This window comes from Bacillus cereus group sp. BfR-BA-01380 (assembly GCF_022663535.1).
Taxonomy (GTDB): domain Bacteria; phylum Bacillota; class Bacilli; order Bacillales; family Bacillaceae_G; genus Bacillus_A; species Bacillus_A cereus_BB.
The window spans coordinates 1-56,639 of the sequence record NZ_JAKUFS010000031.1 but is presented as its reverse complement, the minus strand read 5'-3'; the positions used below and the strand labels follow the sequence as shown (position 1 = coordinate 56,639).

Below are 56,639 nucleotides of genomic sequence, written 5' to 3'. Positions count from 1 at the left end.
TTTCTTAAGAAGTTAGGCGGGAGATAAACTGCCCGTAAAAGCCCGATTGGTGAGGGCTGATAATCAGTGGGGGATGAAGAAAACCCCCACTGATTAAAGTTTCACTTTATAGCAAGACGTTTCCTTTTTATTTTTAAGAAGGAATAGAGGAGCAACTGTGACGAGAAGCACAGGAGAGAAGTGGGGTATATGTTAAAGTCTTTTTTAGGATGTAAAATGATATTAATTCGATTTGAAATGCAGTGTAATGGATTGAATATAGGAGTGAGTACTATAATTTAGGAGGTTGCAAGTATGAAAATGATAATGTGCTTTCTCGTATTGACATGTATGCTAACTCTAACAGCTTGTAAGGGTTCTGCTGAACAGAAATCAACTACGCAAACACATGAGAAGAATTCTAAAGTGGAACCGGATTCTTCTGCTGATTCAGATGAAAAGAAAAGTGAAAATTCACCTTCAGATACATCGAAAGATTCAGCGAATACATCAACAGATTCTAAACCAAAGCCAAAGCAACAAAATGCACCTAATATATCTATAGACCCCAAAATAAGTAATCAAATTAAGAATATATTAGAACAAGCTAAACAAGGAAAAGTACCAAATGTTGTATTTGCTGCACATACGGGAGATATTGAAGAAGTTGAAAAGGCATGGGGGAAAGCTGATAAAACTGAGCCAGCAGGTAAAGGTATGTATGCAACTTTTACGAGTAAAAATGTTGTGATTGGATTTAATAAAGGATCTCAAATTTTTGATGTTCGTTCCTATCATCCAGAGTTTCAAACGCTTACTTTGCAGGAAATTGAAAAAGTTTTAGGAAAACCTATGTCAGTTAAGGTAAATGGGAATGACAAAATATATAGTTATAAAGCGAATGACCAATTTGAACTGAAATTTGTTATTCCAAATTCTACTGGAAAAGTCGATCATATTTCTGTATTTTCTCCAGAAGATAGTACTAATAATATGGCAGGCTAGTAAAGAGACGAAAAAAGAGCTGTTCTTTCATAAGGACAGCTCTTTTGATTTGTTACGTTCTACGGAAGAAACAAAATAAGTCTTCAATCTGTTTATTTCCTTTTTGAAGCAATATAGCTTGCTGAAATAATTTAAAGAGCCGACTATCCCTTAGCGTATGTTTTCCGCGAAATGTTGGCAGGACCCCATGCCCATCAAGCTAATATTTTGAAGTGCCCCCAAAGTAAAAATTTTACCCCTCTACAGTTATTTATGAGAATTCTGTTCATTTTTTTCGTTTTGGGGAACAATGAATTTCTTAGTTTGATAGCGATGTGGTACTCTCAAAAATAGAAATCAAAGAAAATGTTGAGAAATTCAGAATTTACTTCGACATAATCTTTTCTCAACAAAGTGAAAAGTCGGTTTTATATTCTAAATTAATAAGCACGAAGCACATGCAGTAAATAATCTTTTCGATTGAGTGGATTATAATCTACTCGTTTTCGCGTTGGGAAATTTGATTCGATATTACTATATCCGCAAGGTCTAGATATAAAGATGCCTTCACCTTCCGTAAAAGAGTGCAGACCACGTTTGAAATTCTCTGTTTTGGCCATTGGTAATGTTCCTGTTAAACAAAAAGAATCATTATGCAACACAGGTTCTGTAAATGCAGCATGTATTACTGATAATTTATACAGTGTGTTGCTAATTGAACTTGTAGGAACTGTTAATTCAAACTCATTTACTGGTTCATATACGGTCGATCCAGCTTGCTTCAAAGCAGCCATTAAGACAAGAGGTGTTAGTTTTCTAAAATCACCAGCGGTCGTTACCGGACTCGCATAACCAGTATGCGTTAAAGTTACAACGATGTCGGTAACTTCCCACCCATATAAACCTTGTTTTAACGTTTGGAATATAGTGTCTTCAATGGCTTTATGAAATGCTAAAGGCAATGAGCCCAGCTCGACCGCTAAATTATAAGCGATACCAGTTCCACATGCACCTCGTTCAATTTTAAAACCAATTGTTGCATAGAATGGGTTATTGTTTTCACCCATGATTTCTACTGCATTTCCGGTTCCAATTGGTTTTTCTATACATACAATTTTTGTATCTTTAAAGGAAACATCTAAATTGTATTTTTCCTTTAAAGTTGTTTCTATGACTTCTTTTTGAACTTCACCAAAAAGTCGAATATAGATTTCATGATGAATATCATCTTTCAGTACTTTGATGAGTGGATCTTCTTCAGAGAGTTCCATCAGTGCTTGATATAGGTCATGATTTTTTTCTTTCGGTCTTGCTTCAATTGTCGCTTCCATTTGGGGATCAGCAAAGTGAACTTCCTTTATTCTGTGTGACATTGTACCGATTATATCACCTATTTTAATGTCGCTTAGCCCCCATACTTTACAAAACTCTCCTGCGCTAACAGTAGGGGATTGAACAGCCTTTCCGTTATGAAATATATGAAGCTTTTTTATCTTTTCTTTGTGCGAGACCATTTCAGTACGATTCTTTTTTCGGTTTATCTCGACGTATTTCCTTACATGTAAGCATCCAGAAAATACTCGTACATAAGCAATTTTTTCTCCAGAAGGTTCTCTTTCAATTTTAAAAACAATTCCTGATAAAATGTTGTCTGAATGATCAATCGAAATGTTTTGTGAAATCATGTTTGAGACACCTTCAAGTAATTCAGAGACTCCCATACCTGTCATAGCTGAGCCGAAAAAGATTGGATATACATTTGCATGTTGAATTTGATTTAATAATTCTTCTTTTAGAGTTGTTTCAGTTAATGTTGCACTGTTTACATACGATTCGAGTAAAGATTCATTATAGGGTGCTAAAAGTTCTATGCATTCATCATATATTGTCTCATCTGCATCAGCACGTAATTCGTTTTGAATCATACATGCATGCTTTGTTCCTTCATCCTTCACTTTATATAAAGGGAGTACTTGATTGGTAAGAGATTCCCTTATTTGTTGGATAACTTTAGTAGTTTGAGCACCGCTACGATCAATCTTATTTACAAATAGTATTGTCGGAATACGCATTTTTTGTAGAGTTCTCATTAAAATTTTGGTCTGTGCTTGAATGCCTTCAACTGCTGATATAACTAAAATGGCTCCGTCTAAAACACGAAAAGATCGTTCTACTTCAGCAATAAAGTCTGCATGACCGGGTGTATCAATTACATTTACTTTGAGATCATTTATAAAAAATGAAACGACAGATGCTTTAATGGTAATCCCGCGTTGTTTTTCTAACTCCATCGAATCTGTTTGCGTACTACCCTTATCTACTTGGCCAATTTCTTGAATTACATTGGTTTCATAAAGAATACGCTCAGTCAAACTCGTCTTTCCAGCGTCTACATGCGCTACAATCCCTATATTTATTGTTTTCATGTATGATAGTCCTCATTTCGTTTTTCATATTGAATTCCTCATTTCGTTTATTGAATTGCCGCATTAGAATCACTCTCCAGTCGTTTATAATATCTTTATTATAGGGTAATTACCATTATTTGTAACGTGATTAAGTGCGGAATTTTGAAAATTTAGTAAGGGGGATGCGAAACATGAAGTAGGGAAAAACAAAATGATTGCGCTTTAAATGTTTATCCGTTATATTAATTGACATATCAATTATTGATGTATCAATTAACTGTATGAATTAGTAGTAAAGGAGGGGTAAAGTGACAAAATCATGCTCGAAGGAAGCGATTATTTTATATAAATTACACTTTCTTAATAAAGAAGTGAGTTCAAAGTTTGAAGGTTGTACAGGTATGAGTCAATCTAGGCTTGAGCTTATCCTTCAGCTATATGAAGTAGATGAAATTAGTCAAAAAGCACTTCAACAAGAAGTGAATATTGATAATGCTGCGATTACAAGGCACTTAAAGCAACTTGAAGCAAATGAAATGATTACAAGGCGTAAAAATCCTGATGATAACAGAATTACTCTTGTTAGCTTAACGAGAGACGGCCGAAATAAAATCCATGCCTTTCAAGAGGAGAAAGAGCGTTTCGCAGTTTCAGCGCTAAAAGGTTTAAGTGGGGAAGAGTGTGATAACCTTTTAAATATGTTAAATCGCATTCGAGAAAATATAAAAGAAGTTTAAAAAGGGAGCGTACATCTATGAGTAACACAAAAACAACAAATGACTTTACAGAAATTCTTACAGGACGTCGTTCAATTCGTAAATATGATCCATCTATGAAAATTAGTAAAGAAGAAATGACAGAAATTTTGACAGAGGCAACGCTTGCACCGTCATCAGTTAATATGCAACCATGGCGCTTTCTTGTGATCGATAGTGCGGAAGGAAAAGCAACACTTGCTCCGCTTGCTAAGTTTAATCAGCTTCAAGTAGAAACATCATCAGCAATGATTGCTGTATTTAGTGATTTACAAAACTTTGATAATGCGGAAGAGATTTATGGTACAGCAGTTGAACATGGCTATATGCCAGCTGAAGTAAAAGAAGATCAAATGCAAAAGCTTTCTGCGTATTTCTCTACAGTTTCACCAGAAATAATGAAAGATACAGTATTAATTGACGGTGGCCTTGTTTCCATGCAGTTTATGTTGACTGCACGTGCACATGGATATGACACATGTCCAATTGGTGGTTTTGAAAAAGACAAAATTGCAGAAGCTTTTGGATTAGATAAAGAGCGCTATGTACCAGTTATGCTAATTTCAATTGGAAAAGCAGCCGACCGTGGATATAAATCAGTTCGTCTGCCAATCGATAAAGTTGCCCAGTGGAAGTAATAGTTTTTAACTGCTCCGTTAGATATTAAAGTGTATGATGGACAACTGGTTAATAATAAATAAGGATTTTTACACAATAAATGAAACCTCAAGCGCTCTTTTTTAGAGTAATTGAGGTTTCGTTTTATTTTTACTTCTTTTTTAGTGTTTTTTGATAGGTATAAAGTTTATTTACTTTTTCTTTAAATTGCTGGAAGAGGGGAAACACCACATCGCTATCAAGCTAACAAAACAAAATACCCCCTAAAATGAAAAAATACGTTATTCTTTCTGTAGAATCATAGGAAAGGATGGCGTTTTTGTATGTTTATTTCTATATCTAATGAATTACAACATGAATGAAAAAAATGTGATTCCAGTATTTACAAATAAACTTCTCCTATTATAAAATTAGACTGAACGGTCGGTTTATAATTTGTTATAGGAGTAGATAATATGAAAGATCACATCATAACTTTGCAAGATGGGCGCAACTTAGCTTACATTGAATATGGTAAAACAAACGGATTACCAGTCATGCTATTCCACGGTACACCCGGTTCAAGAATTTGGTCATTAACAGATGATATGGTAGCAAAATGCTTAGGAATACGACTTCTTTCAATAGATAGACCTGGATATGGGCTCTCTGATCCAAAATGGAATCGAACAGTTCTGGATTGGGCAGAAGATGTAAATGAATTAGCAGATCAACTAAAGCTCCAAACTTTTTCTATTATAGGTGTTTCAGGTGGGGGCGCTTATGCTGCTGCTTGTGCTTATCAAATCCCTGAACGCTTACAATCCGTACAGATGGTCTCTAGTGCAACTCCGTTTGAGAATGAAAAGCCGCCAGCTAGTATGTGCCGTGAAAATCGGATTGCTTTCTTTATCTCCAAACGATTACCTTTGCTATTAAAATGGGTATATCGTACTCAAAAAAAGCAAATGGAAAAGAACCCTGAAAAATATATACAGAGGCTGAAAAAGGGAAATGCACATTTATGCAAATGGGATCAACAATTTATTCAAACAGATGAAGATATTAAATTAACTATGATTCATATGAAAGAAGCGTTAAGAAATAGTGTAGATGAAGCAGTATCAGAACCTGCTCTTTTAGCAAAATATTGGGGGTTTAATTTTCAAGATATCCCCATCCCTATCCATATTTGGCATGGTACAGCCGACACTTTATCTTCAATAGAAGAAATAAAAAAAGTAGCCTCAGCTACCCCCTATGTAACAACCCATTATATGAAAGATGCAGGACATTTCTTACCTGACGATCCTGACATATGGGAATCTATTTTACGAACAATTATCCAAGATACAAAGTAAAAAAAATAACTCCAAAATCAACTTTTATTGTATATTTTGGAGTTGCTTTACGTTTACTTTAATAAAGGATATTCATAATAAGATACTGTTTTATTTTCTTTTCGAACGCATACCTTTTAATTTAGTAATCTTATTTTGATTAAGCAATTGGTTATATATTTCACTCTTAATATCATAAATGGAAATTTTTCCTTGATCGTTATAGTGTATTCCCCAACCATAATTTTTCACTAAAGGAGAAGCTCTGAAGCAAGCCATAGATTTTGAAAAAAATTGTTTTCGCAGTTCATCTGTATTTTCTTCTTCTATTTGATTTTTGATTAAATAAGTTTTAAATTGCACATCTTCTTGTGTAAATTTATAAGGATTATTCTTAATTAAATCATATTCAATAGAAGCAATAGTAAGTTTTCCGTTTCTGGTGACAGGTACTATGGCAGAAGTAGCTTTTGAATCCTCTGAAATGGTAATAAGTGTGTTCTTGTAACTCATATAACAACCTCCTTAGTAAACCAATTTTCATAAAGATATATAATATTTACAATTATAAAAATATCTAGAAAGTAGATCTCCAAGTTTGGGAATCTACTTCAAAAAAGTTCTTCAACAAAAGCGCCCGATTACTGAACAAGGAATGTAAGTTGTCTCACTTTCTCATTTAATATTAGTTTTCCAGCTTTTTTGTAGTTGTTTTCGGATGTAAACAATTTGTCCAATATGGTAAGCGTTATGCGTGGATATATTTCCTAGTACCCCCCACCACTTTGCAGTCTCTGGGAAACCATTCACTTCACTTTCTACCTTTTCTTCAGTTAGTAGATCTTGCCACTGAAGCATAACCTTTAGAAGGCACTCTTTTAAGTCAGCAAATCTTTTATTTTCCGTAACAATAAAGCTTTTATTATTATCACCTATTGGTACAACAGCATTCACAGGAGATTTTTCGTACCTCTTTTGCCATGTCTCATTCCAGTAAAGTAGATGTTGCACAATTTCAGCGATACTGTTACTTTCATCGTTGGGTTTCCAAAACGCTTCTTCCTCCGACAAGTTTGCTACTGATTCCAAAAATGGAATGTAAAAGCTAGGGTCGTTCGCATTTGCTAACAACTGATCAACCAAAACATCCTTAGCATGGGACACATCAGTCACACTCCCTTTTAATTATATCTTTTCTATTTCAGCGCTCTTTTGAATTCTCCTTCGTTATTCCGTTAAATAGCCCGATTGTTGAACAAAGAAATATTCTACAAAATAGATCTTTTTATCAAACTTTTTTGCAAATTATCTTTCTTTATTATAAATGATCAGCCTTTTTTATAAATCATCGAACTTTATTTTAAATCCACAACAAATTGCTTATTTACGTTTTCCAGGAAGACCACTACGAGACAAAAATCCAATAAAAAGGTAGTAAGATAAATAACCAGTTTCTTAACGTACAGGGAACCGGTTAAAATGTTTCCAAATTGTGTCCAAGCGTACAATTTTTTTAAAAAATAAGGTAACCTCTAAGAGGAAATCATTTACATTGTAAACGCTTTCTTTTATAATGATAATGGGTCGGATGGCAAGTGTGGCTATCAAGGTATCTAGCGTAGGTGGGGCTGATACTATAGGTAAAGTGAAATTTATGTTTTGACAAGTTAGTTTTTAATATTGATTATATCAAATATACAGAAAAAGGATTCTTTTAGATAATTTAAAGGGATTCTTTTCTTTATTTAAATTATAAAATTTATCAAGTACATTATCTTCCTCTTTATTGATGCCAATATATTTTGAGGTAATTAACAAAAAGAACTTGTAGGGGCTCCTCCAACCAAATGACATAAAACCCACGCTAATACATTTTTGGAAATTATAGGAGGTTCAGCCGAGATACGTGTAAAACTAGGTCATAATTTTAAAGTTCAAGATTTATAGAATATTATTCGAACATTTTGTGAAAAACAACAAAAAACACCACAAACTACTAGGAGTAGGTATTAATTTCCTGGGATCCATTCGAAACGCTATGTTACAATAAGGGAGCTTTAGCGGTCCATTCTAAAAACAGTAATGAAATGGGGTATTTACTTGAACTTTCCACAGTTAAAAATCGGTCATATGATGCCAAAGGTTCCAATTATGCAGGGAGGTATGGGCGTAGGTATTTCATTAAGCAACCTTGCATCTGCTGTTGCAAATGCTGGAGGAATTGGAATTATATCAGGAACTGGAATTTCCATCGACGAAATGAGACTACATATAAGGACGGCGAAGGAAAAGGTACAGAATGCCGGCTATATTGGAGTAAACGTTCTTTTCGCGATGAATGATTTTGCTGAAAAAATGAAAGCTGCCATTGAAGAAAAAGTTGATTTCATCATATCAGGTGCTGGGATTTCAAGAGATATGTATACTTGGGGCAAAAAGGCCGGTATACCAGTTATTTCAATTGTTTCTTCAGCGAAGCTTGCTAAATTATCTGAACGCCTGGGTGCAGCTGCAGTTGTTGTAGAAGGTCATGAAGCCGGGGGACACCTCGGAACCGAAAGACCTTTATTCGATATATTACCTGAAGTAGTTGCAGCGGTTAAAATTCCCGTAATTGCTGCTGGAGGAATTATGACTGGAAAAGATCTTGCTCGTGCCTTAAGTATGGGGGCCTCTGGAGTACAAATGGGGACGAGATTTGTTGCAAGTGATGAGTGTGACGCACCCTTATCATTTAAAGAAAAATATGTACATGCTCGAACGAAAGATACTATGCTGCTGAAAACAACTGTAGGTCTTCAAGGTCGTGCAATTAAGAATAACTTCACTGAACTGATAGCTGATGATAAAAAGATAAAAATAAAGAAGTGCATTAATTGCCTAAAAAATTGTTCTTATCGTTTTTGTACGCTAGATTCTTTGATAACATCAATGGATGGTGATTGTGAGAATGGTCTTGTTTTTGCTGGAGCAAGAGTGCATGAAATTAAGGAAATACTACCAGTCAAAACAATTATCAATAATATCATGACAGAATATAAAGCCTGTATTTAAGTAAGAATGAACTTCGATCCTCTTATATTCATCTGAAGAAGATATGGATACTGAATGATTCTATGATATTTTGTCTTATCGCCCCCTTTTCGGGGGGATGGGCAAAAACACCTATTATGATGACGAGACAGTCTTTTATTGAAATAATACGGTATATTTAACCAAAGCAATAGAATATAAAAAAGTGAAAGGTGTCTTGCAGGAAAAACTTTTATATCATATTTCACCATTTGGATGGGAACATATCAACTTCCTTGGTGAATATAAGTTTAAATTTAAGCAATCAACTACTTTAGAATTATTACGACCACTCCGAAGATAAAACATACATGCCGAAATTCCTTAACGTAGGAAAATCGGCTTTTTATCTTCCATAAAATGTCTTAGCGTGGGTTTTATGTCATTGGGTTGGCGGGACCCCAAATAGAAAAATCCCAAGATCGAACTAATAATTTGCGGCTTAATTCAAATACTGTTAAATAATCTCTGGATGTTCTTTTTTTTATGGAAGGATTATCTTTTTTATCTTCTGTTTGATGTGAACCAGTTTGAGAATCTTTAATTGGGCCTTTATTAGCCTCTTTATCATCCATATTGGGAAAATTTAAAGAAACACGTATTGTCCCATCTTCTTTTTCACGCCAATTACTTATATAAGGGTTCTTCGCTTTATACTCGCTTCCAAAGAAATTGCATGTTTCTGTATGAAGATGTTTTTGATTGGGATATGTGCATAATGTAAATGAATTGGTCCTGAATTCCCTTACATTCATTTGAATCTTTATTTTATTGGTACAAGAACAAATTAATTCTAACTCTCCATCTACTTTACGTTTTTTCCAACTACCAAGTAAACGATCTTTTTGCTCTTCTGGTAATTCATCTAATAACCATTCGTATGATACAGATTTAATTTCCTGTGTAGCAACGTCAATACGTTTAATACATGTCCCCATAAACTATATCTTCTTTCCTTTGAGAAAATCTCACATATTACTAATTATACATGAAAAAATGTTTGTTTTTCAGAATATTCCTTCGATGATATTTTGCAGTTGAATTTTACAAAAGATACAAAATGTCAAACTCACAAAAACCAGTGATATCATATGCAAGTACTGATATCACTGGTTTTTTATATAGACATTTAACAGTCAATTTTACAAATTATAAAAAGATATGAACTTAGTTTTACTTTTTATAAAGTATGGATAAGGATATAAACTAGGCAGGATAAAAGGATATGAAAAAAATACCTTTTACTCTTGTGACATGTATACTGTTATTTTTGAATAAAACCACTATAAATGTGCATGGGTCTGTATCCCATATAGTTTTGATTAGCGGGAACTGTGTGTTAATTGGGGATAAAAACAAAATTATTGCTTTCCAAGTAAATCTCTTGTAATATAATTGACGTATCAATAATTGATATATCAATTATTGATACGTCAATTATATACAACCTAAAAGGAGGGGTAATTTGACCTATTCATGTTCAAAGGGAGCGATTATTTTATATAAACTACATTTTCTCAATAAAGACATCAGTTCGAAGTTTGAAGGTTGTACAGGGATTAGTCAGTCTAGACTTGAACTTTTACATCAACTTTATCAAGTAGATGAAATAAGTCAAAAAGAACTTCAAAAAGAAGTCAACATTGACAATGCAGCAATCACCCGGCATTTAAAGCAACTTGAAGCTAGCGAAATGATTACAAGGCGTAAAAGTCCGAATGATAATCGGTTAACTCTTGTTAGTTTAACAGATACTGGTCGGAATAAAATTCATTCCTTTCAAGAGGAAAAAGAGCGATTTGCCGCTTCTGTGTTAAAGGATTTTAACGAAGAAGAACGAGATGAACTTCTAAATATGTTAAATCGCATTCAAAAAAATATAAAAGAATTCTAATATAATCATTAGACAGAAAAAGGGAGAATCTATCTATGACTAACGCACAAAAAACAAATAATTTTACAGAAATTATGACAGGCCGTCGTTCTATTCGAAAGTATGATCCTACTGTGAAAATTAGTAAAGAAGAAATGACAGAGATCCTTACAGAAGCAACACTTGCACCATCTTCTGTAAATATGCAACCATGGCGCTTCTTAGTCATTGATAGTGCTGAAGGAAAAGCAAGGCTTGCGCCACTTGCTAAATTTAATCAACTTCAAGTAGAAACATCAGCAGCAATGATTGCTGTTTTTGGTGATTTGAATAATTTCGAAAATGCCGAAGAAATTTACGGAAAAGCAGTTGAACTTGGATATATGCCTTCAGAAGTAAAAGAAAGTCAAATAGAAAAGCTTACAGCTTATTTTTCAACAGTTTCTCCGGAAGTAATGAAAGACACAGTTTTAATTGATGGTGGTCTTGTAGCGATGCAACTTATACTTACAGCTCGTGCTCACGGATACGATACATGTCCAATTGGTGGATATGAAAAAGATAAAATTGCAGAAGCGTTTGGTTTAGATAAAGAGCGTTATGTGCCAGTTATGTTAATTTCAATTGGGAAAGCAGCTGACAGTGGCTACAAATCAGTTCGCCTTCCAATTGATAAAATCGCTCAGTGGAAGTAATTGTAGAAGATCACAAGGATTCATCATTTGCGTGATTGATTTTTTTCATAGATACAAATACAAGTAGAAAACTGAGAGGAGAGCGTACCATGATTATTGTCCATGCTAGATTTCATGTAGATTCAGCAAAACAACAAGCGTTTTTAAATGAGATTGACCTGCTAATTAGTGGTTCAAGAAAAGAAAATGGAAATGTATCTTATGATTTGTACAAGGATACCGAAAAAGAAGATGTCTATACAATGGTAGAGGTGTGGGAAAATACAGAAGCAATTGCTAACCACAATAAGAGTGAGCATTTCACTTCGTTTGTTGGCAAAGCAAATCAATTTTTAGTTGCACCATTAGATATAAAAGCTTTTGATGGAATACCACTGCAAGGGTAATAACAAGGAGAGCGTATAAATTGACGCACTAGTTTGTGAAAAATTATGATACGGTTATAGACAGTTTCCATCTTTTCAATGAAATGTAAGTGGAACTTTTAATTAAGGGGGAAGAAAGATGACAAATTCAAAGAGAAGTATCTATGAAGGCACGAATATAAGCAATTGGGGATCATTTCAAAACGTGGAAGAAACAAAGTTATTTGATCCGATTCAAATTGGAGCTTGGTCTCTTCGTAATCGTGTGGCAATGGCACCGATGACGCGTTGTTTTGCTAATGATGAGACAGGGGTAGTTGGAGCTGATGTAGCCGAGTATTACCGGAAACGTGCGGCAGATGGTGTGGGTCTAATTATTACAGAAGGAATAGTAATTAGCCCAAGAGCGAAGGGGAATCCAGGTGTCCCAGGTATCTATACCGAGGAGCAAATTGATTCTTGGAAGTCAGTAACAGATGCAGTACATGAAGAAGGTGGAACAATTATTGCGCAAATATGGCATGTAGGACGTATGAGCCATCATGAACTAACAGGTGGATTCTTACCACAAGCACCTTCAGCTATTGCGGCACAAGGAAATGTCCCGCGTTTTCGGAAGCCTTTTGATACGCCAGAAGCGATGACAATAGAAGAAATTCAAGAGACTATCGAACAGTATGCACAAGCTGCTAGGAATGCGATAGAAGCAGGCTTCGATGGGGTAGAAATTCATGGGGCACATGGGTATTTAATTGATCAATTTGCTTATGAATTTGCGAATCATCGAAATGATCAATATGGCGGAGATTTAAAACAAAGGTTAACATTTATGAAAGAAGTATTGCAAGCCGTTATAAGTGCGATTGGTGCAGATAAAACGCTTATTCGTTTTTCGGCATTTAAAGGTGATAACCCTAGCTACATGTGGGAAAATCCTGAAGTAGCAATTCAAACTTTCGTAGAGATGCTCTATGAAGTAGGATTAACGATGATTCATCCTTCAACAATGAATTATACGCAAGTTATAGCTGACGGAAAAAACTTACATCAATTAGTTCGTAAATATTGGGATGGTATAATTGTAGGAGTTGGGAATTTAAATCCAAAAGAGGCAGAAGAAGCACTACAAGAAGGAACAATTGATGTAGTGGCATTTGGTAGACCATTGATTTCTAATCCGGATTTTGTTCATCGTGTTAAACATGGGGAAAGTTTAGAGGAATACGATGCAAAGCAGCATCTTGCTACATTAATATGAATAATAATAAAAGAAGAGCACATAAGGTGTTCTTTTTTTATTATGTAAGCAAAAAATATAAGAGAAAATAGCATGATAGGGGGAACCGAATTTATATTACCCTTATCATACTACTAAGAACCTCGATGACTCCAGTAGGAGAAGTCGAGGTTTTTAGCTAGTATTGAGATTCAAGCTTATTTTTTCTTTTCTTTTACTCATTTTCGATATTTGTATAATGTATGAACTTCTCTTTTAAATTTCTGGAGAAGTTCAGTATCATCACGATTTGCATACCTTGTAGCGTTTATATGCATCGATAATTACATCAAATTGAATGGAGACCTCTTCGTCTCTATGAAGTCTTTCCATCCATTGTTCAACTGTTTCACCGCGTAACCGATTTGAGGGTGATTTTAGTTTCTTTTCCAAATTAAAAATTTCTTTGCGAATTGCATTGTTTGGTGGTCACATCTTATTTGCTCGTTCGGAAGGCAGAAAAGCATGCAAAACGAACAGGGAATATGGTATTGTTTTAAGAGGAGGGAGAAAAAATGGAGATTTTTCAAGGTGCAGCAGCATTATGTATAAACAAAGATGGAAATTTATTAATGGTATTACAAGGACGACCAGATGTAAAAGAGGAAGAATTAAAATGGTCCGTTCCATCTGGTGGAAAATTTGAAAATGAAACATTTGAACAGTGTTGTATACGTGAAGTAAAAGAAGAAACGGGATATGATGTACGAATCATTCAAAAGGTACATGAAAAAATTGGTGACAGCAATGGGTATAACGTTCATATTGTGTACTATGAAGTAGAAGTGATTGGCGGAAAAGCAGAAATATGTGATCCGGACGGTTTAATTCATGAAATTAGTTGGAAAAGTTGGAGTGAAATAGAAGGAATCCACTTATCTTTTTCAGAAGATAAAGAGTTGTTTCATCAATTTGTTCTAGATGAAAATTGCACTTTTGTACATAATGAAAGAAGAGAATAGTAAGATAGAAAAAACCGCATGAAAATTTTTCATGCGGTTTCTGCTATAAAATATATTAGTAGTATTTTTAAAGTATGAGCTGTTACTGCTTACAAGCCTCAACATCGATTCCAGCAGCAATTAATTTTTGTTCTCCTTCTTTTTCAATAATTTTTTGTAACTTTGATAAGAATGAGTCAAAATCTGTATGCTGTGCAACTTGGAATGTCATTTTATGTTCGATGGGCAGCCATGTATCGATGTCTGCTTCATTATGTTGAATTTTTACTTCTAGCTTATCTAAAGCATTTGCTACTTTTGCTTCATATGTTTCTTTTTCTTCAAACTCCATCCATAGTTCATATAATTCTTCCCCAAGTGGACCTGGCAGTGTATGTTTAATATTTAGGATAGCTTGTTGTTCGTTTTCTTGTTTTTTTTGTTGTAATTCTTCACTATTCATCGTATCGAATGCAGGGATATCACCAGCTTCAGCTTCGACTAAATCGTGGATAATTACCATCTTAAGTAACTTTTCGATATTCACTTTTTTATCTAAATAAGGATGAACGAGGATAGCCATGAGTGACATACGCCATGTATGCTCTGCTACACTCTCTTGACGGCCGTTAGAAAGCCAACTGTGCCGCATTTCATATTTTAGTTTTTCTGCTAGTGCAATAACTTTTAAAATATTATATTCCATATAAATTCCCCTCCATATATATTAATCTTAATACGAAAGTAGAATGTGTCAAATTCATGGTTATATTAAGATTAATAGATATTGTATAATTGGGCTAAATGAGTATCTGTATGTTTAGAAAATATAGCTTATTTGCTAGTAGATGTGGATTTGAAATAAAGTCGTACTGTTTTGAAAAAAAGTTTAACCGAAATGATCTAATTTCGTTTTTTCTTATTGAACTATAGGTACAGGTTAGTTTAAGAAGGATTTGAAATATATATGCTATAATTCAGTTAATATTAATTATATTCTGGAAATTAAGGGGTGACTATATGCCAAATTCACAAGAACTTTTAATGCTTGATATTTCATACTATGAGACCTTTTCTAAACGAATTGATACCTCGTGGGGATCGTTATTTTGTAATGAAAACCAACCAAATTATTATGACTCAAATCACGCACATATTATTGATGAGTGTTTACATCCGCAGTCAGTTATAGACGAGGTTATTAGCTATTATCAGTCCAAAAAAATCATACCAAGGTTTTATATCTATAATTTAGAGAGCCAACAAAATCTGATTACTGAATTAAAAATAAGGAATTTTAGATATGAAGAACTTGTTAGTCCTGTTCAATTGTGGAATAACCGAGTGATTGACATTCAGAATAATAAGAGAGTTACTATTGAAAAAGTAACAAAAGAAAATTATCAAGAAGCTTTAGATATAGAAAGTAGTATTAAAGAGTTTGGAGGAAAGGAATCAATTGAGAAAGTTTATAAAGAACAATTTAATCATTCTTCTTTCACACATTATCTTCTTCGGTTCAACGGGATAGCTTGTTCAACTGCTTGTATTTTTGAAGATGGGGAACAAGCTCGAATGGAAAGTGTAGCTACAAGTGAAGAATTCAGAGGTAAAGGCTTGATAGGTGAAGTTATTCAATTTATACAAAAAGAAGTAATAAATAGAGGAATAAAAAAGCTTTGGGTTTTTCCAATAAATGAATCAATTGAAAAAGTATATCAAAAGTATGGATTTCAAACAGTAAAAAAATTAACAAACGGACATGCATTTTTAAGTGGAAAAAGTATTAGAGAAGTTCGAGAATAATTCTTATTGAATTAACGGGTGCATTTGTGGAATAAGCTTCAATAAAATAATCAAACTTTATTTTAAAGCTACAGTAGAGGACCATGTCATTTTATCATCGTGTTTAGCAGCAATTAATTGTTGCAAATAATTATTTAGACAATTTTAAAAAATTATCGTATTCAAATTTATATGAAATAATTTTAGGGGTTATTTGGAATTGAATGTAATATTATTATAGTTTTTCTTATGTTAAAATAAGGAAGGGGAGTGAAGAAAATGAAATTAGATATTGAAAGAGTTGTATTTATTGGCCGTACGTTTGAAGAGTATTGTGATATGTTCCAATTACGTGATGAGGACATACAAAATAAGAAAATATTAGATTGTCCAGCTGGTGCTTGTTCATTTACTGCAGTCGCAAATGCAAAGGGCGGAGATGTAACAGCTTGTGATGTTGTATATCAATTTGATGGGGAAGCTTTATATGAAAAAGGATTACAAGATGTAATACATACGATGGAACATATGCAAAAAGCAAAAGATAATTACATATGGAATTATTTTTCTAGTGTAGAGGATTTACAGAAGCACCGTTTAGAAGCACTTCAAGTTTGCGGAACGGACATGAAACATAATCTAGAGAAGTATGTGTATGCCACGTTACCTAATCTGCCTTTTCAAGATGAGGAATTTGATATGGTTTTATCAGCACATTTTCTATTTATGTATGGTGATCGCTTCGATTATAAGTTCCATGTTGATACGATTACAGAATTGCTCCGCGTTGCGAAACAAGAAATTAGAATTTTCCCATGTATCGATTTAAAGGGTGAACGATATGAGTTTTTAGACGAGCTTATAGGAAATTTACGAAACAACGGATGCGAAGTAGAAGAAGTACAGGTCCCATATGAGTTTCAAAAGAATGGGAATACGATGCTGCAAATTAAGAAGGGCTGTTAGTAAAAAGCGTCTGTTTTGAGTAAATAACAGGATATCAATATACAGAAATTAAAAAGAAGATAATTTTCTATATAGTAGGAGGTTATCTTCTTTTTTTCTTTTAAGGTCATTTTTTGTTGATTGAAAATTCAGAATATTATTGACTCGGTAAGAATCTTTTCTTATATTAGTAGGTATAGTTATAACTACTAAAGAGGTGAGGCATGACAGAAGGGGTACGCTCATGCATAGAAATGAAGGAATTGGGCGTATGATTAAGCTTTCGTTCACCTTATATAAGGGTAAAGGAGGAGTTGAAGTGGAGCGAGCAACAGTGTTGCAGTCGCAAGATGACACGTTTATGCAAGGTGTAAAAGACTGTTTGCCGACAGTTCTTGGTTATTTAAGTATCGGGGTAGCATCAGGTGTTATTGAAAAAACAGCAGGATTTTCATTAACAGAAATTGCGCTGATTTCATTACTTATTTATGCAGGTTCAGCACAGTTCATTATGGCTGGAATGTTTGTAGCAGGTGCACCAGCTTCTACTATTATTTTTACAGTTTTTTTTGTGAATTTAAGGCATTTTTTAATGATCGCAGCATTAGCTCCCTATTTAAAAAAAGTGTCGGTTTGGAAAAACATAGTGATCGGTTCGCAACTTACAGATGAAACATTTGGTGTTGCAGCCCAGCATGTAACAGGAAAACAATATGTAAGTGAAAAATGGATGCTCGGTTTAAATATGACAGGTTATATAAATTGGGTAGCAGCAAATATTATTGGTGGTATTTTGGGAGATTGGATACCAGATCCGCATACATATGGGATGGATTATGCAATTCCAGCGATGTTCATCGGCTTGTTTGTTTTACAACTTGTGAGCAGTCGTCCGGAGCTATTTGTTCATCTTTGCGTTGCAATTGCATCAATGATCATTGCATATGGTGCTCATTTCTTTGTATCAAATAGTGTAGCTGTTATTATTGCCACACTTGCAGCAGCGACAATTGGGATGGTGATTGAAAAATGGAAGTAAGATGGGATTTGTTACTTGTTGTGCTCGGATGTGCAATTGTCACATTGCTTCCGAGGGTTATACCACTGCTTGTATTAAGTAAAGTAGAAATTCCAGAATGGGGATTGAAGTGGCTTAATCATATTCCAATTGCAATATTAGCAGCATTGTTAGCAGAAACGTTATTTATGCATGACACGGTGAAAGTAGATTATTTAGTAGCAGCTATTCCGACGTTCCTTGTTGCGATTTTCACACGGAGTTTGCTTGGGGCTGTATTAACAGGAGTCATTGTGGTGTTTTTGTTGCGTTTATTTTTTTCAGTTTAATAGAGAACCTTCCCTTTAATAGAAGGTTCGGTTTTTAGAAAGAGGAGTATTTCATATTATATCGAACTTTGTAGTATAACGATTACTAAGGGACTAAATCAATAGTAGTCATTTTCATATACAAAAGTATACAAACGTGGGCAAATATGTTCGTATACTTACTATTGATTCGGTTTCAAGCCTAAGTGAGTGCGTTTTGACGAAAGTTAAATTGCATGATGAACTACGATTGATGAGTAAGTTGAAGACTTACCCTCGGATACACGCTTTAGTCTGTTGCTCTAAGAGTGTGGAAGGATGACCGACTACTACTGCCCTGTAGTCAAACACCGAAACACATGAACTCTCATCTGTCATTGGCAAAAAGCGAAATTCTCCAAAAGGATGGCTGGTCAGAGATGACTAAAAATAAAAACAAAGAATATTGTTTTGTATTGGATGTAGAAGGAGGAAAATTAGCTCCTACAAGTGTCAACAATGGATGGTACTTAATTAGGAAGAAAAGAGCAAAACTTGTAACAAAATACCCAATGGTAATTCAACTTCATAAGTCAGTGGAAGATGTAGATTATAAAATTAGGTTGGGGATAGACGATGGTAGTTTACACGTTGGGGTTGGGTTAGTACAAGAATGTAAAACAAAAAACAAGCCAATCTTTAAAGCTACTATTGAACATCGAAAAGATGTATCAAAGCTAATGGAGCAAAGAAGAGGACATAGACGATACAAAAGAAATCACAAACGGTATCGTCAAGTAAGATTTGATAATCGTGCAAGTAGTAGAAAAGAAGGAAGAATCGCACCTAGTATACTCCAAAAGAGACAAACGATTATTAGGTTTGTAAATAAGATTTCAAAATGGATAGACATTGCAAGTATTCACCTAGAAGATGTTGCGATAGACATACGAGCATTAACTGATGACAAGAAGTTATACAACTGGCAATATCAAAAATCCAATCGGCTAGATGAAAACATGAGAAAGGCTGTAATTATACGAGACAAATATGAATGTATGGAATGCAGAAAATCAAACTGTATGTTAGAAGTACATCATATTGTCCCTAGACGGCTAAGAGGCTCTAATACATTAGATAACCTGATTACACTATGTAGTAAATGTCACCAAAAAACAGAAGGTAAAGAAGAAAAGTTTGTTGATAAGTATCAAAAAATGATTAACGGAAAGAGTTTACGGCTAGACTTTGCTCAACACGTTATGCAAGGTAAAAACTGGCTACAACAACACTTATCTCAGTATGGTGCTTTGCTTTTAACAAGTGGTGGAGATACTGCAAATAGGAGAATAGATTGGGGTATTGAAAAGTCACATTCTAATGACGCTTTAGTTATTTGTGGATTAGAGATTAATGATATAAACATAAAAGACTGGGTCATTAAACCAATCAGAAAGAAAACGAAAGCAATACATTCTGAAACTTATGGGTTTAAACATAGAGATATTGTACAATACACTGACACAAAAAAGGTAACTCATGTTGGCTATATTACTGCAATGTACCCAGATAAGTTACAAATTAATATCCAAACAAAAGAGAAACACTTAAAAAGAGTGAATGCAAGAAAAAGTGTACTAAAGTGGAGATTTAGAGGGTTGTATATCCTATGAATGACCACACATGAATACTTTTGTGTATATTTTTTGAAGGAGGGTGCCATGCTTATTCTAGCAAGCGGAGTTGTTATGTTTATGCTATTTCTCTGTTTTGTTATAGGATTTACCGTATATAAAATGCTTGTTCAAAAAGTGACACCTCAAATTTACTACACACCATTTGATTCCATTAGCGCACAATCGCGTGTGGAGTTTCATAAAGAGCAGGAAGATAGGGAAGAACGTACGGAGAACGATAAGGATAGATAAAAAGTATGGTATGTTGAATGGGAAAAATGAAGAACTTGAAAATAATTAGTATTACTGGTATCGTAACAATTTTGATTATGTTTGGAATCTCTATTTTTTCACCTTACAATGTTTTGAAACATGTTCATGCAGAAGGGATTTTGCATGAACAAGAACTAGAAGAAGAATTTGAAGGTAAAAACGTTCAGAGTGTTATATATAAAGGTGATCATACTTATGTTGTGAAAACGGATATGAAAGAATATGTTGTAATTCAAGAATACTACACATTTATGAACTATAATTGGAAGATATATGAATTTCAAAAAACGTGGGGATAAAAAACCGCTAAGTCCAAATTCAATTGCATCGAGGTTTTGGTTTAGCGGTTTTTTATGGTGGATAGCACGTAGTTTGTATATCCCTATATACTTATAAAGTATTACCACTCCAACGGATTATCACCATAAGCTTCCCATAAATCTGGAAACATTGCTTTTAATCTTTCTTCGTCATCTTCATCCCAATCAAATTCTATATCCTCATCTTCAAATGTTTCATCTGACAATACATGGTATAAAGCAAAGTATGTATCGTCGTCAATTCCTGTTCTTTCTTCATACACTGTTTGTCCATAATATAATGTGAGTTCTTCTATTTGTGGGAAATCATTTTCTCCCAATGATTCTAATACAGGTAATAAGCGTTCTGGATTTTGAATACATGCTTCATATGTTTCTTTTCCTTGAAATAAAAGCCATCCGCGGAAATAATCAAAGCAATCATCTGAACATCCGCCCATAATGATATAGGCAGCTGCCCATAAATGTGATGTGTAGGAGGATTTTATATTCTGATGCAAATGCGTGTCAAACGCCACAATTTCATGCACAGTTCGTTTAGACAAATGAGAGGTTAACCACTCCAATTGCTCCTCTTGATCCTCCCCTTTTGTTCTAGCAAGGTCCAGGAGCTCCCAAAACTGTTCTTCAGTTATTGTTTTTTCTTTTATGTAACTTTCCCCGTCAGTAGGATCCACATATCCTTTTTTTCGTTTCGAAGCGATCAGTTTATTGGCTTCTTTTTGACATGCTTCCTCTAAGTTAAATTCTTTCGCTTTTACACTACCAGCTGTTCCAATCTTGCCGTAAAATACAACATATTCTTTTTCTTTTACTATGATTTTCCAAAACTTATTCGATGTTTCATTTTGCTGAACTAATAACGTTTCCATTCCTACCCCCATTATGTTTCTCTATTGTTCTCCGTGATTGTATCACATGTATTTTCACTTGTAATGACAAAAACATCATTTTGTACTGCCTACTTTCTCGTTTACTAGAAAGAGAGAGGTGTTTTTAAATATATGGTTGTTCTTTCTGTTGAAGGCGTTTTGCCATATGATTGTCACAAGTAAGATAGTACGTATATAGAGGATTCGGAATCTCATTTTTCGTTACAAAATGACCATATCACTATCACTTCGCGTGATGGATAATGATAATAGAAACGGAATGAAATAAAGGTAGATGTTACTTTTCTGTTCAGTTTTGAAGAAAAGAACGTATCATTTCATATCCTTCGTTCGCAGCTTCCTCGTTGTACGCTGAAGAAAATGGATCAAGAAATCCATGTTTACCGTTAAGTTGTTTTATATATAGAAGGGGATAGTCTTTATTTTGTAAACCTTCAATTACAGCAGGAACTGAAAAACTAGTCTCATTTGCTGGGAATAATAAAAGCGCCCGGCATTTCGGTACAATATTTGTGTAATCACGAATACGTGAACCATAGCATCCGATAACAAAATCAATTCTAGAATCTTCACTACATAACCAAGCAATCGTTGCGCCAACGCTAAATCCGAGAACTCCAACAGAAGCATAGTTATTTCGAAGTTCAGCGAGCACACTGTCAATTTGTTGTTTCCCCTGTTCAAATCCAATGTTCTTCATAAAATATAAGTATGCTTCTGTTTCTTGATCGTAATGAAAAGGAGAGGAGCGCTGTAATAAATTTGGACAAACCACGTCTATAGTCGAGGATGAAAATGTCTGAATAACATGCTTCATATGTTGGTTGATTCCATATATTTCGTGTAGGAGTAGAATTGCTGTTTTCTGTTCCATTAAGATTTTTTCTCCTTTGTGGCTTGATACTCTTTTTCAACGAGACAAATTCTTGTATGAAATTGTTCATACCATTGTTCTCTTCCTCTTTTTCTGGCTATGATATGGGAGGCGTGTTCTTTCCACTGCTTGATTGCTTCAAGCGATTCCCAGTATGAAATAGTAATACCAAATCCAGCTTCATTACGGACGCTTTCAACATCGATAAATCCGGGTTGTTGTGTTGCTAGCTTTACCATTTCATCTGCTACGATTTCGTAATCGTCAGTTTCAGATGATAGTCGAGAAGTGAAAATGACAGCATAGTATGGAGCTTTGTTCATTGTGTTTCCCCCTTACTATAAATTTTTTCTTTTTAGTTTATCATGAAATCTGAATAGTGTGTCATTTTATTTGGAACCATATATTAATTTCATTTACCGTAATGAATGTAATATTAAACAAGAAAGAGAAGTATATATAAATCCATTTTAATTTTCCGATATATTTGTCTAGCTCTGCCTCCTAAAAAGAAAGGGGGTTTTTTGTGTTTACATTGGCAATAAGACAGTTTCTTAAGGGGGGAATTGCCTGCAAGTGTTGAACATAAAAGAACTCCCACTTCAAAATAAAATGAAGTGGGAGTTCTTATATTTCCTCTAAGCTGTTTATTGGTACAGTGAGTTCACGATTTGGGTTTGTTGCCTCGTATATGCGTGCAGTTTCATTTGTTTCATCGACATGTTGAATCATAACAGGCATTCCTTGAAATGTTACATTTGTTTGTTCCATTGACTCTGAAATTTCTTTTGCTCTTTGAATGTTCATTTTCAAACTCCTCTCTATATCCGATTGGTAAATCATCAAGATGGAAGTTTTCTTGTACTATTATTTTTCCTTAAAACAAGGAATAATATACCAATTGATAGAGAGTTTAAAGTTTTTGTATCATTCGTAATGTTTCTTCAGTGAAAGAAGAGAACATTGGAGCATGGTAATCTTGCATAGCATTGTGTGCTTGTTTTGCTTCATACAGTGCTTGTTCTTTATCTTCTAGATGCATATAGCATAATGCACGAAAAGAGCCTGCTGTGGTTAGTAATGCTTGGTCTATTGGATGATGCGTATAAGTAGGGATTGTCACTTGGTCCAATTCATGTAATGCTTCGTGATAACGCCCTGAACCATATAATGCTTTTCCTTTTTCAAGATAATAAAAGCCGTTTTTTTCGGATTCTAGCTTTGTTATCAGCTCTTTTCCATATGTTTCAATATGAGAAAGCGCTACTTCATATTGATTCGTGATCGTATTATGAAAATAAGCTTGTAATAGATGAAGAGTGGTTAATGACAAAGTATTTTCTGTAAAGATGGCAAATTGCTTTGCTTTCTCTAAATTGTGTAAATATCCTTCTGTATCTTTAACAAATATAGCTTGATAAGATAAAAGACGGTAAAACTCATCCATTTTATAGTACACTTGATTTTTTTTAGAAAAATGAAGTGTTTGTAAAAGGATATCTTTACATCCTTCATAATTCCCAAGTGCTAATAAAAGAATAGCTTCATACCAAAAAAGCTCAATTTGCATGATTAAATCCATCTCTAAATGCTTTTCTTTATATTCGTCACGAATAGAATGAATCAATTGTAAGCACTCATTATACTGTTTTTGTCGAAATAATGAGTAGTAGGATATCAGTTTTGTTTCTGTATTTTCCCGATATAAAGCGTATTTCTCAAAAATGATGATTGCTTTTTCGGTATACGCATGTACATCGTAGTTTCCCATATAAGTTGTTACTTTTGCATATTGTTTATATAAACGTGCAGCGTTTAATGTAGAAGGCAATGCACCATGCACAATAGGATGGAGGATTTCGTGTACATCTTTAAAACGCATATCTTGTATATGTTGTTCCATCTTTTGTACAAGAGCAGCAAGTTCATTCGCTTCTTCTTCTAATAAAAAACTTGCATCGCAGCCGAGTTTGTCAGCTAGATAATGCAACGTTTTCATAGAAGGAGTCGCTTTCCCATTTTCAATTTGACTGAGCATGCTTTTTGTTAGTTCTGTCCCAGCAAGTTCAGATTGGGTAAGTTTTTTTTCTTTTCGTAATGTCCGTATTTTTTCTCCGAGAGTAGTCATAGAACGCCTCCTTTTATAAAAAAGTTAAATATAATTAAACTTTTTGTTGCTGAATTCAGAAAATTGATTATATAATAAGTTTAACACAATTTAACTTTTAAAGGGAGAGTGATTATATGGAGGGTGTATTAGAAAATCAAGATGATACACGATTGAAAATTGCAAAGCGAAATATTGTTTTGATGATGATTGGAAAATTATCATCAATGCTTGGGGCAAATGTTTATACGTTTGCAATGGGACTATACGTTTTAAAAACGACAGGATCTGGTATGGGATTTGCAATTACACTTGTTTGTGGTTCCGTTCCGCGTATGATTTGCGGACCAATTGCCGGCGCAGCAGCAGACCGAATGAACCGGAAGAGGCTCGCTGTTGGAGCAGATGTATTGAGTGCTTTTATTATGTTTACCATGTTTTTACTTTCCACTTCATTTGGACTTTCATTAATCTTCATCTATGTATCCGCAGCATTGTTATCGATATGTGCAAGTTTTTTCTCTATCGCTTTAACATCTTCAATTCCATCTCTAGTTGATACAACACGTATTCAAAAAGCAAATTCATTAAACCAAACAGCTACATCACTTGCAACTATTTTAGGACCGGTTATTGGTGGTCTTGTATACGGCTTATTTTCTATGAAATTCTTTTTTTTACTGAATGGTATTACATTTGCTCTTGCGGCAATGATAGAAGTATTTATGGTCTTTGACTTGTATAAAGCAAACAAAAAAGAAGAGAAGGATCATTTTTTAACGAGTATAAAAGAAGGTTTTATATATGTGAAAGAGCAAAGTGATATCTTCTCGATGTTGAAACTTTCACTTTGGCTCAATTTCTTTTTTTGTGCAGTTTCGGTCTCACTTCCGTATATTATTGTTCAAAAATTATCACTTTCTTCTCAGCAATTTGGAGTCATTGAAGCAATGCTTGCGGTTGGGATGCTAATTGCTTCTATTCTTTTATCTGTTCGAGCAGAGGCAACAAATAAGTTTCAGACGATTCGCAGGAACCTTTTCATGCTAGCGGGATTATTGCTTTGCATTGCATTACCGATGTTTCTTCCGTTAACTAAAACAATGATTTTTATATATTACATTACCCTTATGACCCTTTTTGGGGTGAATCTCATTATGATTAATGTTCCGTTACAAGTATTCGTTCAAAAAACAACAGCACCAGAATATTTAGGACGTGTATTCGGATTAATTGAAACGATGTCAACAGCAATTGTCCCGCTTGGAACACTTTTGTATGGTCTACTTTTAGACTATATACCAGCATCCACTGTTATTTTCATATCTGCGTTTGGACTGTTTGTTGTTGTGTTCTTAGGAACGAAGCAATGGAAGGATATGCAGGAGGGAGTATCTATGTAGTAAAAATGAACAGTCATTGTTACAAAAATATGAACTTCCTACATTGAGAGAAAAAAAAGAGTATACTAGTATCATAATCCAATTACAAGGAAGTGTCGTAATGAGTACGGTTAGTGCTGTATATGGAGTTATTCTTTCTTCTCTTTTTGTTTCTTTCATTATAGGCGTAACACGTTATATTCATAAATGGAAAGAAGGGAATGCAAAGTTAGACCATATTGAAGAAGAAGTAAGTGATTTCATGTTACATCACGGGAAATAATTTTTACAAAATCTATTATCCGTAGCAATTTTAAAAATTCATAATTTTATTATGTAAACAACAAAAAGCATGGTGTTTCAATGAAACATCATGCTTTTTGCTAAGTAAAGTATGATATTATTAAATACAGATCAAGAGTGATATATGAACCCTCTTTCTAAGGGAGTGAGAACATCTATATGTATATATGTTTGAATTTTCCGACATCTAAGTCGCTGTTATGCATAATACAACGTCATCTGCACTTGCTTTCTCTTTTTGTTTTCAACCTTGCATATGGTAGCAAAAGGCACTGACCGTTTCTATGCGCGGCCAGATGCTCTCGCTCCACTAAAAAGAAAATGAGTTTTTATGTCGTTTTTTAACTTGTATATAGCTATACATAGAAGCAACTTATATGTTGGAAAATCAAAATAGATTCATAAATAAAGTAAAGGGGACAGGGGAATGACTACTATTTATTTTGTACGGCACGCGCATTCTACATATACACCTGATGAGAGGGAAAGACCGTTATCTGAGGAAGGTTGGCAAGTCGCAGAGAGAGTGACAGAAGTATTGAAGAATGAACCGATAGATGTTGTAATTGCTAGTCCATATAAGAGAGCGATTCAAACGGTAGAAGGGGTTGCCAAACATTTTCAATTATCAATTGAATTAGAGGAAGATGTAAGAGAGCGTTTATTAAGTTTGCAGCCTGTACAAGATTTTGAGCAAGCTATTACAAAAGCATGGGAAAATCCTTCGTTTCATATAGAAGGTGGAGAATCGAACGTTATTGCTCAGGAGCGCGGTATTTCTTGTATAATGAAAATCTTGGAGAAATATAAAGGAAAAAATATTGTTATAGGAACACATGGAAACATTATGGTTCTTATCATGAATTATTTCGATTCTAAATATGATTTTTCATTTTGGAAGGGATTACATATGCCTGATATATATAAACTGACATTTGTAGACAATCAGTTTGCTTGGGCGCATCGACTTTGGAAAGAAGAATTTGTAAAGAATGTGTGAAGATTGACGAAAAGAGCAGGAGATGATGCAGTAGTTATAGAAATAAATGGCTGGAATACAAAAGTTTTTAATAAAAGGAGGCTGTTCATATGTTCGAGAAAAACAATCGATTTTCATCCATGCCAGGAGAAGTTGTAGAAATTCACAATGTGTATGAGATTTTACCACCTGACGGAACGATTATTGGCATGGCAACACCTGAGGAAATGGAAATTGCTGCAGAACTAGAACTAAAGCATTATGCTTTTTCACGTTTAATGGAAGCGAATATTCAATTAGACGGTGCCTCCTACAAAGAAATGCTAAAAGAATTTGAGGAATATGAAAGAAAGTCAATGGCTTTCTGGCGGGCATTGCATGAAAGATTATCTGTGCCATGGGCATGGGTGTTACGCGTTGATGTCGCAAACGGTCCTATTCATGTAAGTACTGGGAACTTGTTTTATGATGTAGAAGAGTTGGAAGAAGAATTAGAAGAAGACTTTGAATAAAAAGAAGAGGAAAGCAGTGGTATATTGCTTTCCTCTTCTTTTTACAAGTTATGTAGATTTTTTATTGCTTCTATTACAATATCAGGTCGATCTATCTCAATGGAGTGCCCCGAGTTAGCAGCAACAACAAATTGGCTTTGTTTTGAAAGTGTAGTTTGTTCATGAATAAGTTCTTGCCAAACGGTTTCTAAGGCTGCTGCTTCTTCATAAGGAATACCATCTTGTACTACTTGTTGGATAGAATGATGAGCATCTCTTCCAATGATTATTAATGGTACGTTAGGGAATAGTTGCATACTCTTCATCTTTTGAGCACAATCTTTCCAATGTATAATTTCTGAGGAAACGGCTTTATAAAGGGCTGGAGAGATTGGAAAAGCTAGCAATAGTTTTTGTATTTCAACAGGTAATGTAGTTTGGGCGGCTGTTAGTTTTGGACATACTTCCTGTTTTAATTGAGCGGTGTTTAAATCGGCATAGTATAAACATTTTTCAATCCATTTTTCATCTGAATCTGTCTCATCTAATGTAGGTAAGTCGAGTTCATCTAAGCGGTGCAGATTCATAGATGTTGAATCTACGAGAACAAGTGCAGTAACTTGTTCTGGATAGAGCATCGTAAAATGTTGTACGCATAAGCCGCCATAAGAATGGCCGACTAAAATAATCGGTTGTTGAATGTGTAAAACACGTAGCAACTCTCGTAATTCATACGCAGTTTGCTCAGTTGTACGCTCTCTCTCATTTAATTCGCTTGTCCCGTAGCCAGGGCGATGAAACAAAACAACTTTGTAGTATGGAGAAAGTTCATTTGCAACTTCAATCCAATTATAAAAGGAGCAAAACATGCCGGTTTGAATCACAACAGCTTGTGTACCTTGTCCTGTAATTAGCACTTCAACTTTTTTATCCAAAATTTCAACATGTGTAATCAAAATAAAGCCCCCTTAAGTTTGAAAAAGTCTCTGACAAACTAATAATATCCCCCATACTCCTATACCAAATAGAATAGAGGTGCTAAGTGAAAATGAGTTGCGAAGCCCTAAATATACAATGAATAATAGCAAGGCTGAAGCAGGAAACCCATATAGCACGCCAAGTGCAAAATCACTTAATTTTTCTCGAGAACCTCCTTCAACAGAAATCCAAAATAAACTGAGCAAACTAATTAACGGAAGTGCAGCAATGAAGCCGCCAAGTGTACTATAGTGTTTGGCAATCTCTGTAACGCCGCCAATAATAAGGGCGGAGACGATCACTTTAATGAGAAAAGACATCGTACGCCTCCTTTGCTAATAATTCGAATGCAGATTGAATTAGCTCTTTTTCTTCTTCAGATAATTTCTCTTCTATTTGTTTTAGTTTCGCCTCATCGAGCAGTGTGTGTGTAGCTAATGCTTGCCGTCCTTTTTCTGTTAGCTTTACAATTACAACTCGTTCATCTTGTTGACTACGCTCCTTGATTACCAACTCTTTTTGAATTAATCGTTTAATATGTTCAGAAGCTGTGTTATGTGAGAGATGTAGTGTTGTTGCGATCGTACGAATGGTTTGTGCTTCTTTCCGAGAAATCATTTGTAAAATACGAATAGTTTGGTGAGTTAAATTTTCTTCATATTCATGACGAAGATAAAAATAAATTGTTTCCCAATGTTTATTTATTAACATGATTACAACTCCTTTTTTATATCGTACAATACGATATAATCGTTTGTAAAGATATATATAGTTCGATTTGTAAAATTTTTTATTGAAAAAGTATCTTTTTTTTAGTAGATAATATAAGCTTATCTTAAAATCACAATGAAACGAGGGATGGGGATGAAGGCTGTACATACCTTTAAATGGATTGGTAATGAAAAAGCATATTTAAATGACATTCACGTTGAAGAGTTAGGTCCTCTTTCTATCGGATTATATGGTGGGAATACCAATGAAGAAGCTGTGCTTGCATGGTGTGATCCACAAGGAACATGGGAATTTGTGATGATTTTTGATACAGAGCATGCAATTGAAAGAGCAAAGTTTATTATAGATATAATTTGTGAAAGAAAAGAGAAATTACTACAACTGTTTTCATATCCAAATCATTTAGTTTTTCATCATACGCATATGTATTTATTATCGCTTTTTACAGATGAAACATTTATTGAAGAAAGTGAGAAGATGCAAGGAAAAACAGATTGTCTCATTTGTCTTCGGAAAGACCAGCTCGTGTATTGGTTGTCAGTAGGAGAGTGTTTCATTTATTTATTCCATCCAGAGTTACAACAATGTAAACAGGGCCGTTTAAATGAACAACAGTTTTATGAGCGAATTGGTAGACGAAATGTTTTTGCAGCAGCAACTCCTTGTTTTACATCTGGTGTTCGTGAATTACAGAAAGGAGCAAATCATATTGTAGTAGTAACAGATGGAATCACTGCATGTAACGAACGAATGTTTAAAGAGGAGCATTTATATCAGTCGTTGCTTAATGTTGGATCTATAATGGAAAAGATGGCTGTTTGGAAAGAAACAAATAGTGCTGCAATTATAGGTTGGACTGTGGAAGTAGGGGTATAAGTTATTCTTATAAGAATAACTGAAGCTAAATGTTTCAGTTCTTCATTATTAAATAGTAGGATGAGAGGCTATGGATTTTATGAATTATAAGCCCCCACCTAGATTCTTTACAATCTTAGGATGGGGGCTGCTATCGATTTTTCAATTTGTATTTATATATAATGATTAGTATTCTTTTTATAGTTTAATATGGTATATCTTTAGCCATTCATTTACTTGAAGCATATATTCCATGATACTTCTAACTTGAAGTTCATCAATATGAGAACTCTTTCCTTCGGCAATGGTTCGTAATTTTGTTTTATCAACGAGACTAAAGATAGGTGCATTATGATCAGATAACATTTCAAGTGTTAAGTTACGAATCATTTGTACATAATTTGGATCTTGTGAAGTGGGATAGGCACTCTTTCTTCTATTTCGAACATCATCAGGTAAAATATCTTTAAATGCTCTTCGTAAAATTCCTTTTTCAATGTTATCAATGCTTTTTATATGGAATGGTACGTTCCATAAATATTCGACAAGTCTGTAATCACAAAACGGTACTCGTACTTCAAAGCCAACATTCATACTCATTCGATCTTTACGATCAAGTAGAAATGGTAGGAAACGTGTTAAAAATAAATAGAACATTTGCCGCTGTCTGGCAGATTTGTAGTCTTCGCCTGGTAAACTTGGTACTTCTGCAACAGCTTCTTGAAATCGCTGTTGTATATAGGAATCTGTGTTTAATTGTTGTTTTACGTCCTCTAATAGTAAGTTTGATGCATTGTTCCCGTTATAGAGCCAAGGAAATGTATGAATAGATAGGAATTCTTCCTGATGAAACCAAGGATATCCCCCAAATACTTCATCTGCCGATTCCCCAGATAGTGCAACTGTGGCATCTTTTTTCATTTCCTGAAATAGTAAATAAAGTGAAGTTTCCATTTCACCAGCACCTGGTAAATCACGCGCGCGTAGAGGTACAAATAAATGACTTACTAGTTTATTTGCATCTACAATAATGTCATGATGATTTGTGCCGACATATTCTGATACCCGCTTTACCCACGGGGCGTCTAATCCTGTACGAGAAAACGTAAGTTCAAAGTCTTGGGCACTGTTCACAAAATCAATAGAATATGTGTTTAAAATTTTATTATCTTTTTGAAACTCTTTGCCGGCTAATGCTGTAATACCGCTTGAATCTAACCCGCCTGACAACATACATACGAGAGGAACATCGGCGATTAATTGTCGTTTTACTGTATCTTGTAGAATGCTACGAATATGTGCTGCTGTTGTATCTGGATCCTCTGTGTGTATTTTGCTTTCCAATGTCCAATATCTTTTTACTTCTGTTTTGTTACGTGTACAAGTTATATAATGACCTGCACGTACTTCTTGTATATGTTTAAATACTCCACATCCAGGTGTGCGAAACAAATGTAACCCAAATATTTCATTTAGGCCATCTGTATCTATTTCCGCTTGAACAGTAGGATGGGAGAGAAGAACTTTTAGTTCTGAACCAAAAATAATACTGCTGCCTTGCTGTATATAGAATAGTGGTTTCACTCCTAAATGATCGCGTGCCATAAATAATTGCTGCTTTTGTTCATCCCAAATTGCAAATGCAAAAATACCATTTAGATGTTGAACACATTCTTCGCGCCATTGTAAATATGCATGTAATAATACTTCTGTATCAGAATGAGTGTGAAATGTATGGCCGTGTTGTTTTAATATTTCTCGGAGTTCACGAAAGTTATAAATTTCTCCATTATACGTAATTGCATACGTATAATCTCCAGCTTGATATGTTTTTGGTTGAGAACCACCTTGTGGATCAATTACAATTAATCTTCGATGAGCGAAGGCCGCACGTGTAGAAAACCAATAACCTTCTGCATCAGGACCTCGATGTTCAATGCTATTTGCCATTTTTTCAAGAATCGGACGTTCATTTGAAATATCCTTCAACCAATCAACCCAACCTGCAATACCACACATTCTTTTCATCCTCTCTTAATACAAGAAATTGATAGTCAGACTTGAAAATACTATTTACAAAGTTACATAAATAGTAACTTTATAAATAGTATACTAGATTAACTAAAAGATGAATTTGAGAAAGTTTTTGTTGATGTAGGTATCTTTCTTACAAATCCTGTTTGTAAGGAGGAATCTTTTTTATTTATCATCATACATATGTATAATGTGGCCACAAAACGTTCATGCAGTATATTGTCGAAAGGAGATTGGAGAAAGAATGAGTTATGGGCTTCGTTACGCTGTAGAAAAAAGGAAGAAACAATTGATTGAGAAGTTAATTGATGTAGGGATATATAAAGTATTAAATAAACAGTTGTACGAATTAACATTAGATGAATTGGAAAAAGAATATGAGGATCTTCTAAAATATGGAGGAGTGCAAACCTCTGTATATACTATATAAATGCAAATTGAAAAACCGACATAAAAACCCTCTTTCTACTTAGGGGAGGACGAGAGCGTCTGGCTGTGCATAGAAGCGGTCAGGGCCTTTTTCTACCACGTGCAAGATTTAAAACAAAAAAAAGAAAACGAGTACACATCATGGTTTATTTAGCATAGCAAAAACTTATATGTCGAAAAATTAAAATGAATATATGGTTTACTCAGTATTCTCTTCTTTAGAAGAATTTTGAGTGATGGAAACGTTTAGCCGCCAGCGAGAAATAAAGAAAGCTTTATTTATGAATTCCCCTTTCACAGCGTTATGCAGAGAAAGGGGAATTTGTTTATGAAACAGTCGTGAAGGAAGGGATAGGATCATGTAGTCGATCCCAAGGTTGGCACATTTCTAGTTCCATTAATAAGCATTGATCTAAAGATTGTTCTATTTCTTGTTTATTCATGTCAATACCGATAAAGACTAATTCTGTAATTCGATCTCCGTATGTGTCATCCCATCGCTTTAAAATGTCAGGGTCTTCTGCGATGAGTTGTTGTCGTTCTTCTTTTGAAGTAGCTGCAATCCACTCACCAGCTCCTTGGATAATAATAGATGAACCAGCCTGAGAGAGAAGTCCGATCATATTATTACGAGAAGCAAGCCAAAAGAAACCTTTTGCTCTCACAACGTCAAGTGGCCAGTTTTCAAGCCATCTCATCAATCTTTCAGGATGGAACGGGCGTTTTCGACGGTATACAAATGATGAAATATTATACTCGTCTGTCTCTGGTGTATGTTCACTATTTAATTCTTTTATCCAGCCAGCTGCTTGACTTGCTTTTTCGTAGTCAAATAGATTTGTATTTAAAATAGTTTGTAATGGTACTTGCGAATAAGTTGCTTCAATAATATGAGCTTCTGAGTTTAATTTTTGTAATAGTTTGTGAAGTTCTGTAATATCATCTTGTTCTAGCATATCAGTTTTGTTTAAAATAATTACATTTGCAAATTCAATTTGATCGATGAGCAAATCAATTACTTCGCGTGTATCTGTCTCATCAATTGCTTCTTGGCGATCTAATAAACTTTCACCGGAAGCATAATCATCCCAAAAGCGGTTCGCATCTACGACAGTAACCATCGTATCTAACCGACATGTATTTGATAAGTTGATTGCTAATTCTTCGTCCATATATGTGAATGTTTGGGCAACTGGAATTGGCTCACTAATACCTGAAGATTCGATAACGATATAATCAATATCTCCAGATTCAACGAGACGGTTTACTTCTATAATTAAATCTTCACGTAATGTACAGCAAATACATCCATTTTGAATTTCAACAAGTTTTTCTTCAGTTCTAGAAAATCCACCTTGCTTGACAAGTGCAGCATCAATGTTAATTTCGCTCATGTCATTTACAATGACGGCGACTTTTAGCCCATCTCGATTTGTAAGTATATGATTTAATAATGTTGTTTTTCCAGATCCTAAATACCCACTTAATACTGTAACGGGAACTTTTTTCATCGAAAGACTCTCCTTTAAATCGTAATCATTACGTTTTGATTCTTGTTATATCGTAATGGATGCAAAAGAGAATTTCAATATTAAATCGTAATTATTACGATTTGTAAATTAAATGTAATAAACATGATACGAAGGGGATGGGTTGTGGAAAGAGTTTACAGGATATTTTTGGAATGATAAACTTAAGTGATCTGTAATAATGGATTGCAAAGTGTGATGCTTCCTTTATTTAAGATTACATATAGTGGAGGTAGCTGCCAATAACATATACCTATTTTAAAATTTGTTTTTTGCCTATTTAAAATGGCGTACAAATTATGATAGGAGTGTAATAATGATTGAATTAAACACTGAAAGATTAAGACTAATTCCTCTGAGTGCAGAAAATCTGAAATTACTAATTGATAATCCAAAGAAAATGGAACTAAGGTTATCTTTAAGTGAATCAAATAGATTTCTTAGCCTAGAGCTTAAACAAGCTATGGAAACAAGGCTTTCAAAGCTGTTAATTGATGAGGAGAATTATATATGGTATACCAATTGGTTGATTGTGTCGAAAGATAAAAACTGCAATATTGGAGGAATCATGTTAAAAGGTCTTCCAAATGAAAATGGTGAAGTAGTAATTGGTTATTATACTCTTCCTGAATATCAAGGAAACGGCTATATGACGGAAACAATTAATACTATGAAAAACTGGTTGTTAAATCAGACGGGTGTTATGTACGTTATTGCTGATACTGATAAAGATAATATTCCATCACACAGGGTATTAGAAAAATCAGGGGCGGAAATGTATAAAGAAACAGATGAATTATATTTTTGGAGATTTGTCCGAAATAAGTTCTCTGAAAAAAATAACTAAGAGTCATTATTTTATAGCGATAGATCTTAGTTAAGGTATCAGTACAATGTTGATCAATAGAATGGCAAGACCCTGCTCAATTAACGAGTGCCTCAGTTGAACAAAAAACATAAAAAATGATTAAACTTTTTTCAAAACACGCTCTTTTTTTGTTCGTTTATCAAAGGTATTCGTATTGATTTATACAAATATGATTCCAAAGTAACAACAAGCATAAAGTGAAACTTTAATCAGTGGGGTTTTCCTCATCCCCCACTGATTATCAGCCCTCACCAATCGGGCTTTTACGGGCAGTTTATCTCCCGCCTAACTTCTTAAGAAAGGCGGAAGCGGCTCGCTCAGAATCGCAGGATGCCCACGCACAGGGCGGAGAGGCGCTTTTTGCCTCGTCCGAGGGGGCGAAACGACCGGAGATTCTAGCCGCTAGAGCTGGACAACAAAGAAATGTGGAAGTGGCTCGTTCAGAATGTGAGGGGGATGGAGCTTCTGACGTAGAGGTGTTTTTTACCTCGTAGGAAGAAGCGAATCCACCGAACATTCTAGCCACTGGAACTGGACAATGCTTCCGCTGAATTTTGAGGTGGGAGTATTACTGCCCACAAATAGCGGGATAAATGTACAATCACAACATAATGAAGGGGATTTGCGTAGTATTTCCACTTGTAAAAGTAAATAAAGTAGAAAAATAGAAACCGTATGTATATGGAAAATTAAAATCATAAAGAAACAGATGAGTTCGAAACTGAACTCATCTGTTTCTTTATGAATCAAATTAAAGGCACTTCACAATTAATTTTACTGTTTATCCATATAAATTACTGTTATGCAGAATAAAGTATGATCTGCACTTGCTTCCTCCCTTTGTTTTAAACCTCGCATGTGGCAGGAAAAGGACCTGACCGCTTCTATGCACGGCCAGTTGCTCTTGTCCTCCCCTAAAAAGAAAGCGGTTTTTTTGTCGTTTTTTCAACTTGTATATACATTTCAGTTACATAATGGGTTTTTAACTTTTATATAAAAATAAGCATGAGCTTCTCCCATCATACGCATAAGAGTTAAAGCTTTATAATCTACTTGATCTGCAAAAAAGGCAGCAAAGTCAGATATTGCACTCTCTTTGTAGTTAGAATCTTCTTGTAAATCTACAAAAATATTGTGTAAGACTCGTTTTACAATATTCCATAGCAGATGTTCATCTAGTTCATAGAACTGACTGATGTGCAAAAATAACTCGCCAAAGTGATTTTGCATGACAGAATAAAAGACTTTATTACGCATACTTTTTTCATCATCTACTAGAATTCTTGATTTATGATGAAACATGTTTATATCAAATCCTGCATTTTGTAAACGGCCGCAATGAACACGAATACCTTCCCAGTCACGTACGAGTAGTCGATCTGGTGTACCATCTTTTTTAAAGACAGGAACTGTGTTTTGGAGGTGACCTTCTAAACCAATGCCGTATTTCACCATGAGCGGAATAAAACCGGTAAGGGCATTTGTTACATATTTCTCTATGAATAGAACAATTGCATCGTGTAATGATAGGTCATGGTTCTCCTTGTATAACTCAATTAGTTCTGCTATGACGGGTTTATTTGTACCGTGTACGGAAGCGACAAGGGCAGAACCAACAATAGCCCATTCATCATGATTCACATAATTATGAATATTATCGCGAATGACGCAAGCAAGATTTTCACTCCGTAATGTTTGTATTTCTTCGTCTACGTCATTTGGATGAAGAAAATGAGCACCAGCTCGCTCCATAATTGGAACAAAACGATTTCTATCAATCATTTTATCTTGCGTAACAATTTGTTTTAATATGTTGCTCATAATTGGTCCGTTATGAATCGTTTGTTCTGATAATGTTCGTACTTCCCCAGTTAAATGAATATTTGTTGTTAGTTTGTAATGTGGTCTAATCGTATCATACTGGGCAGGAAAGATCGTACGAAATGACATGCCCGCTAAATATTTTGCTGTATAATCCAATAAAATAATCATTTGTTTTTCAAGTTCAGCACTGTAAATTTCACGTAACGTATGAGTAGCTTGCCAAGGGTGAATTGGTAATAGTATATAGTCGTTTATCTTATCACCAAGTTTCAGCTCGGCTTCTACTTGAAGTGCCGGTTCAAAAGAGAATAATACTGCATTCCAATTTTGTTCTTCCATAAAAGCTGAGCTTATGTAATTTTGGTGTACAGCGACAAAGCAGAGAGGAATGGTATTTTTAAACTCTGCTGAATAAGCCAATGTTTCTTCCGGGCTTAAGCCCTTTCTCATTTTGGCCCCAGGATGACAAGGATGCCCTTCAATAACGAGCTGTTCGAAAAAGGCATAGGAATCTCGTGCCTGAGAAGCAGCTTGTAGCGTTGAAGTATTCTCGGTTTGCTCATGAAATGTATAAGCAAGAGCTAAATTAGCAGCGCTATTTGAAACATCCTCTTCAAACATATGAAAGTAGGAAGGAGGTCCTTGCCAATCTTCTTGCATGAGCAATGTCAATACTTCATTCGGACGCGTAATTTCTTTTTCATTAGATGGTGATACAAGAATATACGGTCCACGTATAACTGGTCGCTCAAAAGCATATATGTGTCGAATAGGTATAAGCAGGTATGCATTTTGCTTCTTGAAATATAGTCCTTGTATCATTGAAGACTCGTCAAATTGATGAGAATGAGTATTTATATAATCTAGTAAATAGTCTGGGCAGCGCTGTTCTGAAAATAAAACAAACACCCCTTTATGTTTGCGAAGCAAAATCCCATTCTCTGTCGTGTTACATATATTTTCACGTATGAAGGAAGAGAGTAATCGTTCAAGTATACCAGCTCGTCCTTTTTGAATCATTTGTTGATAAGTTTCATGTAGTGGTGCGTGATGCTGCTGTAAAAAAGAAAGCAAGTTTTGTTCCTCTAATTCTAATGTTTGAATTGTATTGAGATGCATAGAAACCACCTTTCTCGAATTTTTCTATCTTTACAGATAAGAAAGAATATTTTATATTATTTTATAGAGAGAATGATAATCAATATCAATTATAAGGGACGCATGTAAAAATGCAACCAAAAATTTCGGGGTGGTTTTTATTCGCAAACTATTTTTTAGTAGTTCATTTTTCTTATTTATGGGGAATTGGCTTGGAATGACTGCAATCAATTGGTACGTCTATGATCTGTATCATAGTGCCACATATTTAGGATGGATCAACTTTGTACGGCTGATTCCCATTGCATTGTTTAGTGTATATGCAGGGAAGCTTTGTGATTTGTATCCACGTATTAAGTTAATGAAGTCCTATTCATTTTGGGGGTTAGTGGTTACAACAGTACTTGCTATTTATGTTGTGTTTATTACTCCTTCTTTTTTTATTTTTCTTCTTTTCTCATTTGTGAGAGGGATAATTAGTGCATTAGAAACACCAAATCGAAATACGATTCTTTCAGATATTGATACGAACCATCAAATTAGTAAATTGATATCTATGAACTCATTTGTGATGAATGTTTGCCGCTCGACAGGTCCAGCTGTAGCTGGTTTTTTGATTGCAGGAGGACATATTGAGCTGACATTTATGATGCAGGCAGTTTGTTCACTTATTGCATTTGTTCTCGTATTACCGATGAAAGATCGAACGATGAAAAAACGAAAAGAAAAGAAAAAAGCAAGCTGGGAACAAATTGTTCAATATTTTTCTCATGATACTATGGGAAGAAATATTTTTATCACATCAATGATTACAATGGCTTTTGGCTTTTCGTATACGTCTGTATTACCTGTACTTGTTTCTCATCAATTTACTGGAAAAGCGGAAGTGTTCGGTATTGCGATGTCTGCAGCAGCAATTGGTGCAATTATAGCAACGATTATTCTTCCGAGAATATTAGAGTATATTTCAGAAATTAAGATTTATTACATGAGTTTACTTTTGTTTTCCATTAGTATAGCGCTCCTGATTTTTGGTAATACAATGGTGTTTTTTATACTATTATTTTCTATCGGTCTTTTTGGACAGTTGTTACGCTCTAGTAATCGTGTCTATTTTCAAAACAATGTTCGTGAAGAAGAACGAGGTCTCATGCTTAGTGTTGTATTAATGGACCGAGGAATGATTCCGCTCGGTTCGATTGTAGTCAGTTATGCAATTGAATATGTGGGTATTTCTGAAACATTTGTGATGATGGGTATTTTATGTATGATTCCATATGCATTTCAATATATAAAAGTGAAAAAACAAAACAGGAGGGTGAAGAATGTTGTCCATTCAAAGTAAACAATTTAATCGAGTACAAGCAGAATCTCGTATTTTAAATCGTTTTTGTAATGCGTTAATTCGTGAAAAAAATGTATTAGAAGGTTGTGCTGTGCTAAAGCATGAGCATGGTATTGAAATTATAGATTGTATGAACGAGGCAGAATTATTACTAGAAGTGCAACAAGAAGGGGCATTTGAACGATACGAATTTACTTTCCCACTTCGTTTTAAAGTAAGAGGACATGTGAGATGGATTGATTCATTACAAATGTTTTTTGAGGAGGTAGCACCATTCTTTCAGCTTCATGTTTCAGATGCTCTGCAAAAAGAATTACAGAATAGCGTTGAGAATTTAGAACTGGCTTATGAGGCATGGGAGAAAAAACAAAAATGGGTAAAACAACAGCTTGAAACAAACATGATGTTTTTTGCGAAATACAAGCCAAATAATCTATATCAATTCTTCGAAGAATTAAAAAGATGTACGTTATTTGATGAATTCTTATATACAGAGTCATTAGTAATTGAAGGACACCCACTGCACCCTTCAACAAAAACGAAACTTGGTTTATCGAAAGAAGAAGTAAAGCGCTATGCACCTGAATTTGAACAAATTGTTCCGTTATATGTATTACTTGTTCATAAAGATGTAATAGCAGTTACAGGAGATCGTTTTGAAAAAGCATTATTATATGAAGTTATGCCAGATTTATATGAAACAGCATATGAAACACTAGTCAATCAAAGAAAACAAATGGAGGATTATTATCCATTTCTTGTTCACCCATGGCAATATGAACATGTGCTAACAAAAGAGTATGAGGAGGATTTAGAGGAAGGACGTATCATTCCAATTCCGTATCAACTTTCGTCCCGAGCAACGCTTTCGTTTCGAACGATGAATCTACTAGAATTGCCGTACCATGTAAAGCTTCCGGTACGCGCGCAAGCTACGAGTGCGGTTAGAACGGTATCACCAGAAATAACTGTAAACGGGCCGATTCTTTCTTCACTGTTTGATACGATTTACGCAAATGAGAAAGAGTTATCGCAGTCAGTAGTAGTTGTTCGTGAACGAGTCGGGGCTACTTTTACGAAAAATGGTGATGCTCATTTAGGACGAAATCTCGCATTTATTTTACGAGAAAGTCCACATGTATATAAGCAAGAAGGAGAATTACTATGGGTTGGAGCTAGTTTAACCGCAAGTAATCCGTTAAAAGAAGATGAACCGGTTATTGTAGATATCATGCGCACATATTTTGAAACAGAAACGATTGGTAAAAAAGAAGTATTTCATTATGTTGCTCATTATACTGAGAAAGTGATGATTCCTTTACTCCAGCTTGTTTTACGATATGGAATTGCATTAGAAGGACATATGCAAAACTCTATTATTGTTACAAAGGACGGAGAAATTCAGCGTATTTTAGTTCGTGACTTAGGAGGAGTGCGCATTCATAAGAAGACATTAGCGAAGGTAGTAAATATTGCGAACCTGAAAGAAGCAGTGGTATTTACGGATGATAGAAATGAAGTTTATAACAAGTTTATTCATTCCGTATTGCAAAATCACTTTGGGGATGTGTTATTTACGTTAGCTCGTGCGATAGACGACGTACAGGAAAAAGAATTATGGAGAATCGTTGCTGCGATTGTGAAAGAGCATATGGTAGGTGCAACAGAAGAGCAAAAAGCAGCCATATTCGCAGCTCAAATTGAAACAAAAGCATTGTTTTCAATGAGAATACAAGATAAAGCGAAATCTTATTTGTATACAAAGTTTCATAATCCGCTTTGTATGTAGTAGGAGGAATGAACATGATGCCTATCATAAAAGTAAATCTTTCAAAATTGAAGCATAATGCCATGATGATGAAGCAATTATGTGAGCGCTTAAATATAATATGTTTCCCAGTGACAAAAGGGGTCGGCGCTGCGAAAGAGGTAATTGAAACGCTTCAAGAGGCAAAGTATACAAGATTTGCTGATTCTAGATTACAGCATCTTCATCACATTCGTTCCATTGTCGGAAAAGAAGCTGAGCTCTTATTGATTCGTACGCCAGCTTTGTCGGAAGTAGAAGAAACGGTTCGTTGTGCGGATATTAGTTTGAATTCTGAACTAAGTATTATAGAAGCATTAGGAAGAGCAGCGAGAACATATGGAAAAGTACATCGTGTCATTTTAATGGTTGATTTAGGTGATCTTCGCGAAGGAATGATGCCGCATCAAGTGGTAGAAGCAGCGCAAAGAGTATCGAATATACCTGGAATTGCACTCGATGGTATTGGAGCAAACTTTACTTGCTTTAGCGGTGTGATTCCAACTGAAAGTTCATTGCAAGAATTAACGCAATTAGCACAGTTAGTAGAGAAAAAAATAGGGACACAGCTTCGGCTTATCTCAGGAGGTAATTCAAGTTCATTACCACTTATTATGCAAAAAAAACATATTGGACGTGTCAACTCTTTACGGATTGGAGAAGCCATTTTTCTAGGAAAGGAAACAGCATATGGGAAACATATCCCTTTTATGTACCAAGATGTCTTTTCAATTGAAGCAGAAATCATTGAAATAAAAAGAAAGCCGTCTATGCCAAGAGGAGTCATTGGAAGAGATGCGTTTGGCCAAGTTCCGTCTTTCGAAGATAAAGGAGAGCGACTGCGAGCAATTGTTGCAATAGGAAGACAGGATCTTGATATTAGCGGTTTACGAACTTTTGATAAGAATATTGAAATTCTTGGTGGAAGTAGTGATCATTTAATTGTTGATATAACGGATAGCACACCGCACCGCATAGGGGACAAAATGATATTTGTTCCGGCGTATAGTGCATTGCAAAGCGGTATGGTTTCTTCACTTATACAAAAACAATATGTATATGATGAAGTGCTGCAAAAAGCGCTTGTTTTATAAAGTGAAACTTCCATCAGTGGGGAGGCTTCACCCCCACTGATGGTTAGTTGAACCAATCGGGCTCTTACGGGCAGTTATATCCCACCTAGCTTCTTTGCTTTCTCTGAATCTTGAGGTGGGAGGCTTACTGCCCGTTGGTGCGGGATAAAGTGAAACTTCCATCAGTGGGGCTACTGCTCATGAATCATTCCCAAAAAATATTTTTTTTGGGAAAATGATAGACAATTTCTAAAATTATGCTATCATATTAAATGAAAATGATTATCAATATTATTTGTACGGGGGACTACATAATGAACAGGAAAAAAATGAGTATTTTACTTGTAGCTATGTCATTAGCGATGGGAGCGCTTGCTGGCTGCAGTGGAGGAGCAAAAGAAACAGCTAAAAAAGAAGATAAAGCAGGGGCAACAAATCAAGCAGGATCAGTGAAAGTGAAACATGAGTGGGGAGAAACAGAGTTGAAAGAAACACCAAAAAATATTGTAACTCTTGATTTCTCATTTATTGATACATTAGTAGATTTAGGTGTTACACCAGTTGCAAATGCTGGCGTAGGGAAAACGAAAATTCCAGAATATTTACAAGATAAAGCATCAAAAGTTAAAGATGTTGGGGAGCGAAAAGCACCGAACTTGGAAGTTATTTCATCTGTGAAACCAGATTTAATTATTGCAAGTAAAGATCGCCACAATATGATTCAAAAAGAATTAAAAGATATTGCTCCAACAATTGCATTCGATGATAACAGCTATGAAGAAGTAATGAAAAATATGGATACCATTGCGAAAGCAGTTGGAAAAGAAGAACAAGCGAAAAAGATTCGCACAGAATTGCAAGATAAAATTTCAAAAGCAAAAGAGAAAGTAAAAGGGAATCCAACAGTACTAGTTATTGGTGCCTTTGATGATGAATTTTCTGTATGGATTAAAGATTCATTTATTGGTTCGTTAATGACAGATGTTGGTGTGAAGTACGCATATGAAGGTAAAAAAGAAAAAACAGAAGGTAAAGCAGAAATTGCAAAAATTACGATGGAACGTCTCAATGAAATCAATCCTGACTATATCTTCTTATATGGAGAAAATGTAGAGAAGTTTAAAAATAATCCACTATACAATAACTTAAAAGCAGTGAAAGAAAAGCATGTAATTGATGTTGATCGTAATCTTTGGGCACGTGGGCGCGGACCAATTGCAGCAAATAAAATTTTAGATGAGGCGCTTCCGGCATTAACAGGTCAGTCTTCTAAATAAGGAGTTGGAGACTTTGTATCATACACAAACTAGAAGCAGACGGGCGTTAACCCCGTATGCTTCTTCTACTTTGCAATTTATTTTCTTTTTTCTACTATTAATAATGGTTGGAGCTCTCTCCGCATTATTTCGTGTAAAAGGATTATCATTTCATAACATATCCGAAGTATTTGCAACGGATACAAAAAACTTAATTTACTATACAGTTTGGCAAGTACGTGTACCGCGTGTCGTACTAGGAGCTTTACTTGGCGCGGCATTAGCTGTTGCCGGGTGTCTCTTACAAGGAATTACGCGAAACCCGTTAGCTGATCCAGAAATTATGGGAGTCAATCAAGGGGCTTCTTGTTTTGTTGTTATTGCCCTTTTAGTATTTGGAGAGAAAGATGCGAGTTTCGTTATTTTACTAGCAGCTTTTCTCGGGGCCGCAGCAGGTGGAAGTGTTATTTATTCATTATCATTTCGCGGTGAATATACACCTTCACGTCTTGTACTTGCTGGTATTGCAGTGAGTCTATTCCTTGGATCATTAACGACAGGGGCGATTTTGTTATACGAAACACAACTAACAGAGATTTTATATTGGATGGCCGGAAAGTTATCAGGGGCAAACTGGCTAGATATAAAAATGATGTTCGTATCGGCAGTTCCTGTTATCATTCTTGTTTTTTTTCTAGCAAATCAATTGAATATCTTATCTCTTGGTGAAGAGACAGCGCGTGGACTTGGAGTAAATGTTCTTCGTATTCGGAGAGTATTTGCGTTTTTCATTGTTCTTCTTGTCGGTAGTTCGGTTGCGGTAGCTGGACCGATTGGATTTATCGGACTCATAGTTCCGCATATTGCAAGAAAACTAGTTGGCCAAGATTATCGAATTATTTTACCATTTTCAGCATTGCTCGGTGCTAATCTTCTTGTCATCGCAGATTTTGCGGCGCAGTGGGTGTCTTATCCAGCAGATACACCTGTTGGCGTAATAACAGCACTTTTAGGCACACCATTCTTCATTTATTTAATGAGAAGGAAGCGAGGTGCTGTGAAATGAAGAAGTTTGGCCGGTTTACAATTGTTATAATAGTAGGTTTTATATTGCTAATTGCACTTTCTTTATTAAGTTTGCGGCTTGGCGCTGTATCAACACCACTTGCTGAGATTATAGAAGGACTGATGACAGGAGAAGGTGTTGTATTAAAATATCGTTTACCGCGTCTTATCATAGCGATTTTAGTCGGAATTAACATGGCATTATCGGGATCCATTTTACAAAGCGTTACACGGAACTCGCTTGCAGCACCTGATATTATTGGGGTTTCGGCTGGCGGAGGATTAGCAGCTGTTATTATGCTTCTTATGTTTCCGAGTGTGCCGGCAATGATGCTCCCTGTTGTCGCATTTGCCGGGGCAATGATTGCGAGTTTGCTTGTGTATGTATTATCGTATCAAAAAGGAGGAGTAAAACCGGAACGTCTTGCACTATGCGGCGTGGCAATTTCTACGGGCCTACAGGCTCTGATTACATTTATTATTGTGAAATTTGCAGTTGATTCCTCACAAGCTCTTGTATGGCTAAAGGGAAGTTTATATGCAAGATCTTGGGAACATGTTGGCATGCTATGGCCATGGACGATAATGGGAGCGGCCATTACATTTATATGTTATAAGCAAATTAATCTTTTATTATTAAATGAAGAAACAGTAAAAGGTTTAGGTATGCGTATTAATGTTGTTCGTCTTGTTCTAATCGGCGTGGCTGTTGCCTTAGCTGCAAGTTCAGTAGCAGTAGCAGGGACAATTAGTTTTGTAGGGCTTGTTATCCCACATGCGGCGCGTCTGCTTGTTGGTTCAGACAGTAGATTGTTCTTGCCAGTTTCAGCGTTACTTGGTGCATTACTCGTTACGGGTGCAGATATGGTGGGGAGAATTATTATTCCACCAATTGAAATACCAGCTGGTATTATAACAGCACTTATTGGTGCACCGTATTTTATATATTTACTCGTGATTAGAAAGGGAACATAGTCTCCTATAAATAACAAATAAGGAGGGAACAAGATGACAAGTTTACATACAGAACAGTTGGAGCTTACGTACGGAAATCAAACGATTATTAATCATCTTGATTTATATATTCCAGAAGGGAAAATTACGGCACTAGTTGGCCGAAATGGATGCGGGAAGTCAACGATTTTGAAATCGTTAGCGAGGCTGCTGCAACCAACTAAAGGTCACGTATATTTAGATGGTAAAGCCATTCATACGATGCCAACAAAAGAAGTATCAAAGAAATTGGCAATTTTACCACAATCACCGACGGCCCCCGAAGGATTAACGGTAGAAGATCTCGTTTGGCATGGTCGTTATCCGCACCAACGCTTACTAGGAAAGCGAACGGAGAAAGACCACGAAATGGTAAACTGGGCGCTTGAAGTAACTGGAATGAATCAATTTACAGATCGTACATTAGAAGAACTGTCAGGTGGACAGCGTCAGCGCGTTTGGATTGCGATGGCACTTGCGCAAGATACGGAGTTATTATTACTAGATGAACCGACAACGTATTTAGATATGGCCCACCAGTTAGAAATATTAGAGTTATTGAAAAAGTTAAATGAAGAAGAAAATCGAACGGTTGTTATGGTTGTACATGATTTAAATCATGCGGCTAAATATGCGCATCACATTGTTGCGATTAAAGATGGAGATAAAGTAATGGAAGGAGCACCAAATGATATTTTAAATGATGAATTGTTTGAAACAGTATTTGGTGTGAAAGCGCGTGTTATATATGATCCAGTTGCCATGACGTATATGTGTACACCGTATGCGTTACTTTCAGAGAAAAAAGAAAAGCTCGAAGAAAGAATTGTTGGATAAAAAAACTGTTGAGAAAAGATTCTCAGCAGTTTTTTTATCGGGAATTTTATCTCGTTTTTTGCGGGTAGTAAGATCGTTTCTCAAGAATGGGAGAGAAGTGAAATAATAAAGTTATTTCATTTGATTTTTGGGCTGTTTTCTCAAAGATTTTTGTTTTTGCAACATAATACAAGAATAGGAACGTATGTTTGTTTATTTTAGGTTTTATGTTATAATTATATTAACTTAATTTAGAAAAGAGGGATCAAGTTGAGTGAAGAAAAAAATATAATTAGTCATTTTAATCATTATTCATCTTGGCTAATCACTTTAAAAGAAATGGATGAAACATTATGGTTTAAACCGATAGCTGATGGTAAATGGTCTGTAAGTGAGATAATAGCACATATTATGAATTGGGATAATCATTTATTAACAGAAGTCCTCCCATCTGTACAAAATGAAAAGGGAATGGAGTTTCCAGATTTTGATACACATAATGAAAAAGCGTCAAACTACGCAAAATCAAGTATATCACAATCAAAACTTCTTGAAGAAGCAAAAAATACAAGGGAACTACTTGTAAAAGAACTTAACGAGCTACCAACCGAAAAATTAAAAAGGCCATTAACTGCAAACGGTGTAACTCATTGTCCACATACAGGAACACCTTATTCACTTATATATATTGTTAAGGAATTTACAGACCACGATAACCATCACCAAAGACAAATAATACAATTTTTAAGGGGAAACAGCCTATTTATAAAATAAGGGTGTAGTTTAAAATCAGGCTTGATTAAAAGTGTTCCTCAAAACTGGATTGTACGACAAAATAAAAAGGAGCCATTTTGAAAAAGCTTAGTCAAAATGGCTTTTATGTTTGAATGTAGATTTTTGGTTTCATGGAAAAGTTGATTATTTCTTTTGTTGTTAAATAGATGCTTTAAGAAATACTATAATGTTATTTTTAACTTAGTATTTTATTTAGCGCTGTAGTTGCTTTGGGCCATCCAACATAAAAAGCCATATGTGTTATCAAAGCAATAATTTCTTTTTCATTCATTCCATTCTTTTTAGCTAATTGTAGATGAAATGGTAGTTGTTCAGTATTGCCGATACTAATTAGAGCGGAAAGTGTAATTAAACTTCTTTCTTTTGATGTTAATGTCGGATCTCTCCATACTTTTTCAAACAATATGTTTTCACCGTAATCAACAAAGTCGGGAGCAATATCTCTCATTTTCTTTGGTATCTTGGATTCGATACGATCATTCATTATTTCTTTCCTCCTTCATAGTAACCATTTGCATTATTCCTTGACCAAATGACCAGTTTTCAGCAGATGTCTCGTGTAATGTAATAAAAATATCAGTTGTGGAGATGTTTAAATGACTATAAAAAGCTTCCGAGATTGATTGATACAACTTTCTTTTCTGATGTAATGTTCTTCCTGGTGCACATGTAATAGAAACATGTATCATTTTATCTGTTCTCTTTTTCGCCCCTTCTAAGAGATAATAAGGATCGTAAAAAAATTGATTAGATGGGTAAGGTAAAAACATGTGAAAGTAATCATTTACGGGAATTTTAAAATGTTCAATTAATGAATGATGAATACTATTGCTTACCTTTTTTAACTCTTCTTTATTTAATTGCCCCTCTGAATAATAAACAGTAACAAGCGGCATATATTCACTCCCTTTCTTATAACGTTATTTTACTTCTGTGATTTTGATTTGTATAATTGAAAATAAATAACATTATTATCAATAAAACCGATAGAGATTAGGTGTGGAAATGGAAATAAAAGAGTTACATACATTTAAAAAGATTGTTGAAGAAGGAACTTTTTCACTCGCAGCTAAAAAATTAAACTATGCTCAGTCAACTGTAACAACACATATAAAAAAACTAGAAAATGAGCTTGGCTTTCTTCTATTTGAACGAGGGTGGGATGCTCGATTAACAGATGAAGGTATATTGTTTGTTGAGGAAGTAGATAACTTGTTAATGCATTGGGATTATTCAATATCTCAAGCGCAGCGTATAAGTAATGAAGAGAAGGGGAATTTAAGAATAGGATTATTGGAATCAGTTGCGGAAAAAATAATTCCATCTATATTAAAATATTTAAACGATGAGAAGCCTTACATACATTGTGATTTTGTTGTGGGAAATACAGCGCTTTTATCGCAAATGATCGATCAAAATAAGATTGATTTTGCTGTCTGTGGAAACAATGAAAATATTTCTAATGTGAATTTCACTCCACTTTGTAAAGAACAAATCGAATTTATAGTAAGTAATCCCAATCATCCAGTATTATCAAAAGAATCAGTTGAAATATCTGATATTATTAATTACCCTATTTTGATTGGAGAGAATAGTTGTTATTATTATCAATCTGTGAATGCTTTTTTATCAGAGAACCATTTATCTTTTAAAAGAGTCTATAATTGTAGTGCCCTGCATCTTATTCCACAAATAGTTTTTGGGGATACGATAGGTATAATCCCTAAAGGAACTATTTTAAAGCAAAATTCAATATCATTTAAGGTTAGGGGATTTGATCCTAAAATGCCTATAGGATTATTAATTTCTTCTAAAAAAAGAACCTATTTAAGTCAGACGAAACAGCAACTTATGAAATTGATTGAATTGTCGTTGCTATAAATAACGTTTTCGATTATTGATTATCTATAAATACAAATTTTAAAATTGATATAAAAACCCTCTTTTTATTTAGGCGGACGAGAGCATCTGGCCCTGCATAGAAGCGGTCATGTTGTATTCTGCCTAGGAGGCAGAGCTAGACAAAGATGTCGAAGAATGAATATATACATTAATTTAATTGAAAGCATCATACAAACTTTTGGTAGTTGAGAATACAAAAAGAAGCTATTTTTATCAATTTTAAAATAGCTTCTTTTTGATGACTCGGATTGAATATTAATAAGATAAGAAAAATTAATATATTTTTTCAAATTAGCATTGCGAAATACAGGCTGTACTTTTACAATAAAAAGGTCGTGCATTTATTATACTAAAAAAACAAATCGGAATAATGTGAATATTTATACTTTATCTAGTTATATTTATGTAAAAATAACTAAACGACATGCATCATGTTATTACGTCATAAGGAGAGAAGAAATTTGAAAAGTGTAAGATTACCATCGATGATAGAAATCATCATCCTTTTGCTGTTGTTTTTAGGTGTTGTCTTTTCATTTCAGACAATTTTTAATTTACCGATTCAGCTTGCGTTATTTATTTCTTGGTTTCTTGTCATTGCGCTTGGATTAAGACTTGGATTTCGCTATCAAGAATTACAAGATGCGATTACAAAAGGAATTTCGAATGGACTTGAAGCAGTTTTAATATTAGTAGCAGTTGGTGCCCTTATTGGAACTTGGATTGCTGGTGGTGTTGTGCCAACACTTATTTATTATGGTTTAGAATTTATTCACCCAAGTATCTTTCTATTAGCAACATTAATTATTTGTTCTATTACATCTATCGCAACAGGTACTTCCTGGGGGACGGTAGGTACAGCTGGTATTGCAATGATGGCAATCGGGGAAGGACTTGGATTACCACTTCCTCTTGTAGCGGGTGCAGTTCTGTCCGGTGCGTATTTCGGAGATAAATTATCACCATTATCTGATAGTACTGTACTTGCAGCTTCTATGGCGAAAGTAGATGTTATTGCACATGTTCGTGCGATGTTGTATTTAGATATTCCAGCTTATATTATTACGGGTATTATGTTTACAGTTGCAGGCTGGACATATGGCGGGAAGAATGTAGATTTAGAAAAAGTAGATTTCCTAAAGGCATCTTTATTAAAGCAGTTTGATATTCACATTTGGATGCTTGTTCCAGCGTTAATTGTCATTATACTTTTAGCGATGAAACGTCCATCTATGCCTACAATTGCAATGGGGGCTCTTCTTGGTGCCATCTGGGCAGCTGTGTTCCAAGGCATGCCTTTTGGAGAAGCGCTTGGTACAGCTTACAAAGGGTTTTCTATTGATTCTGGTATCGATTTCATTGATAAGTTATTAAATCGCGGCGGAATTGAAGGAATGCTCGGTTCAGTTGCTGTTATTATTTTTGGACTTGGTTTTGGTGGTTTACTAGAAAAGCTTGGCGTTTTGAAAGTTATTGTTTCGAAGTTTGAGAAAAAATTAACATCTGCAGGTAATGTAACACTTTCGACTTTAATTGTTGCATTTTTAGCAAACGTATTTGGCTGCGCTATGTATGTATCGTTAATTTTAACGCCAAAAATTATGGAAGAAAGCTATGATAAATTAAAATTAGATCGCCGCATTTTAGCTCGTAACTCAGAAGTCGGTGGAACGCTCACATCAGGGATGGTTCCATGGTCTGATAACGGTATTTTTATGGCGGGGATTCTAGGCGTTTCGACGTTATCTTACTTACCATTTATGTGGCTGAGCTTTGTATCATTAGCGCTCGCTGTTATTTACGGATATACAGGTAAATTTATTTGGTATGTAGATGATGTAGAGAAGGAAAAGCAAGTATCGTAGTATGAAAAAATCATCCTTTCGCTAATAGCGGGGATGATTTTTTTTTTTTGAACTAATTTATATTATCAATAGATGATTTTGATTCCTGGTGGTAATATTTATTATTTTCTGTGTTTTTAGTAAAATAAAAAAGAAGGCATTTGATTCTAAGGGGATGAAAACATGGAGTACAGAATTGAAAGAGATACATTAGGAGAAATGAAAGTTCCAGCTAATAAATTATGGGCAGCACAAACGCAGCGGAGTAAGGAGAACTTTCCGATTGGAACAGAGCGTATGCCGCTTGAAATTGTTCGGGCATTTGCAATTTTAAAGAAGAGTGCAGCGATTAGTAATCAAAAGTTAGGAAAGCTAGCATATGAAAAGACAGATGCAATTGTAGAGGCAGTTGATGAAATATTATCGGGAAAATGGGATGATCATTTTCCGCTTGTTGTTTGGCAAACAGGAAGTGGTACACAATCTAATATGAATGTGAATGAAGTGATCGCCAACCGTGGAAATCACATTTTACGAGAAAAAGGGCTTGATTTACATATTCATCCGAACGATGATGTGAACATGTCTCAAAGCTCAAATGATACATTTCCAACAGCACTCCACATTGCGTGTGTGATAGCTGTAGAAGAACAAGTATTACCAGCAGTAGTAAAATTAAAAAACACGTTACAAGAAAAAGTAAATGATTTCTCTCATATTATTAAAATTGGTCGTACTCATTTGCAAGATGCAACGCCGTTAACGTTAGGGCAAGAAGTGAGCGGCTGGCATCGTATGCTTGAAAAGACAGAGCGGATGATTATAGAAAGCAGTACATATATGAAAGAGCTTGCAATTGGTGGTACTGCAGTTGGAACTGGGATTAATGCCCATCCAAAATTCGGTGATATGGTTGCAGAAGAAATTAGTAATTTTACAGGAAAACATTTTGTATCAGCACCAAATAAATTTCATGCATTAACAAGTCATGATGAAGTTGTTTATACGCATGGGGCGTTAAAAGCGTTAGCCGCTGATGTGATGAAAATTGCAAACGATGTACGCTGGCTTGCAAGCGGACCGCGCAGCGGCCTTGGGGAAATTACGATTCCGGCAAATGAGCCAGGGAGCTCTATTATGCCAGGAAAAGTAAATCCAACGCAAAGTGAAGCTTTAACAATGGTCGCAGCGCAAGTTATGGGGAATGATGCAACAATCGGCTTTGCAGCAAGTCAAGGAAACTTTGAATTAAATGTCTTTAAGCCGGTCATTGCTTATAATTTCTTACAATCTGCTAGATTATTAGCAGATGCGATTATTTCATTTCATGATAAATGTGCAGTAGGTATTGAAGCAAATGAAGAAATCATTAGGCAGCACTTAAATAACTCGTTAATGCTTGTAACGGCATTAAATCCGCATATCGGTTATGAAAATGCAGCGAAAATTGCAAAATATGCACATAAAGAGGGATTAACATTAAAAGAAGCAGCACTGCAATCAGGTTTATTAACAGAGGATCAATTTGATGAAATTGTAGATCCGAAGAAAATGATTGAGCCGAAAGAATAAAATATTTTATAAAAGATAGGATTCTCAAGTGAGGATCCTATTTTTCTAGTTTATAGAGGAATCATATATAAATACAAAGTGAAAAACCGACATAAAAACCTCTTTCTTTTTTGCGGGGGTGAGAGTATCTGGCCATACATAGAAGCGGTTATGTTTTGTTCTTCATACGAGCGACTTATATGTTGAAAAAACAAAATGGATTTATATAAGTTTGAAAAATATCTTTTTTTGTCAAAAAATACAAAATTACTTCACAAATTTCACACAATTGTTTGTTATCCTTCATGTAGGTCGACTTAATTTAGAGGAAAAAGGGACTGCTATATGAAAATAACTCGAGTTTTTTTTCTCTTTTGTATCATTTTTGTAAGTTTTTCATTCCATACGTATGCACAGGATACGTTACAATCTCAAATTAACGCTGCTCCTGAATATGGAATTGTAAAAATACCGAGTGGTATCTATAATGAGACAATCGTTCTTTCAAAGCCTGTTACTTTGGAGGGGACAGGTGAAGTCACTGTTCGTTCTTGTAGTAAAGAACCTGTTATTACGGTAAAAGGACAATCTGTCACCTTGAAGCATATAAAGGTAGAACAATGCAGCAGTAGAGCAGACACGGAAGCTATTCGTGTTACTGGTAAGAATCATCGGTTGAAAAATCTTCAAATCTACACAAAGCAGTTCGGGATTAAATTAAATGAGACAAGTGGTACGGTTGTAGAAGGTGGTTTTATTAAAGGGAGTTCTAAAGGAAACGGAATCGACTTATGGGAATCAAATAATAATGTGATTCAAGAAGTCGAGATTGATCGAGTAAGAGATGGCATTTATATAGAAAATAGTCATTTTAATCGAATAACTCGTAATGCTATCGGAAACTCTCGTTATGGCATACATGTTATGTTTTCTAATCACATAACCGTACAGGATAACAAGTCTCACAACAATATTACAGGTGCCATGGTGATGGGAACAAAAGAAACAAAAATTGAGAGGAACGAGTTAACTTTCAATAATCGTAATGTCAATGCACAGGGTTTATTACTGTATGATGTAGAGAAAACGGAAGCGATTGGCAATCGAATTTCTTATAATCGTGTTGGGATGTATGTGGAAAATGCGAATAACAACCGTATTTCAGATAATGAAGTAAACGGGAATTTTATTGGCATGCAATTTAAAAATGCGAATGAAAATAATGTATCTGACAATGTCTTTATTGGAAATGTAAATGAGTCTCAAGCGATAAAGAGCATTGAAAATAAAATTATACATAATTATTGGGACGCATCCTTGAAACTGGATACAAAGGGAAATGGTATTAGTAGCATTCCACACAGAGCAGATCCATTTTTTCTAACACTAACAAATGAAGTCCCTGAATATCAGTTGTTTTTTCAAGCACCTGGTATGGTTGTACTCCAAACATTGTTGAAAAGTCCTGAAAATCAAGTTTTAACTGATCATGAACCTACGATGACAATTAGAGGAAAGAAGGAAGAAAACAATTCTTCATTTAAGATGCAAATCGGAATGATCAGTGTGAGTATGTTAGCAATAAGTATTACTTTATTTAAAATTGGGAGGAAAAGAAGATGAAATGGAAAGGTTTATTCATTACAATAGTTGCAGCTCTTTTATTGACAGTAGTTGGCTGCGGGAAAAAGGAAGTTAAGCCAGTATCAATTGACGAGAAAAATGATAAATGTGCCAATTGTAATATGCTTGTGACGAACGATCAATTTGGAACAGAAGTAATTCTTGAAAACGGTAAATCATTAAAATTTGATGATCTTGGCTGCCTGTACAAATGGGTGAATAAAAACAAGAATGAAAAGTTGCAAGCAAAATTTGTACGTGATTACAATACAAAAGAGTGGGTTGAAGTAGAGAAAGCGACTTATGTTTATGACAAAGAGATTAAAACACCGATGGCTTATAATGTGATTTCTTTCAAAGATAAAAAAGATGCGGAAAGCTTTGTCTCTAAAAATAAAGGTGAAGTGTTAACAGCAAAAGAATTAGAAAAGCATGAATGGAACAAGAACATGGATATGATGATGAAAATAAAAGAAGAGAATGCAAAGAAAAAGGATATGAATCATTCTCATTAATAAAAAAGGACAACCGCTCCGGTTGTCCTTTTTTATCCTGAATTAACGGGCAGTAAGTCTTTATCCCGCCTCAAAATTCAACGGAAGCAAAGAAGTTAGGCGGGAGATAAACTGCTCGTAAAAGCCCGATTGGTGAGGGCTAATAATCAGTGGGGGATGAAGAAAACCCCCACTGATTAAAGTTTCACTTTATCACAAGATTGAGAGAGAAGCGAAGAAGATAGGTGGGGGAGACCTACTGATGGAAATATGGAAAGAGGGATATTATGTGGCACATTTGGCAATCTGAGTGGCGGATCACGATAAGACAACGTTCATCTTATACATTTGTCATCCTTTGGACGAGCGTTCTGTCTTTACTGTTTTTATTAGAGCGAAATACGCCTGCTATAACAGGATACACAAATATGACGGGGACAATGGCGAACTTAGTGCTGTATATTATTCCGTTATTTATGCTTATTATCAGTTCTTTTTCTATCGCGAATGAAATGGAAAACGGACAGTGGCGGTTATTAAGTACGTATCCCATCTCTAGTGCTGCTTACATAACGGGAAAAGCATTCGGACAATTTACAGCACAGCTCATTATTTTTACACTTAGTTATGGTATAAGTCTTATTATCGGTCTCATTAGTGGAAGTGCATTATCTATGAAATGGGTGCTGGCTCTTTATGTATTCGGGGTAGTATTAATGCTTTTCTTTCTAATAATGGGTTTCGTGATCGGTTCTTTTGTCGTAACAAGATGGCAGGCGCTAACAATATCTGTTGGGGTGTGGTTTTTCTTTATTATGATTTGGCCTACTGCGCTTATCGCGGTTCTTAGCCTTGTTCCGTATCCGATGATTGCTGTACTTCTAAAAATAGCTTTGTTTATCAATCCTGCTGAATTGCTTCGCATCGTATTTGTTGTTCAATTAGGCGGTGGTGCGATATTTGGACAATCATACGATACTCTAGTTACTTTCTTACAATCTGGGGCGGCGTGGGGAGTTCTCATTTTATATACACTGATATATATGGCTTGTGGCTTTACTCTTTCTGCATGGAAGTTAGAAAGGAGAAAAATGCAATGACATTTTTACAAGTTACAGAGGTTTCAAAAGAATATAAGACAAAACAAGCACTTTCTCACTTTTCATTTCAAGTAGACGCAGGAACTTGTATCGTACTATGCGGCGGAAACGGTGCAGGAAAAAGTACACTTCTTCATATATTGGCAGGTATTTTAAAACCGACAGAAGGTACAATTGTATTAAACGGTATTGCCCTCCATGAAAACAGGAATGCATACGTGTCGCAAATTGGATATATGCCAGATGACTTCCATGCGCAGGAAATGATGACTGTGCACGAATTTCTTTCTTTTTATGGTGTGTTACGAAAGGTGAGTCAAAAACAAATACAAGAGATTTTAGAAAAAATAGGTCTGATTGAAAAGAGGAATGAACTTGTAAAACATTTATCGAAGGGAATGCGGCAACGCTTAGTATTTGGACAAGCGTTGTTAGGGAAACCGAAACTATTATTATTAGATGAACCGACAAATGGTTTGGATCCATTTTGGGTCAATGCATTCATCGAAGTTTTACAGGACATCAAGAAGAATGGGACAATTGTTATTTTTTCCACACATATGATGGACGTGGCGGCGGAGATAGGAGATTGTATTTTGTTTATGAAAGATGGAATTGTGACAAAGCGTATTGAACATAATGGGAGTAAAGAGGAGAAAATACTGTACTTGTTACAATTGCACCGGCAGGGATGAAACTAAAAACATAAAATATTTTTGGTGAAGTAAGGACATGCGTTGCAGCGTTAACTCTAGACAGCTTCAATCAATTATTCCATTTAGACTATCTGCAATTATTCTTCGTCTTTTTATCTACAATAGTTGCTTTTATTATCCTCAAGTTAATTAAGAAAAAAGAATTTAATAGAACTAATAAGAAAAAGGACTAGTATGGTGGCTCATAGCCATCAAGTTAAGGAAATGAATAAAATTTAACGAAATGGGTCATCCTTCCATGCATACTGCATGGAAGGATGACCCATTTTATGTCTAAGCTTACTCATGTTACAC

Annotated in this window: 57 protein-coding genes and 2 pseudogenes; 40 read left to right on the top strand and 19 right to left on the bottom strand. The window is 35.0% G+C overall.

Annotated elements, in window-relative coordinates; translation table 11 throughout:
• The first annotated feature begins 294 nt into the window (after nucleotides 1–294).
• Nucleotides 295–984: a YjgB family protein gene (locus MR076_RS22025; protein ID WP_242224155.1), complete on the top strand. Its 690-nt coding sequence runs from the start codon at nucleotides 295–297 to the stop codon at nucleotides 982–984.
• A 419-nt stretch (nucleotides 985–1,403) separates the two neighbouring features.
• Here the strand turns inward: MR076_RS22025 and tet are convergent, their stop codons facing one another.
• On the bottom strand, nucleotides 1,404–3,389 hold the full coding sequence (gene tet / locus MR076_RS22020; protein ID WP_242224153.1) for a tetracycline resistance ribosomal protection protein: 1,986 nt from the start codon (nucleotides 3,387–3,389) through the stop codon (nucleotides 1,404–1,406).
• A 290-nt stretch (nucleotides 3,390–3,679) separates the two neighbouring features.
• On the opposite strand from tet, the gene MR076_RS22015 reads away from it, so the two are divergent.
• The 3 genes from MR076_RS22015 to MR076_RS22005 all read left to right on the top strand — a co-directional run bounded on the left by MR076_RS22015 (nucleotide 3,680) and on the right by MR076_RS22005 (nucleotide 6,084).
• Nucleotides 3,680–4,108: a MarR family winged helix-turn-helix transcriptional regulator gene (locus MR076_RS22015; RefSeq protein WP_242224151.1), complete on the top strand. Its 429-nt coding sequence runs from the start codon at nucleotides 3,680–3,682 to the stop codon at nucleotides 4,106–4,108.
• A gap of 17 nt (nucleotides 4,109–4,125) precedes the next feature.
• Entirely contained in the window at nucleotides 4,126–4,764 is a 639-nt protein-coding gene (locus tag MR076_RS22010) for a nitroreductase family protein (RefSeq protein WP_242224150.1), read from the top strand.
• A 435-nt stretch (nucleotides 4,765–5,199) separates the two neighbouring features.
• The gene (locus tag MR076_RS22005; RefSeq protein WP_242224148.1) at nucleotides 5,200–6,084 is read left to right on the top strand and encodes an alpha/beta fold hydrolase; all 885 of its coding nucleotides are present in this window, start codon (nucleotides 5,200–5,202) and stop codon (nucleotides 6,082–6,084) included.
• 90 nt (nucleotides 6,085–6,174) lie between these two features.
• Here the strand turns inward: MR076_RS22005 and MR076_RS22000 are convergent, their stop codons facing one another.
• Complete coding sequence (locus MR076_RS22000) at nucleotides 6,175–6,576, bottom strand: DUF6157 family protein (RefSeq protein WP_242224146.1); 402 nt, start codon at nucleotides 6,574–6,576, stop codon at nucleotides 6,175–6,177.
• 162 nt (nucleotides 6,577–6,738) lie between these two features.
• Nucleotides 6,739–7,227, bottom strand: coding sequence for a DinB family protein (locus MR076_RS21995; RefSeq protein ID WP_242224144.1), 489 nt, complete (start codon nucleotides 7,225–7,227; stop codon nucleotides 6,739–6,741).
• A gap of 918 nt (nucleotides 7,228–8,145) precedes the next feature.
• On the opposite strand from MR076_RS21995, the gene MR076_RS21990 reads away from it, so the two are divergent.
• Together MR076_RS21990 and MR076_RS21985 are read left to right on the top strand one after the other, a co-directional pair.
• Nucleotides 8,146–9,117, top strand: coding sequence for an NAD(P)H-dependent flavin oxidoreductase (locus MR076_RS21990; RefSeq protein WP_242224142.1), 972 nt, complete (start codon nucleotides 8,146–8,148; stop codon nucleotides 9,115–9,117).
• Between the two features lie 145 nt (nucleotides 9,118–9,262).
• A pseudogene (locus tag MR076_RS21985) lies at nucleotides 9,263–9,439 on the top strand (Tn3 family transposase); the annotation flags it as partial.
• A gap of 73 nt (nucleotides 9,440–9,512) precedes the next feature.
• Here the strand turns inward: MR076_RS21985 and MR076_RS21980 are convergent.
• A complete protein-coding gene (locus tag MR076_RS21980) occupies nucleotides 9,513–10,073 on the bottom strand; it encodes a hypothetical protein (protein ID WP_242224140.1) in 561 nt (186 codons plus the stop codon).
• A 527-nt stretch (nucleotides 10,074–10,600) separates the two neighbouring features.
• Between MR076_RS21980 and MR076_RS21975 the strand changes: the two genes are divergently transcribed.
• The 4 genes from MR076_RS21975 to MR076_RS21960 all read left to right on the top strand — a co-directional run bounded on the left by MR076_RS21975 (nucleotide 10,601) and on the right by MR076_RS21960 (nucleotide 13,326).
• Nucleotides 10,601–11,029: a MarR family winged helix-turn-helix transcriptional regulator gene (locus MR076_RS21975; RefSeq protein WP_242224139.1), complete on the top strand. Its 429-nt coding sequence runs from the start codon at nucleotides 10,601–10,603 to the stop codon at nucleotides 11,027–11,029.
• A gap of 35 nt (nucleotides 11,030–11,064) precedes the next feature.
• On the top strand, nucleotides 11,065–11,703 hold the full coding sequence (locus tag MR076_RS21970) for a nitroreductase family protein (RefSeq protein WP_242224137.1): 639 nt from the start codon (nucleotides 11,065–11,067) through the stop codon (nucleotides 11,701–11,703).
• Nucleotides 11,704–11,792: 89 nt separating this feature from the next.
• Nucleotides 11,793–12,089 (top strand): putative quinol monooxygenase, encoded by a 297-nt coding sequence (locus MR076_RS21965; RefSeq protein WP_242224135.1) that lies wholly within the window; start codon nucleotides 11,793–11,795, stop codon nucleotides 12,087–12,089.
• Between the two features lie 118 nt (nucleotides 12,090–12,207).
• Nucleotides 12,208–13,326, top strand: coding sequence for an alkene reductase (locus MR076_RS21960; protein ID WP_242224133.1), 1,119 nt, complete (start codon nucleotides 12,208–12,210; stop codon nucleotides 13,324–13,326).
• Between the two features lie 197 nt (nucleotides 13,327–13,523).
• On the opposite strand, the pseudogene MR076_RS21955 reads toward MR076_RS21960, so the two are convergent.
• A pseudogene (locus MR076_RS21955) lies at nucleotides 13,524–13,773 on the bottom strand (DUF4018 domain-containing protein); the annotation flags it as partial.
• Nucleotides 13,774–13,859: 86 nt separating this feature from the next.
• Here MR076_RS21955 and MR076_RS21950 point away from each other — a divergent pair.
• Nucleotides 13,860–14,306, top strand: coding sequence for an NUDIX hydrolase (locus MR076_RS21950; RefSeq protein ID WP_242224131.1), 447 nt, complete (start codon nucleotides 13,860–13,862; stop codon nucleotides 14,304–14,306).
• Nucleotides 14,307–14,388: 82 nt separating this feature from the next.
• On the opposite strand, the gene MR076_RS21945 is transcribed toward MR076_RS21950, so the two are convergent.
• Nucleotides 14,389–14,991, bottom strand: a complete 603-nt coding sequence (locus MR076_RS21945) for an HD domain-containing protein (protein ID WP_242224130.1) — start codon at nucleotides 14,989–14,991, stop codon at nucleotides 14,389–14,391.
• A 314-nt stretch (nucleotides 14,992–15,305) separates the two neighbouring features.
• On the opposite strand from MR076_RS21945, the gene MR076_RS21940 reads away from it, so the two are divergent.
• The 7 genes from MR076_RS21940 to MR076_RS21910 all read left to right on the top strand — a co-directional run bounded on the left by MR076_RS21940 (nucleotide 15,306) and on the right by MR076_RS21910 (nucleotide 20,568).
• Nucleotides 15,306–16,091, top strand: coding sequence for a GNAT family N-acetyltransferase (locus MR076_RS21940; protein WP_242224128.1), 786 nt, complete (start codon nucleotides 15,306–15,308; stop codon nucleotides 16,089–16,091).
• 258 nt (nucleotides 16,092–16,349) lie between these two features.
• Nucleotides 16,350–17,036, top strand: a complete 687-nt coding sequence (locus MR076_RS21935; RefSeq protein WP_242224126.1) for a class I SAM-dependent methyltransferase — start codon at nucleotides 16,350–16,352, stop codon at nucleotides 17,034–17,036.
• 340 nt (nucleotides 17,037–17,376) lie between these two features.
• Nucleotides 17,377–18,054: an AzlC family ABC transporter permease gene (locus MR076_RS21930; protein ID WP_242224161.1), complete on the top strand. Its 678-nt coding sequence runs from the start codon at nucleotides 17,377–17,379 to the stop codon at nucleotides 18,052–18,054.
• A complete protein-coding gene (locus MR076_RS21925; protein ID WP_242224124.1) occupies nucleotides 18,045–18,362 on the top strand; it encodes an AzlD domain-containing protein in 318 nt (105 codons plus the stop codon). The genes MR076_RS21930 and MR076_RS21925 overlap by 10 nt, the downstream gene beginning before the upstream one ends.
• Nucleotides 18,363–18,760: 398 nt before the next feature.
• Nucleotides 18,761–19,993, top strand: a complete 1,233-nt coding sequence (iscB, locus tag MR076_RS21920; RefSeq protein ID WP_242224122.1) for an RNA-guided endonuclease IscB — start codon at nucleotides 18,761–18,763, stop codon at nucleotides 19,991–19,993.
• A gap of 48 nt (nucleotides 19,994–20,041) precedes the next feature.
• Nucleotides 20,042–20,248: a DUF3951 domain-containing protein gene (locus tag MR076_RS21915; RefSeq protein ID WP_242224120.1), complete on the top strand. Its 207-nt coding sequence runs from the start codon at nucleotides 20,042–20,044 to the stop codon at nucleotides 20,246–20,248.
• A gap of 35 nt (nucleotides 20,249–20,283) precedes the next feature.
• On the top strand, nucleotides 20,284–20,568 hold the full coding sequence (locus MR076_RS21910; protein ID WP_242224117.1) for a hypothetical protein: 285 nt from the start codon (nucleotides 20,284–20,286) through the stop codon (nucleotides 20,566–20,568).
• Nucleotides 20,569–20,669: 101 nt separating this feature from the next.
• Here MR076_RS21910 and MR076_RS21905 read toward each other — a convergent pair whose 3' ends face one another.
• The 5 genes from MR076_RS21905 to MR076_RS21885 form a co-directional block, all read right to left on the bottom strand.
• Complete coding sequence (locus tag MR076_RS21905) at nucleotides 20,670–21,461, bottom strand: DUF4240 domain-containing protein (RefSeq protein WP_242224116.1); 792 nt, start codon at nucleotides 21,459–21,461, stop codon at nucleotides 20,670–20,672.
• A gap of 310 nt (nucleotides 21,462–21,771) precedes the next feature.
• Nucleotides 21,772–22,356 carry a dienelactone hydrolase family protein gene (locus MR076_RS21900; RefSeq protein WP_242224114.1) on the bottom strand — a complete coding sequence of 195 codons (585 nt, stop codon included), beginning with the start codon at nucleotides 22,354–22,356 and terminating at the stop codon, nucleotides 21,772–21,774.
• Entirely contained in the window at nucleotides 22,356–22,679 is a 324-nt protein-coding gene (locus tag MR076_RS21895) for an antibiotic biosynthesis monooxygenase family protein (protein WP_242224112.1), read from the bottom strand. Before MR076_RS21895 ends, MR076_RS21900 begins: the two co-directional genes overlap by 1 nt.
• Before the next feature lie 304 nt (nucleotides 22,680–22,983).
• Nucleotides 22,984–23,163 (bottom strand): H-type small acid-soluble spore protein, encoded by a 180-nt coding sequence (locus tag MR076_RS21890; protein ID WP_242224110.1) that lies wholly within the window; start codon nucleotides 23,161–23,163, stop codon nucleotides 22,984–22,986.
• Between the two features lie 106 nt (nucleotides 23,164–23,269).
• Complete coding sequence (locus tag MR076_RS21885; RefSeq protein WP_242224109.1) at nucleotides 23,270–24,484, bottom strand: helix-turn-helix domain-containing protein; 1,215 nt, start codon at nucleotides 24,482–24,484, stop codon at nucleotides 23,270–23,272.
• Nucleotides 24,485–24,600: 116 nt separating this feature from the next.
• Here MR076_RS21885 and MR076_RS21880 point away from each other — a divergent pair, with 116 nt between their 5' ends.
• The 4 genes from MR076_RS21880 to MR076_RS21865 all read left to right on the top strand — a co-directional run bounded on the left by MR076_RS21880 (nucleotide 24,601) and on the right by MR076_RS21865 (nucleotide 27,639).
• Nucleotides 24,601–25,866: an MFS transporter gene (locus MR076_RS21880; RefSeq protein ID WP_242224108.1), complete on the top strand. Its 1,266-nt coding sequence runs from the start codon at nucleotides 24,601–24,603 to the stop codon at nucleotides 25,864–25,866.
• 100 nt (nucleotides 25,867–25,966) lie between these two features.
• Nucleotides 25,967–26,128, top strand: coding sequence for a peptidase (locus MR076_RS21875; RefSeq protein WP_090912294.1), 162 nt, complete (start codon nucleotides 25,967–25,969; stop codon nucleotides 26,126–26,128).
• A 447-nt stretch (nucleotides 26,129–26,575) separates the two neighbouring features.
• Nucleotides 26,576–27,148, top strand: coding sequence for a histidine phosphatase family protein (locus MR076_RS21870; RefSeq protein ID WP_242224106.1), 573 nt, complete (start codon nucleotides 26,576–26,578; stop codon nucleotides 27,146–27,148).
• Between the two features lie 89 nt (nucleotides 27,149–27,237).
• A complete protein-coding gene (locus MR076_RS21865; protein ID WP_242224105.1) occupies nucleotides 27,238–27,639 on the top strand; it encodes a hypothetical protein in 402 nt (133 codons plus the stop codon).
• 41 nt (nucleotides 27,640–27,680) lie between these two features.
• On the opposite strand, the gene MR076_RS21860 is transcribed toward MR076_RS21865, so the two are convergent.
• Genes MR076_RS21860 through MR076_RS21850 form a run of 3 tightly spaced genes read right to left on the bottom strand, consistent with a single transcriptional unit; the run spans nucleotide 27,681 to nucleotide 29,307 of the window.
• Nucleotides 27,681–28,574 (bottom strand): alpha/beta hydrolase, encoded by an 894-nt coding sequence (locus MR076_RS21860; protein ID WP_242224104.1) that lies wholly within the window; start codon nucleotides 28,572–28,574, stop codon nucleotides 27,681–27,683.
• 12 nt (nucleotides 28,575–28,586) lie between these two features.
• Nucleotides 28,587–28,916 (bottom strand): DUF3147 family protein, encoded by a 330-nt coding sequence (locus MR076_RS21855; RefSeq protein WP_242224102.1) that lies wholly within the window; start codon nucleotides 28,914–28,916, stop codon nucleotides 28,587–28,589.
• Entirely contained in the window at nucleotides 28,900–29,307 is a 408-nt protein-coding gene (locus MR076_RS21850) for a transcriptional regulator, SarA/Rot family (RefSeq protein ID WP_277928576.1), read from the bottom strand. Before MR076_RS21850 ends, MR076_RS21855 begins: the two co-directional genes overlap by 17 nt.
• Before the next feature lie 153 nt (nucleotides 29,308–29,460).
• Here MR076_RS21850 and MR076_RS21845 point away from each other — a divergent pair, with 153 nt between their 5' ends.
• Nucleotides 29,461–30,204, top strand: a complete 744-nt coding sequence (locus MR076_RS21845) for a protein phosphatase 2C domain-containing protein (protein ID WP_242224100.1) — start codon at nucleotides 29,461–29,463, stop codon at nucleotides 30,202–30,204.
• Between the two features lie 177 nt (nucleotides 30,205–30,381).
• Here the strand turns inward: MR076_RS21845 and asnB are convergent, their stop codons facing one another.
• Nucleotides 30,382–32,202, bottom strand: coding sequence for an asparagine synthase (glutamine-hydrolyzing) (gene asnB, locus MR076_RS21840; RefSeq protein ID WP_242224098.1), 1,821 nt, complete (start codon nucleotides 32,200–32,202; stop codon nucleotides 30,382–30,384).
• A 259-nt stretch (nucleotides 32,203–32,461) separates the two neighbouring features.
• Between asnB and MR076_RS21835 the strand changes: the two genes are divergently transcribed.
• Complete coding sequence (locus MR076_RS21835; RefSeq protein ID WP_242224096.1) at nucleotides 32,462–32,647, top strand: Fur-regulated basic protein FbpA; 186 nt, start codon at nucleotides 32,462–32,464, stop codon at nucleotides 32,645–32,647.
• A 325-nt stretch (nucleotides 32,648–32,972) separates the two neighbouring features.
• Here the strand turns inward: MR076_RS21835 and MR076_RS21830 are convergent, their stop codons facing one another.
• Nucleotides 32,973–34,157, bottom strand: coding sequence for a GTP-binding protein (locus MR076_RS21830; protein ID WP_242224094.1), 1,185 nt, complete (start codon nucleotides 34,155–34,157; stop codon nucleotides 32,973–32,975).
• Between the two features lie 334 nt (nucleotides 34,158–34,491).
• On the opposite strand from MR076_RS21830, the gene MR076_RS21825 reads away from it, so the two are divergent.
• The gene (locus MR076_RS21825; RefSeq protein ID WP_242224092.1) at nucleotides 34,492–35,022 is read left to right on the top strand and encodes a GNAT family N-acetyltransferase; all 531 of its coding nucleotides are present in this window, start codon (nucleotides 34,492–34,494) and stop codon (nucleotides 35,020–35,022) included.
• Between the two features lie 984 nt (nucleotides 35,023–36,006).
• Here the strand turns inward: MR076_RS21825 and MR076_RS21820 are convergent.
• Nucleotides 36,007–37,986: an IucA/IucC family protein gene (locus MR076_RS21820; RefSeq protein WP_242224090.1), complete on the bottom strand. Its 1,980-nt coding sequence runs from the start codon at nucleotides 37,984–37,986 to the stop codon at nucleotides 36,007–36,009.
• A gap of 130 nt (nucleotides 37,987–38,116) precedes the next feature.
• Here MR076_RS21820 and MR076_RS21815 point away from each other — a divergent pair, with 130 nt between their 5' ends.
• The 8 genes from MR076_RS21815 (at nucleotide 38,117) to MR076_RS21780 (ending at nucleotide 47,094) form a co-directional block, all read left to right on the top strand.
• On the top strand, nucleotides 38,117–39,310 hold the full coding sequence (locus tag MR076_RS21815) for an MFS transporter (RefSeq protein WP_313897359.1): 1,194 nt from the start codon (nucleotides 38,117–38,119) through the stop codon (nucleotides 39,308–39,310).
• Complete coding sequence (locus MR076_RS21810; protein WP_242224086.1) at nucleotides 39,291–41,099, top strand: IucA/IucC family protein; 1,809 nt, start codon at nucleotides 39,291–39,293, stop codon at nucleotides 41,097–41,099. Before MR076_RS21815 ends, MR076_RS21810 begins: the two co-directional genes overlap by 20 nt.
• 14 nt (nucleotides 41,100–41,113) lie before the next feature.
• Entirely contained in the window at nucleotides 41,114–42,211 is a 1,098-nt protein-coding gene (locus MR076_RS21805) for an alanine/ornithine racemase family PLP-dependent enzyme (protein WP_242224083.1), read from the top strand.
• Between the two features lie 293 nt (nucleotides 42,212–42,504).
• Nucleotides 42,505–43,467, top strand: a complete 963-nt coding sequence (locus tag MR076_RS21800; RefSeq protein WP_242224081.1) for an ABC transporter substrate-binding protein — start codon at nucleotides 42,505–42,507, stop codon at nucleotides 43,465–43,467.
• Nucleotides 43,468–43,480: 13 nt separating this feature from the next.
• On the top strand, nucleotides 43,481–44,512 hold the full coding sequence (locus MR076_RS21795) for a FecCD family ABC transporter permease (protein ID WP_242224079.1): 1,032 nt from the start codon (nucleotides 43,481–43,483) through the stop codon (nucleotides 44,510–44,512).
• Nucleotides 44,509–45,486 (top strand): FecCD family ABC transporter permease, encoded by a 978-nt coding sequence (locus MR076_RS21790; protein ID WP_242224078.1) that lies wholly within the window; start codon nucleotides 44,509–44,511, stop codon nucleotides 45,484–45,486. The genes MR076_RS21795 and MR076_RS21790 overlap by 4 nt, the downstream gene beginning before the upstream one ends.
• 33 nt (nucleotides 45,487–45,519) lie before the next feature.
• Complete coding sequence (locus tag MR076_RS21785; RefSeq protein ID WP_242224077.1) at nucleotides 45,520–46,341, top strand: ABC transporter ATP-binding protein; 822 nt, start codon at nucleotides 45,520–45,522, stop codon at nucleotides 46,339–46,341.
• A 249-nt stretch (nucleotides 46,342–46,590) separates the two neighbouring features.
• The gene (locus tag MR076_RS21780; RefSeq protein WP_242224076.1) at nucleotides 46,591–47,094 is read left to right on the top strand and encodes a DinB family protein; all 504 of its coding nucleotides are present in this window, start codon (nucleotides 46,591–46,593) and stop codon (nucleotides 47,092–47,094) included.
• Nucleotides 47,095–47,290: 196 nt separating this feature from the next.
• Here the strand turns inward: MR076_RS21780 and MR076_RS21775 are convergent, their stop codons facing one another.
• Both MR076_RS21775 and MR076_RS21770 read right to left on the bottom strand, forming a co-directional pair.
• Nucleotides 47,291–47,599: a carboxymuconolactone decarboxylase family protein gene (locus MR076_RS21775; RefSeq protein ID WP_242224075.1), complete on the bottom strand. Its 309-nt coding sequence runs from the start codon at nucleotides 47,597–47,599 to the stop codon at nucleotides 47,291–47,293.
• A complete protein-coding gene (locus MR076_RS21770) occupies nucleotides 47,592–48,011 on the bottom strand; it encodes a tautomerase family protein (RefSeq protein ID WP_242224074.1) in 420 nt (139 codons plus the stop codon). The genes MR076_RS21775 and MR076_RS21770 overlap by 8 nt, the downstream gene beginning before the upstream one ends.
• Before the next feature lie 109 nt (nucleotides 48,012–48,120).
• Here MR076_RS21770 and MR076_RS21765 point away from each other — a divergent pair, with 109 nt between their 5' ends.
• The 7 genes from MR076_RS21765 (at nucleotide 48,121) to MR076_RS21735 (ending at nucleotide 56,324) form a co-directional block, all read left to right on the top strand.
• Nucleotides 48,121–48,996, top strand: coding sequence for a LysR family transcriptional regulator (locus MR076_RS21765; protein ID WP_242224157.1), 876 nt, complete (start codon nucleotides 48,121–48,123; stop codon nucleotides 48,994–48,996).
• A gap of 482 nt (nucleotides 48,997–49,478) precedes the next feature.
• Nucleotides 49,479–50,882, top strand: a complete 1,404-nt coding sequence (nhaC, locus tag MR076_RS21760) for a Na+/H+ antiporter NhaC (protein ID WP_242224073.1) — start codon at nucleotides 49,479–49,481, stop codon at nucleotides 50,880–50,882.
• Nucleotides 50,883–51,044: 162 nt separating this feature from the next.
• The gene (fumC, locus tag MR076_RS21755; RefSeq protein ID WP_242224072.1) at nucleotides 51,045–52,433 is read left to right on the top strand and encodes a class II fumarate hydratase; all 1,389 of its coding nucleotides are present in this window, start codon (nucleotides 51,045–51,047) and stop codon (nucleotides 52,431–52,433) included.
• Nucleotides 52,434–52,757: 324 nt separating this feature from the next.
• Nucleotides 52,758–54,035, top strand: coding sequence for a right-handed parallel beta-helix repeat-containing protein (locus MR076_RS21750; protein WP_242224071.1), 1,278 nt, complete (start codon nucleotides 52,758–52,760; stop codon nucleotides 54,033–54,035).
• Nucleotides 54,032–54,550: a nitrous oxide reductase accessory protein NosL gene (locus tag MR076_RS21745; protein ID WP_242224070.1), complete on the top strand. Its 519-nt coding sequence runs from the start codon at nucleotides 54,032–54,034 to the stop codon at nucleotides 54,548–54,550. Before MR076_RS21750 ends, MR076_RS21745 begins: the two co-directional genes overlap by 4 nt.
• A gap of 266 nt (nucleotides 54,551–54,816) precedes the next feature.
• The gene (locus MR076_RS21740) at nucleotides 54,817–55,629 is read left to right on the top strand and encodes an ABC transporter permease (protein WP_242224069.1); all 813 of its coding nucleotides are present in this window, start codon (nucleotides 54,817–54,819) and stop codon (nucleotides 55,627–55,629) included.
• Nucleotides 55,626–56,324, top strand: coding sequence for an ABC transporter ATP-binding protein (locus tag MR076_RS21735; protein WP_242224068.1), 699 nt, complete (start codon nucleotides 55,626–55,628; stop codon nucleotides 56,322–56,324). The genes MR076_RS21740 and MR076_RS21735 overlap by 4 nt, the downstream gene beginning before the upstream one ends.
• Nucleotides 56,325–56,639 lie beyond the last annotated feature (315 nt).

What these genes read in the sequence shown, in the direction of transcription:
- MR076_RS22025 (WP_242224155.1), top strand. Translation starts at nt 295, where the DNA reads ATGAAAATGATAATGTGCTTTCTCGTATTGACATGTATGCTAACTCTA.
- tet (WP_242224153.1), bottom strand. Translation starts at nt 3,389, where the DNA reads ATGAAAACAATAAATATAGGGATTGTAGCGCATGTAGACGCTGGAAAG.
- MR076_RS22010 (WP_242224150.1), top strand. Translation starts at nt 4,126, where the DNA reads ATGAGTAACACAAAAACAACAAATGACTTTACAGAAATTCTTACAGGA.
- MR076_RS22005 (WP_242224148.1), top strand. Translation starts at nt 5,200, where the DNA reads ATGAAAGATCACATCATAACTTTGCAAGATGGGCGCAACTTAGCTTAC.
- MR076_RS22000 (WP_242224146.1), bottom strand. Translation starts at nt 6,576, where the DNA reads ATGAGTTACAAGAACACACTTATTACCATTTCAGAGGATTCAAAAGCT.
- MR076_RS21990 (WP_242224142.1), top strand. Translation starts at nt 8,146, where the DNA reads ATGAAATGGGGTATTTACTTGAACTTTCCACAGTTAAAAATCGGTCAT.
- MR076_RS21980 (WP_242224140.1), bottom strand. Translation starts at nt 10,073, where the DNA reads ATGGGGACATGTATTAAACGTATTGACGTTGCTACACAGGAAATTAAA.
- MR076_RS21970 (WP_242224137.1), top strand. Translation starts at nt 11,065, where the DNA reads ATGACTAACGCACAAAAAACAAATAATTTTACAGAAATTATGACAGGC.
- MR076_RS21965 (WP_242224135.1), top strand. Translation starts at nt 11,793, where the DNA reads ATGATTATTGTCCATGCTAGATTTCATGTAGATTCAGCAAAACAACAA.
- MR076_RS21960 (WP_242224133.1), top strand. Translation starts at nt 12,208, where the DNA reads ATGACAAATTCAAAGAGAAGTATCTATGAAGGCACGAATATAAGCAAT.
- MR076_RS21950 (WP_242224131.1), top strand. Translation starts at nt 13,860, where the DNA reads ATGGAGATTTTTCAAGGTGCAGCAGCATTATGTATAAACAAAGATGGA.
- MR076_RS21945 (WP_242224130.1), bottom strand. Translation starts at nt 14,991, where the DNA reads ATGGAATATAATATTTTAAAAGTTATTGCACTAGCAGAAAAACTAAAA.
- MR076_RS21940 (WP_242224128.1), top strand. Translation starts at nt 15,306, where the DNA reads ATGCCAAATTCACAAGAACTTTTAATGCTTGATATTTCATACTATGAG.
- MR076_RS21935 (WP_242224126.1), top strand. Translation starts at nt 16,350, where the DNA reads ATGAAATTAGATATTGAAAGAGTTGTATTTATTGGCCGTACGTTTGAA.
- MR076_RS21930 (WP_242224161.1), top strand. Translation starts at nt 17,377, where the DNA reads ATGCAAGGTGTAAAAGACTGTTTGCCGACAGTTCTTGGTTATTTAAGT.
- MR076_RS21925 (WP_242224124.1), top strand. Translation starts at nt 18,045, where the DNA reads ATGGAAGTAAGATGGGATTTGTTACTTGTTGTGCTCGGATGTGCAATT.
- iscB (WP_242224122.1), top strand. Translation starts at nt 18,761, where the DNA reads ATGACTAAAAATAAAAACAAAGAATATTGTTTTGTATTGGATGTAGAA.
- MR076_RS21915 (WP_242224120.1), top strand. Translation starts at nt 20,042, where the DNA reads ATGCTTATTCTAGCAAGCGGAGTTGTTATGTTTATGCTATTTCTCTGT.
- MR076_RS21905 (WP_242224116.1), bottom strand. Translation starts at nt 21,461, where the DNA reads ATGGAAACGTTATTAGTTCAGCAAAATGAAACATCGAATAAGTTTTGG.
- MR076_RS21900 (WP_242224114.1), bottom strand. Translation starts at nt 22,356, where the DNA reads ATGGAACAGAAAACAGCAATTCTACTCCTACACGAAATATATGGAATC.
- MR076_RS21895 (WP_242224112.1), bottom strand. Translation starts at nt 22,679, where the DNA reads ATGAACAAAGCTCCATACTATGCTGTCATTTTCACTTCTCGACTATCA.
- MR076_RS21890 (WP_242224110.1), bottom strand. Translation starts at nt 23,163, where the DNA reads ATGAACATTCAAAGAGCAAAAGAAATTTCAGAGTCAATGGAACAAACA.
- MR076_RS21885 (WP_242224109.1), bottom strand. Translation starts at nt 24,484, where the DNA reads ATGACTACTCTCGGAGAAAAAATACGGACATTACGAAAAGAAAAAAAA.
- MR076_RS21880 (WP_242224108.1), top strand. Translation starts at nt 24,601, where the DNA reads ATGGAGGGTGTATTAGAAAATCAAGATGATACACGATTGAAAATTGCA.
- MR076_RS21875 (WP_090912294.1), top strand. Translation starts at nt 25,967, where the DNA reads ATGAGTACGGTTAGTGCTGTATATGGAGTTATTCTTTCTTCTCTTTTT.
- MR076_RS21870 (WP_242224106.1), top strand. Translation starts at nt 26,576, where the DNA reads ATGACTACTATTTATTTTGTACGGCACGCGCATTCTACATATACACCT.
- MR076_RS21865 (WP_242224105.1), top strand. Translation starts at nt 27,238, where the DNA reads ATGTTCGAGAAAAACAATCGATTTTCATCCATGCCAGGAGAAGTTGTA.
- MR076_RS21855 (WP_242224102.1), bottom strand. Translation starts at nt 28,916, where the DNA reads ATGTCTTTTCTCATTAAAGTGATCGTCTCCGCCCTTATTATTGGCGGC.
- MR076_RS21850 (WP_277928576.1), bottom strand. Translation starts at nt 29,307, where the DNA reads ATGTTAATAAATAAACATTGGGAAACAATTTATTTTTATCTTCGTCAT.
- MR076_RS21845 (WP_242224100.1), top strand. Translation starts at nt 29,461, where the DNA reads ATGAAGGCTGTACATACCTTTAAATGGATTGGTAATGAAAAAGCATAT.
- asnB (WP_242224098.1), bottom strand. Translation starts at nt 32,202, where the DNA reads ATGTGTGGTATTGCAGGTTGGGTTGATTGGTTGAAGGATATTTCAAAT.
- MR076_RS21835 (WP_242224096.1), top strand. Translation starts at nt 32,462, where the DNA reads ATGAGTTATGGGCTTCGTTACGCTGTAGAAAAAAGGAAGAAACAATTG.
- MR076_RS21830 (WP_242224094.1), bottom strand. Translation starts at nt 34,157, where the DNA reads ATGAAAAAAGTTCCCGTTACAGTATTAAGTGGGTATTTAGGATCTGGA.
- MR076_RS21825 (WP_242224092.1), top strand. Translation starts at nt 34,492, where the DNA reads ATGATTGAATTAAACACTGAAAGATTAAGACTAATTCCTCTGAGTGCA.
- MR076_RS21820 (WP_242224090.1), bottom strand. Translation starts at nt 37,986, where the DNA reads ATGCATCTCAATACAATTCAAACATTAGAATTAGAGGAACAAAACTTG.
- MR076_RS21810 (WP_242224086.1), top strand. Translation starts at nt 39,291, where the DNA reads ATGTTGTCCATTCAAAGTAAACAATTTAATCGAGTACAAGCAGAATCT.
- MR076_RS21805 (WP_242224083.1), top strand. Translation starts at nt 41,114, where the DNA reads ATGATGCCTATCATAAAAGTAAATCTTTCAAAATTGAAGCATAATGCC.
- MR076_RS21800 (WP_242224081.1), top strand. Translation starts at nt 42,505, where the DNA reads ATGAACAGGAAAAAAATGAGTATTTTACTTGTAGCTATGTCATTAGCG.
- MR076_RS21790 (WP_242224078.1), top strand. Translation starts at nt 44,509, where the DNA reads ATGAAGAAGTTTGGCCGGTTTACAATTGTTATAATAGTAGGTTTTATA.
- MR076_RS21785 (WP_242224077.1), top strand. Translation starts at nt 45,520, where the DNA reads ATGACAAGTTTACATACAGAACAGTTGGAGCTTACGTACGGAAATCAA.
- MR076_RS21775 (WP_242224075.1), bottom strand. Translation starts at nt 47,599, where the DNA reads ATGAATGATCGTATCGAATCCAAGATACCAAAGAAAATGAGAGATATT.
- MR076_RS21770 (WP_242224074.1), bottom strand. Translation starts at nt 48,011, where the DNA reads ATGCCGCTTGTTACTGTTTATTATTCAGAGGGGCAATTAAATAAAGAA.
- MR076_RS21765 (WP_242224157.1), top strand. Translation starts at nt 48,121, where the DNA reads ATGGAAATAAAAGAGTTACATACATTTAAAAAGATTGTTGAAGAAGGA.
- fumC (WP_242224072.1), top strand. Translation starts at nt 51,045, where the DNA reads ATGGAGTACAGAATTGAAAGAGATACATTAGGAGAAATGAAAGTTCCA.
- MR076_RS21750 (WP_242224071.1), top strand. Translation starts at nt 52,758, where the DNA reads ATGAAAATAACTCGAGTTTTTTTTCTCTTTTGTATCATTTTTGTAAGT.
- MR076_RS21745 (WP_242224070.1), top strand. Translation starts at nt 54,032, where the DNA reads ATGAAATGGAAAGGTTTATTCATTACAATAGTTGCAGCTCTTTTATTG.
- MR076_RS21740 (WP_242224069.1), top strand. Translation starts at nt 54,817, where the DNA reads ATGTGGCACATTTGGCAATCTGAGTGGCGGATCACGATAAGACAACGT.
- MR076_RS21735 (WP_242224068.1), top strand. Translation starts at nt 55,626, where the DNA reads ATGACATTTTTACAAGTTACAGAGGTTTCAAAAGAATATAAGACAAAA.